This window comes from Azospira sp. MPR-E4, assembly GCF_058809645.1.
Genome location: NZ_JBXAST010000001.1, coordinates 1 through 55716 on the forward strand (window position 1 = coordinate 1; position 55716 = coordinate 55716).

Annotated in this window: 53 protein-coding genes and 1 riboswitch (1 of these 54 only partly in view); of the genes, 31 read left to right on the forward strand and 22 right to left on the reverse strand. The window is 63.9% G+C overall.

The window, feature by feature from the left end; all coding sequences use genetic code 11:
- Positions 1 to 28 precede the first annotated feature (28 nt).
- Complete coding sequence (locus AC1RTA_RS00005) at positions 29 to 526, reverse strand: phasin family protein (RefSeq protein ID WP_014237349.1); 498 nt, start codon at positions 524 to 526, stop codon at positions 29 to 31.
- A gap of 223 nt (positions 527 to 749) precedes the next feature.
- On the opposite strand from AC1RTA_RS00005, the gene AC1RTA_RS00010 reads away from it, so the two are divergent.
- A complete protein-coding gene (locus AC1RTA_RS00010; RefSeq protein WP_165397439.1) occupies positions 750 to 1337 on the forward strand; it encodes a TetR/AcrR family transcriptional regulator in 588 nt (195 codons plus the stop codon).
- Positions 1338 to 1641: 304 nt separating this feature from the next.
- Positions 1642 to 2241, forward strand: a complete 600-nt coding sequence (locus tag AC1RTA_RS00015) for a chemotaxis protein CheD (RefSeq protein ID WP_492783642.1) — start codon at positions 1642 to 1644, stop codon at positions 2239 to 2241.
- 157 nt (positions 2242 to 2398) lie between these two features.
- Here AC1RTA_RS00015 and AC1RTA_RS00020 read toward each other — a convergent pair whose 3' ends face one another.
- A complete protein-coding gene (locus AC1RTA_RS00020; RefSeq protein WP_492783643.1) occupies positions 2399 to 4369 on the reverse strand; it encodes an acetoacetate--CoA ligase in 1971 nt (656 codons plus the stop codon).
- 65 nt (positions 4370 to 4434) lie between these two features.
- Positions 4435 to 4845, reverse strand: coding sequence for an acyl-CoA thioesterase (locus AC1RTA_RS00025; protein WP_130458382.1), 411 nt, complete (start codon positions 4843 to 4845; stop codon positions 4435 to 4437).
- A gap of 114 nt (positions 4846 to 4959) precedes the next feature.
- On the opposite strand from AC1RTA_RS00025, the gene AC1RTA_RS00030 reads away from it, so the two are divergent.
- The 3 genes from AC1RTA_RS00030 (at position 4960) to AC1RTA_RS00040 (ending at position 9952) form a co-directional block, all read left to right on the forward strand.
- Positions 4960 to 6606, forward strand: a complete 1647-nt coding sequence (locus AC1RTA_RS00030) for an electron transfer flavoprotein-ubiquinone oxidoreductase (protein ID WP_130458383.1) — start codon at positions 4960 to 4962, stop codon at positions 6604 to 6606.
- A gap of 58 nt (positions 6607 to 6664) precedes the next feature.
- Complete coding sequence (locus AC1RTA_RS00035) at positions 6665 to 7357, forward strand: PA4824 family protein (RefSeq protein ID WP_492783644.1); 693 nt, start codon at positions 6665 to 6667, stop codon at positions 7355 to 7357.
- Between the two features lie 180 nt (positions 7358 to 7537).
- The gene (locus AC1RTA_RS00040) at positions 7538 to 9952 is read left to right on the forward strand and encodes an EAL domain-containing protein (protein WP_130458384.1); all 2415 of its coding nucleotides are present in this window, start codon (positions 7538 to 7540) and stop codon (positions 9950 to 9952) included.
- Between the two features lie 73 nt (positions 9953 to 10025).
- Here the strand turns inward: AC1RTA_RS00040 and AC1RTA_RS00045 are convergent, their stop codons facing one another.
- The 4 genes from AC1RTA_RS00045 to AC1RTA_RS00060 are packed head-to-tail and all read right to left on the reverse strand — an operon-like array spanning position 10026 to position 14232.
- Complete coding sequence (locus AC1RTA_RS00045) at positions 10026 to 11819, reverse strand: acyl-CoA dehydrogenase (RefSeq protein WP_014237357.1); 1794 nt, start codon at positions 11817 to 11819, stop codon at positions 10026 to 10028.
- Between the two features lie 39 nt (positions 11820 to 11858).
- Complete coding sequence (locus AC1RTA_RS00050; protein WP_014237358.1) at positions 11859 to 12524, reverse strand: energy-coupling factor ABC transporter permease; 666 nt, start codon at positions 12522 to 12524, stop codon at positions 11859 to 11861.
- A gap of 29 nt (positions 12525 to 12553) precedes the next feature.
- A complete protein-coding gene (locus AC1RTA_RS00055) occupies positions 12554 to 13483 on the reverse strand; it encodes an electron transfer flavoprotein subunit alpha/FixB family protein (RefSeq protein ID WP_492783645.1) in 930 nt (309 codons plus the stop codon).
- Positions 13483 to 14232 carry an electron transfer flavoprotein subunit beta/FixA family protein gene (locus AC1RTA_RS00060; protein WP_014237360.1) on the reverse strand — a complete coding sequence of 250 codons (750 nt, stop codon included), beginning with the start codon at positions 14230 to 14232 and terminating at the stop codon, positions 13483 to 13485. Before AC1RTA_RS00060 ends, AC1RTA_RS00055 begins: the two co-directional genes overlap by 1 nt.
- A gap of 200 nt (positions 14233 to 14432) precedes the next feature.
- On the opposite strand from AC1RTA_RS00060, the gene AC1RTA_RS00065 reads away from it, so the two are divergent.
- Entirely contained in the window at positions 14433 to 15017 is a 585-nt protein-coding gene (locus tag AC1RTA_RS00065) for a TetR/AcrR family transcriptional regulator (protein WP_014237361.1), read from the forward strand.
- A gap of 31 nt (positions 15018 to 15048) precedes the next feature.
- Here the strand turns inward: AC1RTA_RS00065 and AC1RTA_RS00070 are convergent, their stop codons facing one another.
- Entirely contained in the window at positions 15049 to 15726 is a 678-nt protein-coding gene (locus AC1RTA_RS00070; protein WP_492783646.1) for an ABC transporter ATP-binding protein, read from the reverse strand.
- Between AC1RTA_RS00070 and AC1RTA_RS00075 the strand changes: the two genes are divergently transcribed.
- Entirely contained in the window at positions 15725 to 16348 is a 624-nt protein-coding gene (locus AC1RTA_RS00075; protein WP_492783647.1) for an arylesterase, read from the forward strand. The genes AC1RTA_RS00070 and AC1RTA_RS00075 overlap by 2 nt on opposite strands.
- Here the strand turns inward: AC1RTA_RS00075 and selD are convergent.
- Positions 16335 to 17381, reverse strand: coding sequence for a selenide, water dikinase SelD (gene selD, locus AC1RTA_RS00080; protein ID WP_492783648.1), 1047 nt, complete (start codon positions 17379 to 17381; stop codon positions 16335 to 16337). The genes AC1RTA_RS00075 and selD overlap by 14 nt on opposite strands.
- Positions 17382 to 17451: 70 nt before the next feature.
- Between selD and mnmH the strand changes: the two genes are divergently transcribed.
- The 10 genes from mnmH to AC1RTA_RS00130 all read left to right on the forward strand — a co-directional run bounded on the left by mnmH (position 17452) and on the right by AC1RTA_RS00130 (position 26169).
- Positions 17452 to 18507, forward strand: a complete 1056-nt coding sequence (mnmH, locus tag AC1RTA_RS00085) for a tRNA 2-selenouridine(34) synthase MnmH (protein WP_492783649.1) — start codon at positions 17452 to 17454, stop codon at positions 18505 to 18507.
- A 40-nt stretch (positions 18508 to 18547) separates the two neighbouring features.
- Entirely contained in the window at positions 18548 to 19090 is a 543-nt protein-coding gene (locus tag AC1RTA_RS00090) for a hydrolase (RefSeq protein WP_205230075.1), read from the forward strand.
- 207 nt (positions 19091 to 19297) lie between these two features.
- A complete protein-coding gene (locus AC1RTA_RS00095) occupies positions 19298 to 20080 on the forward strand; it encodes a 3-hydroxybutyrate dehydrogenase (protein ID WP_492783650.1) in 783 nt (260 codons plus the stop codon).
- 144 nt (positions 20081 to 20224) lie between these two features.
- A complete protein-coding gene (gene pyrG, locus AC1RTA_RS00100) occupies positions 20225 to 21865 on the forward strand; it encodes a CTP synthase (RefSeq protein ID WP_014237368.1) in 1641 nt (546 codons plus the stop codon).
- Positions 21862 to 22701 carry a 3-deoxy-8-phosphooctulonate synthase gene (kdsA, locus tag AC1RTA_RS00105; RefSeq protein WP_130458394.1) on the forward strand — a complete coding sequence of 280 codons (840 nt, stop codon included), beginning with the start codon at positions 21862 to 21864 and terminating at the stop codon, positions 22699 to 22701. The genes pyrG and kdsA overlap by 4 nt, the downstream gene beginning before the upstream one ends.
- The gene (locus AC1RTA_RS00110; protein ID WP_014237370.1) at positions 22701 to 22994 is read left to right on the forward strand and encodes a Dabb family protein; all 294 of its coding nucleotides are present in this window, start codon (positions 22701 to 22703) and stop codon (positions 22992 to 22994) included. Before kdsA ends, AC1RTA_RS00110 begins: the two co-directional genes overlap by 1 nt.
- Positions 22995 to 23004: 10 nt before the next feature.
- Positions 23005 to 23295: a DUF1330 domain-containing protein gene (locus AC1RTA_RS00115; RefSeq protein WP_492783651.1), complete on the forward strand. Its 291-nt coding sequence runs from the start codon at positions 23005 to 23007 to the stop codon at positions 23293 to 23295.
- Positions 23296 to 23334: 39 nt separating this feature from the next.
- A complete protein-coding gene (gene eno, locus AC1RTA_RS00120; protein ID WP_014237372.1) occupies positions 23335 to 24618 on the forward strand; it encodes a phosphopyruvate hydratase in 1284 nt (427 codons plus the stop codon).
- A gap of 79 nt (positions 24619 to 24697) precedes the next feature.
- Positions 24698 to 25036, forward strand: coding sequence for a cell division protein FtsB (ftsB, locus tag AC1RTA_RS00125; protein WP_014237373.1), 339 nt, complete (start codon positions 24698 to 24700; stop codon positions 25034 to 25036).
- Positions 25037 to 25209: 173 nt separating this feature from the next.
- Positions 25210 to 26169 carry a bifunctional helix-turn-helix transcriptional regulator/GNAT family N-acetyltransferase gene (locus AC1RTA_RS00130; RefSeq protein WP_492783652.1) on the forward strand — a complete coding sequence of 320 codons (960 nt, stop codon included), beginning with the start codon at positions 25210 to 25212 and terminating at the stop codon, positions 26167 to 26169.
- A gap of 141 nt (positions 26170 to 26310) precedes the next feature.
- Here AC1RTA_RS00130 and AC1RTA_RS00135 read toward each other — a convergent pair whose 3' ends face one another.
- Positions 26311 to 27489 (reverse strand): DUF2863 family protein, encoded by a 1179-nt coding sequence (locus AC1RTA_RS00135; RefSeq protein WP_492783653.1) that lies wholly within the window; start codon positions 27487 to 27489, stop codon positions 26311 to 26313.
- A 52-nt stretch (positions 27490 to 27541) separates the two neighbouring features.
- Positions 27542 to 29617 carry a site-specific recombinase gene (locus tag AC1RTA_RS00140; RefSeq protein WP_492783654.1) on the reverse strand — a complete coding sequence of 692 codons (2076 nt, stop codon included), beginning with the start codon at positions 29615 to 29617 and terminating at the stop codon, positions 27542 to 27544.
- Between the two features lie 45 nt (positions 29618 to 29662).
- Here AC1RTA_RS00140 and yaaA point away from each other — a divergent pair, with 45 nt between their 5' ends.
- From yaaA to AC1RTA_RS00155, 3 genes are read left to right on the forward strand one after another with little or no spacing between them, the layout of a single operon-like run.
- Complete coding sequence (yaaA, locus tag AC1RTA_RS00145; RefSeq protein ID WP_492783655.1) at positions 29663 to 30439, forward strand: peroxide stress protein YaaA; 777 nt, start codon at positions 29663 to 29665, stop codon at positions 30437 to 30439.
- Between the two features lie 3 nt (positions 30440 to 30442).
- Positions 30443 to 30916 (forward strand): AtaL-like protein, encoded by a 474-nt coding sequence (locus tag AC1RTA_RS00150; protein ID WP_014237378.1) that lies wholly within the window; start codon positions 30443 to 30445, stop codon positions 30914 to 30916.
- 54 nt (positions 30917 to 30970) lie between these two features.
- Positions 30971 to 31339, forward strand: a complete 369-nt coding sequence (locus AC1RTA_RS00155) for a hypothetical protein (protein WP_492783656.1) — start codon at positions 30971 to 30973, stop codon at positions 31337 to 31339.
- Positions 31340 to 31409: 70 nt separating this feature from the next.
- Here the strand turns inward: AC1RTA_RS00155 and AC1RTA_RS00160 are convergent, their stop codons facing one another.
- From AC1RTA_RS00160 to AC1RTA_RS00170, 3 genes are all read right to left on the reverse strand, one after another.
- Positions 31410 to 31814, reverse strand: a complete 405-nt coding sequence (locus AC1RTA_RS00160; RefSeq protein ID WP_492783657.1) for a YchJ family protein — start codon at positions 31812 to 31814, stop codon at positions 31410 to 31412.
- Between the two features lie 150 nt (positions 31815 to 31964).
- Complete coding sequence (locus AC1RTA_RS00165; RefSeq protein ID WP_492783658.1) at positions 31965 to 32204, reverse strand: hypothetical protein; 240 nt, start codon at positions 32202 to 32204, stop codon at positions 31965 to 31967.
- Positions 32205 to 32294: 90 nt separating this feature from the next.
- Positions 32295 to 32753, reverse strand: a complete 459-nt coding sequence (locus tag AC1RTA_RS00170) for a putative toxin-antitoxin system toxin component, PIN family (protein ID WP_492783659.1) — start codon at positions 32751 to 32753, stop codon at positions 32295 to 32297.
- Between the two features lie 184 nt (positions 32754 to 32937).
- Between AC1RTA_RS00170 and AC1RTA_RS00175 the strand changes: the two genes are divergently transcribed.
- The 7 genes from AC1RTA_RS00175 to AC1RTA_RS00205 all read left to right on the forward strand — a co-directional run bounded on the left by AC1RTA_RS00175 (position 32938) and on the right by AC1RTA_RS00205 (position 45329).
- Complete coding sequence (locus tag AC1RTA_RS00175; protein ID WP_492783660.1) at positions 32938 to 34656, forward strand: ShlB/FhaC/HecB family hemolysin secretion/activation protein; 1719 nt, start codon at positions 32938 to 32940, stop codon at positions 34654 to 34656.
- Positions 34657 to 34682: 26 nt separating this feature from the next.
- On the forward strand, positions 34683 to 41738 hold the full coding sequence (locus AC1RTA_RS00180; protein ID WP_492783661.1) for a two-partner secretion domain-containing protein: 7056 nt from the start codon (positions 34683 to 34685) through the stop codon (positions 41736 to 41738).
- A gap of 21 nt (positions 41739 to 41759) precedes the next feature.
- Complete coding sequence (locus AC1RTA_RS00185; RefSeq protein WP_492783662.1) at positions 41760 to 42578, forward strand: hypothetical protein; 819 nt, start codon at positions 41760 to 41762, stop codon at positions 42576 to 42578.
- Between the two features lie 27 nt (positions 42579 to 42605).
- A complete protein-coding gene (locus tag AC1RTA_RS00190) occupies positions 42606 to 43451 on the forward strand; it encodes a hypothetical protein (RefSeq protein ID WP_492783663.1) in 846 nt (281 codons plus the stop codon).
- 16 nt (positions 43452 to 43467) lie between these two features.
- Positions 43468 to 44295, forward strand: a complete 828-nt coding sequence (locus tag AC1RTA_RS00195; protein WP_492783664.1) for a hypothetical protein — start codon at positions 43468 to 43470, stop codon at positions 44293 to 44295.
- 192 nt (positions 44296 to 44487) lie between these two features.
- Complete coding sequence (locus AC1RTA_RS00200; protein ID WP_492783665.1) at positions 44488 to 44748, forward strand: hypothetical protein; 261 nt, start codon at positions 44488 to 44490, stop codon at positions 44746 to 44748.
- Positions 44739 to 45329: a hypothetical protein gene (locus AC1RTA_RS00205; RefSeq protein ID WP_492783666.1), complete on the forward strand. Its 591-nt coding sequence runs from the start codon at positions 44739 to 44741 to the stop codon at positions 45327 to 45329. The genes AC1RTA_RS00200 and AC1RTA_RS00205 overlap by 10 nt, the downstream gene beginning before the upstream one ends.
- A 26-nt stretch (positions 45330 to 45355) precedes the next feature.
- On the opposite strand, the gene AC1RTA_RS00210 is transcribed toward AC1RTA_RS00205, so the two are convergent.
- Together AC1RTA_RS00210 and AC1RTA_RS00215 are read right to left on the reverse strand one after the other, a co-directional pair.
- A complete protein-coding gene (locus tag AC1RTA_RS00210; RefSeq protein ID WP_492783667.1) occupies positions 45356 to 46192 on the reverse strand; it encodes a UDP-2,3-diacylglucosamine diphosphatase in 837 nt (278 codons plus the stop codon).
- Positions 46193 to 46249: 57 nt separating this feature from the next.
- Positions 46250 to 47377, reverse strand: coding sequence for an NAD(P)/FAD-dependent oxidoreductase (locus tag AC1RTA_RS00215; RefSeq protein ID WP_492783668.1), 1128 nt, complete (start codon positions 47375 to 47377; stop codon positions 46250 to 46252).
- A 131-nt stretch (positions 47378 to 47508) separates the two neighbouring features.
- On the opposite strand from AC1RTA_RS00215, the gene AC1RTA_RS00220 reads away from it, so the two are divergent.
- Positions 47509 to 48357 carry a 3-hydroxybutyryl-CoA dehydrogenase gene (locus AC1RTA_RS00220; protein WP_492783669.1) on the forward strand — a complete coding sequence of 283 codons (849 nt, stop codon included), beginning with the start codon at positions 47509 to 47511 and terminating at the stop codon, positions 48355 to 48357.
- Positions 48358 to 48454: 97 nt separating this feature from the next.
- On the opposite strand, the gene AC1RTA_RS00225 is transcribed toward AC1RTA_RS00220, so the two are convergent.
- From AC1RTA_RS00225 to upp, 3 genes are read right to left on the reverse strand one after another with little or no spacing between them, the layout of a single operon-like run.
- Positions 48455 to 49606 carry an META domain-containing protein gene (locus AC1RTA_RS00225; protein ID WP_492783670.1) on the reverse strand — a complete coding sequence of 384 codons (1152 nt, stop codon included), beginning with the start codon at positions 49604 to 49606 and terminating at the stop codon, positions 48455 to 48457.
- Positions 49607 to 49644: 38 nt separating this feature from the next.
- Positions 49645 to 50886, reverse strand: a complete 1242-nt coding sequence (locus tag AC1RTA_RS00230) for a uracil-xanthine permease family protein (RefSeq protein WP_492783671.1) — start codon at positions 50884 to 50886, stop codon at positions 49645 to 49647.
- Between the two features lie 10 nt (positions 50887 to 50896).
- Complete coding sequence (gene upp, locus AC1RTA_RS00235; RefSeq protein ID WP_014237388.1) at positions 50897 to 51523, reverse strand: uracil phosphoribosyltransferase; 627 nt, start codon at positions 51521 to 51523, stop codon at positions 50897 to 50899.
- Between the two features lie 151 nt (positions 51524 to 51674).
- Between upp and AC1RTA_RS00240 the strand changes: the two genes are divergently transcribed.
- Entirely contained in the window at positions 51675 to 52637 is a 963-nt protein-coding gene (locus tag AC1RTA_RS00240) for a tRNA dihydrouridine synthase (protein WP_492783672.1), read from the forward strand.
- Between the two features lie 29 nt (positions 52638 to 52666).
- On the opposite strand, the gene AC1RTA_RS00245 is transcribed toward AC1RTA_RS00240, so the two are convergent.
- Complete coding sequence (locus AC1RTA_RS00245; protein WP_130458409.1) at positions 52667 to 53116, reverse strand: bactofilin family protein; 450 nt, start codon at positions 53114 to 53116, stop codon at positions 52667 to 52669.
- Entirely contained in the window at positions 53113 to 53706 is a 594-nt protein-coding gene (locus AC1RTA_RS00250) for a DUF6776 family protein (protein ID WP_492783673.1), read from the reverse strand. The genes AC1RTA_RS00245 and AC1RTA_RS00250 overlap by 4 nt, the downstream gene beginning before the upstream one ends.
- 384 nt (positions 53707 to 54090) lie before the next feature.
- Here AC1RTA_RS00250 and AC1RTA_RS00255 point away from each other — a divergent pair, with 384 nt between their 5' ends.
- Entirely contained in the window at positions 54091 to 54432 is a 342-nt protein-coding gene (locus AC1RTA_RS00255; RefSeq protein ID WP_130458410.1) for a YkgJ family cysteine cluster protein, read from the forward strand.
- 70 nt (positions 54433 to 54502) lie between these two features.
- Positions 54503 to 54598, forward strand: a riboswitch (cyclic di-GMP riboswitch).
- Positions 54599 to 54686: 88 nt separating this feature from the next.
- A complete protein-coding gene (locus tag AC1RTA_RS00260) occupies positions 54687 to 55598 on the forward strand; it encodes an HDOD domain-containing protein (protein ID WP_014237393.1) in 912 nt (303 codons plus the stop codon).
- 4 nt (positions 55599 to 55602) lie between these two features.
- Here the strand turns inward: AC1RTA_RS00260 and AC1RTA_RS00265 are convergent, their stop codons facing one another.
- Positions 55603 to 55716 carry the 3' portion of an ABC transporter permease gene (locus AC1RTA_RS00265; protein ID WP_492783674.1) on the reverse strand. The gene runs 1044 nt beyond the window's last position, so only the last 114 of its 1158 coding nucleotides appear in the window; its start codon lies beyond the right edge, outside the window — the gene reads right to left on this strand; the stop codon is at positions 55603 to 55605.

Sequence of the window (55716 nt, forward strand, 5' to 3'; positions counted from 1 at the left end):
GGGCCGCTGGCGGCCCCCGGGGAGAACATCATTTTTTGCTTTTTGCGGCCGCTTTCGGCATGGCGGCGGCGACCTGCTGCAGCGACTGGGTCAGGGCGCCACCCTGCTTGATGGCGGCCAGGGCCAGGTCCTTGCCGAAGGGCAGGGTGGCGGCGGTCTGGCGGGCGCCATCCTCCACGGCTGCCTGCCATTCTACATATTGACTTTGCATGACGGGGGCCAGTTCTCCGGCGGCGGTCGTGGTCAGTTCGTAAGCGGCCTGGGCATAGGCGGTGCCGTTTTTCAGCAGGGTATGGGCCAGGCCGGTCTGGATATCCACCGCCTGTTGGACGCTGGTGCTGCCGAGCAGTTGCTTGTAGCCCGCCGCCTCGTCTTCCAGCATTTGCCGCACGGCGCCGAAATTGAGTTCGGCCAGGTTCTGGATGGTGTCGAAATAGACCTGGGTGGCCCCCAGGAAGGAGGTGGCCAAGGCGTTGTTGGCCTGGGAAAGCGAGGCCAAGGAGGCGAAGTTCAGCTTTTCTGACATGGGTGACTCCTGTTCTTGGATTGGATGGAAAACCGTCCCGGAGCCTGATGGTCGGCCATTTGCAGGCCGGCCCCGGGTCGATCCATTATTCAGCGATCGTTTAATAATGACAAGGGGCTCTTTGTAACCGTCTGTGCCTGGCCGAACGTGATATCTTTGCGCTCCGAATATGAGCCCGCCACCTTCATCCCCGCGCCGTCCCGGGCGCCCCCGCAGCACCGATGTGGACAGCCGCGAAAAGCTGCTGGCCGCGGCCTTGCTGGCTTTCTCCGAACTCGGTTTCGCCGGCGCCAGCCTGCGGGCCATTGCCGTCTCGGCGGGGTTCGACGTGGCCATGATCTTCCACCACTTCGGCTCCAAGGAGGGACTGTGGCAGGCGGTGGTGGAATCCATGGCGGCCGATTTCCAGCAGTCCCTGAGCCATGAGCTGGTGCCGCTGATGGAAGGGGATTGGCCCATCGCCGAGCGGGTCACCCGGGTGCTGGACGTGTTCGTGGAAAAGCTCATCGAGCGGCCCGCCGTGACCATGCTGATCATGCGCGAGATGCCGCTGCCGGGGGAGCGCCGCGACTTCCTGGTGGCCCGCCTGCTGCGTCCCTCCTGCGACGGCCTGGTGCCCTTCTGGCTGGAGGCCATGGAGGCGGGGCTGCTGCGTCCTTCCGACCCGGTGCTGTTCCACGTCGGCATTTTCGGGGCCATGGCGATGATCCTGGCCTTCCGCGACGTCCTGCCCCGGCTGGGCTCGGCGGAGATGGACCTGGCGGAGATCAAGGCCCATCTCTACCGCGGCCTGCTGGCCGACCCGGCCTGAGGCACGGGCAAAAAAATACCGGACGATGGAATCCGTCCGGCCAAGGGGGAGCCTACGTGCAGGCTCTGTTCGGAGCGCCCGGGGGAGTCGGTACTGCAGCGCCCATCTCTATTAATAGATGGCATTGGAATATTTGTCGATGCTTTTTTAGGCCGGCGACGATTCCATTTTCCCGGGTGGCATACGGGGCGGCAGGCGGGCCGCCGGTGGCGGACGGCCGCCCCATGCGGAATTTCTGCCTATGCTGGCGGTCGTATCTGATATACCTTCTGGCCCTGTTTTCTTTTTTCAGCGTGCAGGCCCCGTGACTCCCACCCCCGACTATTCCAAGATGACCGGCAAGGAACTGGATCGCATTGCCCATGTGATCCGTCCCGGCGGCTGGTCCGTGGCCGGGGGGCGGCCTATTTCCACCCTGCTGGGGTCCTGTGTGGCGGTGTGCCTGTTCGATCCCCAGCTGAAGATCGGCGGCATGAACCACTTCCTCCTGCCCAGCCGGGGCAAGGACCGGGAGCTGGACCCGGACACCATCCTCTCCGGCGACTATTCCATGGAAGTGCTGGTCAATGCCCTGCTGGCCCAGGGCGGCCAGAAGCGGCGGCTGGTGGCCAAGATGTTCGGCGGCGGCAACATCGTTTCCGCCATCCTCACCTCCATCGGCGAACGCAATGTGGATTTCGCCACTGAGTGGCTGCAGCGGGAAAACATCCCGGTGCTGGCTTCCGACGTGCTGGGCCCCTGGTCGCGCAAGGTGGTGTTCGTGCCGGGCACCGGCGACGCCTTCTGCATGCGCATGCCGGTGACCCAGAGCATCGTCGCCCAGGTCAGCCGGGAGGAAGAGGCCTACGCGAACAGCCTCTCCAAGCCGGCACCGCCGGCAGGCAAGAAAATCGAGCTGTTCTGAAGCCCATGCCCCGGGATGCCCAGGGGACGGGCATCTTGCGGCATCCTGCCCCGTCTGCCGCGTCCCTGCTGCTTTCCAGACCAGGTGCTATGAGGGAGCCCTCCGGGCCGGTCCGGGGGCTGGCGCCGCGTTGCCGCTGCCCCCGGGTGGCTTTCTCTCAGCTGGCCAGTTCCGGCCGTTCCCGGAACTCTTCCAGGGCTTCCGGATTGGCCAGGGCCTCGACGTTTTTCACCGGCCGCTGGTGCACCACGTTGCGCACCGCCAGTTCCACGATCTTGCCGCTCTTGGTGCGGGGAATGTCCCGCACCTGCACCACCTTGGCCGGCACGTGGCGCGGCGTGGTGTTGCGGCGGATCTGCTCCTTGATGCGCACGCTCAGGGCGTCGTCCAGGGTGAGGCCGTCGCGCAATTTCACGAAGAGCACCACCCGCACGTCGTCGTACTTGCCCGGGGGCCAGTCCTGGCCGATGACCAGGGATTCCACCACTTCCTCCAGCTGTTCCACCTGCCGGTAGATTTCCGCCGTGCCGATGCGCACGCCCCCCGGGTTGAGGGTGGCATCGGAGCGGCCGTAGATGACCATGCCGTTGTGCTCGGTCAGCTCGGCGAAGTCGCCGTGGCACCAGACGTCGGGGAAGCGCTCGAAGTAGGCGGCGTGGTACTTGGCCCCGTCGGGGTCGTTCCAGAAGCCCACGGGCATCACCGGGAAGGGCTTGGTGCATACCAGTTCGCCCTTTTGCCGGCGCACCGGGTTGCCGTCGTCGTCGAACACCTCCACCGCCATGCCCAGACCCCGGCACTGGATTTCGCCACGGTAGATGGGCAGGGTGGGGGCGCCTAAGACGAAGCAGGAAATGATGTCGGTGCCGCCGGAAATGGAGGCCAGCTGCAGTTCCGGCTTGATGTCCCGGTACACGTAGTCGAAGCCTTCCGGGCTCAGGGGGCTGCCGGTGGAGAAGAGGGCGCGCAGGGCTTGCAGCTGGTGAGTCTCCCGGGGCTTGAGGCCCATCTTGGCGGCAGCATCAATGAACTTCGCCGAGGTGCCGAAGTGGGTCATGGCTTCCGCATCGGCGTAGTCGAAGAGGACCTTGCCATTGTCGGCGAAAGGGCTGCCGTCGTAGAGCAGCAGGGTGGCACCGGAGGCCAGGCCCGAGACCAGCCAGTTCCACATCATCCAGCCGCAGGTGGTGAAGTAGAAGACCCGGTCGCCGGGCTTCACGTCGCCCTGCAGCTGGTGTTCCTTGAGGTGCTGCAGCACGGCGCCGCCGTGGCAATGGACGATGCACTTGGGCACGCCGGTGGTGCCCGAGGAATACATGATGAAGAGGGGATGGCTGAAAGGCAGGCGGGCAAAGGCCGGCGCCGTGGCGGAGAAGGGCGCCAGGGCCTGATCCCAGGTCACGGCCTTGGGGATGGCGCCGATATCGGGTGTGGCGGCCAGGTAGGGCACCACCACCACCTTCTCCAGGGTCGGCAGCTGGGCGGCGGCCTCGGCGTTCTTGGCCAGGCAATCCACGGCCTTGCCGTTGTACCAGTAGCCGTCCACGCAGACGAGGACCTTGGGGCCGATCTGGCCGAAGCGGTCCAGCACGCCCTGAACGCCGAAGTCCGGAGAGGCGGAGGACCAGATGGCGCCCAGCGAGGCGGCAGCCAGCATGGCGATCAGGGTTTCCGGCAGGTTGGGCAGGTAGCCCGCTACCCGGTCCCCGGGCTGCACGCCGGCGTCCTCAAGGAACTGTTGGAAGCGGGAGACTTCCGCACGCAGCTGGTCCCGGGAGAGGCGGCGCTTGACCTTGTCCTCGCCCCAGAAGACCAGGGCGTCTTCCGGGCCGCTGAAACGCAGCAGGTTTTCCGCGTAGTTGAGGCGGGCCTCGGGAAACCAGCGGGCGCCGGGCATTTTGTCGCCGTCTTCGAGGACGGTGCCGCCCTTGTCGCCGACCACGCCGCAGAAGTCCCACAGCAGGGACCAGAAGGCGGCTGGCTGGTCCACGGACCATTGCCAGAGGGCGTCGTAATCGTTGAGGGGAGCGGCGGCCGCCTGGCTGGCGGCGCCCATGAAGCGGGTGAGGTTGGCGGCGGCTACCCGTTCGGGGCCGGGCCGCCACAGCAGATCGTGGGCGGTGTTCATCTTGTCTCCATCGTTTTTATGGGAGACGGAGGTACGTTGCCCCCGTCTCCGGGTGCTGCCGGGATCTAGAGGTCTTGCAGGCTGGCCCGCAGGCTTTCCGGAATGGGGGCCGACTTGCCGCTGCCGGTGTCGATCCACACCACCTTGGATTCGCCGGTGGCGTAGAGGGTGTCGTCCCCCACCAGGCGCAGTTCGTAATGGGTGGGAATGGAGGAGCGCCCGGGATGGCCGGCGAAGAGCTTGACCTCCACCGTGCCCGGGTAGGTCAGGGGCAGCAGGAAGGTACAGGAGGCATTGACGATGACCGGGCCTTCGCCCACCGGGCCCACGGTGTAGCCCAGCTGTTCCAGCCATTCGCAGCGGGCCTGTTCCATGTAGCGGAAGTACACCGTGTTGTTCACATGCCCGTAGGCATCCATGTCGCCCCAGCGGATGGGGATATGGCTGGTGAGGATGAGTTTACGTTTTGTCTCCATGGTATTTTCTTGTGTGGTTTGGGGTGATTGAAACGCTACCATACGTTAGCGTATAGTATTCGCAAATTTTGGCTTGTAACAATCCCATAACAACAATCTGAACGGAGCGAGGACATGCAACGCGAATCCATGGAATACGATGTGCTGATCGTCGGCGGCGGCCCGGCCGGTCTGGCGGCGGCGATCCGCCTGAAGCAGCTGGCGGCCGCCAACGGGCAGGAATGCGGTGTCTGCCTGATCGAAAAGGGCTCCGAAATCGGGGCCCACATTCTGTCCGGCGCGGTGATGGACCCCAAGGCCCTGACCGAGCTGATCCCCGACTGGAAGGAGCAGGGCGCTCCCCTCAATGCCCCGGTCTCCGAAGACCGCTTCTTCATCCTCTCCGAGGACGGCGGCTGGCAGGTGCCCAACGGCCTCCTGCCCGGCTGTTTCCACAACGAAGGCAACTACGTCATCTCCCTCGGCAACGTCTGTCGCTGGCTGGGCCAGCAGGCCGAAAACCTGGGCGTGGAAATCTACCCGGGCTTTGCCGGCGCCGAAGTGCTCTATAACGAGGACGGCTCCGTCAAGGGCGTGGCCACCGGCGACATGGGCCGCCTGAAGGACGGCAGCGAAGGCCCTGCCTTCCAGCTGGGCATGGAGCTGCATGCCAAGTACACCCTCTTCGCCGAAGGCTGTCGCGGCCACCTGGGCAAGCAGGTCCAGGCCAAGTTCAACCTGGCTTCCGATGCCGATCCCCAGGTGTACGGCATCGGCATCAAGGAACTGTGGGAGATCAAGCCCGAGAAGCACCAGACCGGCCTGGTGGTGCACACCGGCGGCTGGCCCATGGACAACGACACCTACGGCGGCGGCTTCCTCTACCATATGGAAGACAATCTGGTTTCCGTCGGCTTCGTCGTCGGCCTGGGTTACGACAATCCCCACCTCTCTCCCTACGAGGAGATGCAGCGCTTCAAGACCCATCCGAAGATCCGCGAATTCCTCGAAGGCGGCAAGCGCGTCTCCTACGGCGCCCGGGCCATCACCGCTGGCGGCCTGCAGTCCCTGCCCAAGCTGACCTTCCCCGGCGGCGTGCTGATCGGCGACGATGCCGGCTTCCTCAACGCCTCCCGCATCAAGGGTTCCCACTGCGCCATCAAGAGCGGTTCCCTGGCCGCCGAAGCCTGTTTCGAGGCCCTGGCCGCCGAGCGCAGCTTTGATGAACTGACCGCCTATCCGGAGAAGTTCAAGGCCTCCTGGCTCTACGAGGAACTGTACAAGGCCCGCAACTTCAAGCCCTGGATGAGCAAGGGCCTGCACTGGGGCGGCTTCATGTTCGGCGTGGATCAGAAGCTCTTCGGCGGCAAGGCGCCGTGGACCCTGCACCACAGCGGTCCGGACCACCTCAAGCTGAAGAAGGCCAAGGACTGTACCCCCATTGCCTATCCCAAGCCCGACGGCGTGCTCACCTTCGACCGGCTGTCCTCCGTCTTCCTCTCCAACACCAATCACGAGGAAGACGAGCCCTGTCACCTGCAGCTGAAGGACGCTGCCGTGCCGATCCAGGTCAACCTGGCCCAGTACGACGCGCCCGAGCAACGCTACTGTCCGGCCGGGGTGTACGAAATCCTGCGGGAGGCCGACGGCTCCAATCCCCGCCTGCAGATCAACGCCCAGAACTGCGTGCACTGCAAGACCTGCGACATCAAGGACCCGACCCAGAACATCACCTGGGTGGTGCCCCAGGGCGGCGAAGGGCCGAACTACCCCAATATGTAACCGTACGGTCACCTTCTTGTCCTAAAATGCGCCGTCCCCGAGACGGCGCTTTTTTTTTATGTTCATCCGTTGCCTTGCCCTGTTCCTGCTGTGGCCTTCCCTGGCCTTTGCCGCCCGGCCCTTCGTCACCGACGATGCCCGGCTGACCACGGCCGGCAGCTGCCAGCTGGAAAGCTGGGCCCGCATCTATCCCCAGAGCCGGGAACTGTGGATGCTGCCGGCCTGCAATCCGGGCGGCAATTTCGAGATCACTGCCGGGGCCGGCATGGCCCACAACGACCACGCTCCCCGCAGCGACGACTATGTGCTGCAGGCCAAGACCCTCTTCAAGCCCCTGGAAAGCAACGGCTGGGGCTGGGGTCTGGCGGTGGGAAAGATCGCCCATCCGGGCGTCAATGCGGGGCCCAACCTGCTGGGCAATACCTACGCCTACCTGCCGGCTTCCTTTTCCTTCCTCGACGATCGGGTGGTGCTGCACACCAATGTGGGCTGGCTCAAGGACCGGGCCAGCCAGCGTCACAACCTGACCTGGGGCCTGGGGGGCGAGTGGTGGGTGCATGAGCGGGCCAGCCTCATTGCCGAGTCCTTTGGCGACAACCGGGTCAAGCCCTACTGGCAGACCGGCCTGCGCTTTTTCGTGGTGCCCGAGCGGGTCCAGGTGGATGCCACGGTGGGGCGCCAGGTGGACGGGGGCCGGGACAGCCAGTGGTTTTCCGTGGGCCTGCGGCTGACGCCGGATCGCTTCTTCTGAGTCAAACGCACCATCCCGGTGCCCACCGGGAAAGTCGGCGAAGGACTGCTCCATCCTGGTGCATTGATGGCGGTTGCGGTGCGGGGTGGATGTCCGGCGCGGCCCGTAATCCGGTCAAAGGCCAGGGGTGGCCCGGGGGTTGCTAAGCAAAGCTGTCATCTCTCCTGGCTCTGCATCCCCATGTGTCTCTTTCTCAAGTACGACGGACCCTACGTTCCCTCCCTCTGGCCGATCCTCGGCGGCCGCCAGGTTGATCGCCACGTGTGGCGCTTCGATGCGGCGGACAACGCCGCCCTGGACCAGCTCATGGAAAGCCTGGCGGCGGAAACCAACCGGGAAACCCTGAAGGAAACCCTGGCCGTCCACTGCGACCAGAGCGAGGCCAGCCTGGGTCTGGTGCCCACTCTGCAACTGGCCCTGCCTTTCAACACCCTCTACGCCCGCCGGCTCCACGCCTGGATGCTGGGGGACCTGCGGCCCCATGTGCGCATGCACTTCCAGCCCCTGGTGGACATGACCCAGGACGGCCAGGTGTTCGCCCTGGAGGCCCTGTGCCGTCTGGAGCATCCCCAGGGACGCCTGCTCAGCGGCGCCGAGGCCTTCCATCTGGCCGGGCAGCTGGGGCGGGAGGCGGACCTGGACCTGGAGTGCCAGTTCATGGCCCTGGAGGCCAAGGCCAACCGCATTCCGGCGGGCACGCCCCTGTTCCTCAACGTGCTGCCCCAGAACATGCTGCACAGCCAGTGGACCCAGCGCATGGTGGAGCACCTCAACCGCCTCGGCATTGACCGGCGCGAGGTGGTGATCGAAGTGGTGGAGTCGGAGCGGGTAGACCCCAATGTCCTCGCCGACAGCTGTGAAGCCCTGCGCACCCTGGGCTTTCGCATCGCCCTGGACGACATGGGGGCCGGCTTCAACGGCCTGTCCACCCTGGCGGCGGTGCGGGCCGACTTCATCAAGGTGGACCGCAGCATCGTGCACGGCGCCCAGGGCAGCCGGGTGCGCTCGGTGCTGCTGGAGGCCATCGTCTCCATGGCCCAGCGCCTCGGCGCTACGGTTATTGCCGAAGGCCTGGAGCGGCCGGAGGACGTCAATTTCGTGCGCGACATGGGCATCAGCTATGCCCAGGGCTTCTATTTCGCCCAGCCCCAGCTGCTCACCGAGCCGGAGGTGGCGCCCCTGCCGCGCCAGGACGATTCCTGCCGCTCCCGGCCCCGGGACCGTTTCCAGCTGACGGACCTGATGGACCCCTGGCAGTCCATCGACCTGCGCGCCTCGGTGCCGGAGGCGCGGCAGATCTTCCAGGAAGCCCCGTCCCTGCCCCTGGCCATCGTCACCGACCAGGGCCAGCCCATCGGCCTGGTGCGGCGGGGCAAGGTGCTGTCGGCGGCGGCCCGCACCCTGGGCAAACTGTGCGAACCGGTGGCGCGCAATCTGCCGCACCGCCTGACGACGCCGGCCCTGGCCCGCATCCTCTACCACGACCGCAAGGATTCGGATCCCTGGGTGGTCACCTCCAACGAGGGGCAGTATCTGGGGGTGATCCATCCTATGACCCTGATCGCCCAGATGCTGGCGCGGCGGGAAAACGGCAGCAACCTGCATCCGCTCTCCCACCTGCCCACCGGCCCCAGCCTGCGCCATACCCTGGAATCCCGCTTGGCGGAGAACCAGACCGTGTGCCTGGTGTATATCGACCTGGACCACTTCAAGGCTTACAACGACCGCTACGGCTTCATCCGCGGCGATGCCATGATCCGCACCCTGGCCGAACTGCTGCGCCATACCTTCGTCGGCCGTCCCGAATGTCTGCTCGGCCACATCGGCGGCGACGACTTCATCCTGGTCATGGAAAGCATGGGGCCGGGGCTCACCGACGAACTGCTTTCCATCATGGAACAGTTCCAGGCCCTGGCCTCCCACCTCTACGACCACGAGGACATCGCCCGGGGTCATTTCCTTACCGACGACGGCCTAGCCCATCCCATCGCCAGCATCTCGGTGGCAGTGGTCAATGCCAGCACCGGCCGTCTGGCCAATGCGGTGGCGGCGGCGGAACGGGCAGCGGCCCTGAAGAAGGTGGGCAAGGTGGAGCAGGGCAGCGTCATCGTGGTGGAAGGCGTGCCGCCGGCCATGATCAAGCAGCAGCACAACCACGGCCTGGGCCTGTGGAAGGAAAACGCCATTGCCGCCCTGGCCGACTTCATCGGCGCGCCCCGCAGCCGGGACCCCCACGCCCTGGATGCCTGGTTCCGCAGCTATCCCTTCTTCGAGATGGTGTTCGAACTGGATGGTGCCGGGGTGCAGCGCTACCCCAACTGGATCAACCCGGACATGTACGGCCGCATCAAGGCCGGCGGCGTCGGCGTGGACCGCAGCGAACAGCCCTATTTCGCCCACGTGGCCGAAGGGGGCCAACCCTACGTGTCGGAAATCTACCTCTCTTCGGCCACCGAGGATTTCTGCATCACCCTGGCCGTGCCCCTGCGGGAGGGCAGCGTCATCGACGGGGTGCTGGTGGCGGACATCAACATCAGTTCCATGGCCAGCCTGACCCGGCGCTTCCATCTGGACCACGAGGCCCAGGCCGCCTGATTGGTTCCGGCGGCAGAAAAGACAACGGGCCCCGCAGGGCCCGTTGTGAGGTGCAGCGACTGCCGCTAGGGGATCAGAACAGCTCTTCCGCCAGGGCCAGGGTGCCGGTGGCGCCATCGACGATGGAGTCGGTCAGGCCCTGGGCCTTGGTCAGCTGGTGATCGGCGAAGAAGCGGGCGGTGACGATCTTGGCAGCGTAGAACGGGTCGCTGTCGCCGCCGGCGATCTTCTCCTGGGCCACCAGGGCGGCCCGGGCCATCTGCCAGCCGCCGGCAACGATGCCCAGCAGACGCAGGAAGGGCACGGAACCGGCGTGGGCTGCCTTGATGTCGTCCTTGAAGATGGCGACGATCCAGTTGGCGGCCTGTTCCAGGGCATCCACGCCAGCGGCGAAGCGCTTGCGGATGGCGACGAAGTCGGCGCCGTTCTGGGCTGCCAGCTTGGCGTCCAGCTTGCGCATCTCGGCGATCACGGCCTTGATGGTGGCGCCGCCTTCGCGGGCCATCTTGCGGCCGATCAGGTCGTTGGCCTGGATGGCGGTGGTGCCTTCGTAGATGGCGGTGATGCGGGCATCGCGCAGGTGCTGGGCGGCGCCGGTTTCCTCGATGAAGCCCATGCCGCCGTGCACCTGCACGCCTTCGGAGGCCACCTCGATGGACATCTCGGTGCTGTGGCCCTTGACCACGGGGATCATCAGGTCGGCGAAGGCCTGGTTGGCAGCGCGGACGGCTTCGTCCGGATGGTGCTTGGCGGCGTCCATGGCGGCGGCCACCACGTAGGCCAGGGCCCGGGCGGCTTCGGTCTGGGAACGCATGCTCATGAGCAGGCGGCGAACGTCCGGGTGCTTGAGGATGGAGACCTTGGGGCCGCCGCGCACGCCCAGTTCGGTACCCTGGATGCGGTCCTTGGCGTACCACACGGCCTGCTGGTAGGCACGCTCGGCCAGGGCCACGCCTTCCATGCCGACGGCGAAGCGGGCGGCGTTCATCATGATGAACATGTATTCCAGGCCGCGGTTTTCCTCGCCCACCAGGTAGCCGACGGCACCGCCGTGGTCACCGAAGGCCATGACGGCGGTGGGGCTGGCGTGGATGCCCAGCTTGTGTTCGATGGAGACGCAGTAGGCGTCGTTACGTTCGCCCAGGGAGCCGTCGTCCTTGACCATGAACTTGGGCACGACGAAGAGGGAGATACCCTTCACGCCTTCCGGTGCATTGGGCAGGCGGGCCAGCACCAGATGCACGATGTTCTCGGTCATGTTGTGGTCGCCGTAGGTGATGAAGATCTTCTGGCCGAAGATCTTGTAGCTGCCATCACCCTGGGGCTCGGCGCGGGTGCGCACGGCGGCCAGGTCGGAACCGGCGCTGGGCTCGGTCAGGTTCATGGTGCCGGTCCACTCGCCGCTGACCATCTTCGGCAGGAACTTCTGCTTCAGGGCGTCGGAGCCGGCGGTCATCAGGGCCTCGATGGCGCCGGTGGTGAGCATGGGGCACAGGGAGAAGGCCATGTTGGCCGACTTCCACATTTCATTGACGGCGGTGGAGATCAGCTTGGGCAGGCCCTGGCCGCCGAACTCGGGGGAACAGGCCAGCGCGGTCCAGCCGTTCTCGGCGAACTGGGTATAGGCTTCCTTGAAGCCGGCGGGCACGGTGACGGCCTTGTCGTGCCACTTGGAGCCTTCCTGGTCGCCGCTGAAATTGATGGGGGAGAGGACGTTGCCGGCAAACTTGGAGGCTTCCTCCAGAATGGCGTCGGACAGGTCCGTGTCCACTTCCTCGTAGCCCGGCAGTTGCACGACCTGTTCCAGGCCGGCCAGCTCTTTCATGACGAAGTGCATGTCACGCAGGGGGGCATTGTATTGACTCATTCGCGCTTTCTCCTTTGATTAATGGTTGTTGCTTTTGGGTTACTTCTTGGCGAGATAGATGGAATCGTCGAAGGTGCTGATCCACTGGGGGCGGTACACCACCAGGATGGTGACGACCATTCCCGTCAGCCAGGCTTCGGAAAAGCCCAGCAGCAGGAAATAGGGCAGGTAGTCGTCGAGCAGCTTCTCCAGCGGGTAGGCTCCGCCCAGGTAGAGCAGGGCGCTGGCGGCGACGCCGGTGGCCAGGATGGTCAGGGCCGAACCGAAGAAGCCGTTGGCGAAGATGAAGACGAAGGGGTTCTTGCTCAGCCGGCGCTGGTTGAAGCGGTAGATGCCGTAAGCCAGCAGCACCGGCAGGCCGGCCATGACCAGGGCGTTGAGGCCGAAACTCTCCCAACCGGCAGCGCCGTTGACCGTGATCCCGGCCAATACCAAGGAAAGGCCGACGAAGGCCAGCCAGGGGCCGAACTCCAGGGTGAAGGTCATGGCGCCGAGGAGGTGCAGGTCGAGCCCGGGCAGGACGCCAGCCTTGATGCTCCACAGCAGGGTGAGGATGACGATGGTGCCCAGCCAGACATTGGACTGGGCACTGTCGCCGAGCCGGCCCCAGGGGGCGCGGCGCAGGGCCAGCAGGAAGACTGCGGCGAACAGCCCCCAGCCCAGCCAGTGCAGGGCCGGGTCGAGGAGGTTGTCCGGCAGATTCATGCCCGGCTCCTGCGGTGCTTGCTACTGCCTTAGACGGCGGCGGCCAGTTGGGGCACGACCTCGAACAGGTCGGCCACCAGACCGTAATCGGCCACCTGGAAGATGGGGGCTTCCGGGTCCTTGTTGATGGCGACGATGACCTTGGAGTCCTTCATGCCGGCCAGGTGCTGGATGGCGCCGGAGATGCCGATGGCGATATACAGCTGGGGCGCGACGATCTTGCCGGTCTGGCCCACCTGGTAGTCGTTGGGCACGAAGCCGGCATCTACGGCGGCACGGGAAGCGCCCAGGGCGGCACCCAGCTTGTCGGCCAGGGGCTCCAGCAGGGTCTTGTAGTTCTCCCCGTTACCCAGGCCGCGACCACCGGAAACGATGATCTTGGCGGCGGTCAGCTCGGGGCGCTCGCTCTTGGTCAGTTCCCGGGAGACCAGCTTGGACTTGCCCAGGTCGGGGCCGGCGGCGATGGCTTCGACTGCGGCGGAACCGCCTTCGGCCACGGCTTCAAAGCCGGTGGTACGCACGGTGATGACCTTCACGGCATCGGCGGACTGCACCGTGGCCAGGGCATTGCCGGCGTAGATGGGACGCACGAAGGTGTCGGCGGACTCGACCCCGACGATGTCGGAGATCTGGGCCACGTCCAGCAGGGCGGCGACGCGGGGCGCGAAGTTCTTGCCGTTGGTGGTGGCGGGGGCAACGATGTGGCTGTAGCCGGCCGCGTTGGACACCACCAGGGCAGCGACGTTTTCAGCGGTCTGGTCGGCGTAGTGGGCGGCATCGGCCACCTTCACCTTGGCCACACCGGCCAGCTTGGCGGCTTCGGCAGCGGCGCTGGCACAGCCGGAACCGGCCACCAGCACATGGATTTCACCACCGATCTTGGCGGCTGCGGTGACGGCGTTCTTGGTCGCCGCCTTCAGGGATTGGTTGTCGTGTTCGGCAATGACGAGGATAGCCATTAGATCACCTTCGCTTCGTTCTTCAGCTTGCTCACCAGATCGGCCACGTCGGCCACCTTGACGCCGGCCTGGCGCTTGGCGGGCTCGGCCACCTTCAGGGTCTTCAGACGGGGGGCCACGTCCACGCCCAGGTCTTCCGGCTTGATGGTTTCCAGGGGCTTCTTCTTGGCCTTCATGATGTTGGGCAGGGTGGCGTAGCGCGGCTCGTTGAGGCGCAGGTCGGTCGTCACCACGGCCGGCAGGGCCATTTCCAGGGTTTCCAGGCCGCCGTCCACTTCACGGGTCACGGTGGCCTTGCCGTCGGCGATCACCACCTTGGAGGCGAAGGTGGCCTGGGGCCAGCCTTGCAGGGCGGCGAACATCTGGCCGGTCTGGTTGGAGTCGTCGTCGATGGCCTGCTTGCCGAAGATCACCACCTGGGGCTGTTCCTTGTCGGCCACGGCCTTGATCAGCTTGGCCACGGCCAGGGGCTGCAGGTCGGCGTCGGATTCGATCAGGATGCCGCGGTCGGCACCGATGGCCATGGCGGTGCGCAGGGTTTCCTGGCAACCGGCGACACCGGCGGAGACCACGATCACTTCGCTGGCGATGCCGGCTTCCTTGAGGCGAACGGCCTCTTCGACGGCGATTTCGTCGAAGGGGTTCATGGACATTTTGACGTTGGCAATATCAACGCCGGTACCGTCGCTCTTGACGCGCACCTTGACGTTGTAATCCACCACCCGCTTTACTGGTACCAGGACTTTCAATGTATCCTCCTTGGGACTACGCGAATTTGTCTGATGAATCTATCTGAGTATCCTACTCCGTCGGCCACCTTTGTGGGGCGTCTCCCGGCCTGCTCCGGGGAGTTTGACAGCCCCCGGCCCGAACCGCAGAATAGGCCCATACTCGCTGGTATGGATCAGCATACGGTAGCGTACGGAAAAACCCTTGTCAACGGCTTGAGATGAAACAGGAAAAAACAACAAAAGTCCGCACCCAGCTTGACCGCAGCGACTGGATCGAAGCGGCCATCAACGTCCTCGCCGACGAGGGAACCGACGGCCTGCGGGTGGAGGTCCTGGCCAAGAATTTCGGGGTGACCAAGGGCAGTTTCTACTGGCACTTCAAGGACCGTCAGGACCTGCTCATGGCCGTCCTGGAAACCTGGAAGGAAGGCCGCATCAAGGACATCATCAAGCAGACCACGGCCCAGCCCGGCAAGGAACGGGAACAGATCTATCACGTGATCCAGGTGTACAGCCTGGCGCGCAACCGCAAGGGCATTCCCATCGAGCTGGCGGTGCGCGACTGGGCCCGGCGCGATCCCCAGGCGGCGGCCATCGTCGAGGAGGTGGATACGTCGCGGCTGGAGTGCACGCGCAAGCTGTTCGTCGCCTGCGGTCTCTCCGAGAAGGAGGCGAAGAGCCGCAGTCTCATGCTCTACGCCTACGTCTTCGGCCAGAGCCTGATGATCTACGACCATTTCGACGACAACCTGGGCGCCCTGCGCGACTGGATCGCCGACCGCATCGTCCTGCCGACTCCCTGAGCTTTGCCGGACCGCCTTCCTGGCGGTCCTTTCACTCCCGTATCAGTTTCCCTTCCTGCATGCGCAGGCGCCGGCCGCAGCGGGCGGCGATTTCCTCGTCGTGGGTGACCAGCACCAGAGTGGTGCCCTGGTCCGCATTGAGCTTGAACATCAGGTCCACGATCTGGTGGCCGGTGTGGCCGTCCAGGTTGCCGGTCGGCTCATCGGCCAGCACCAGCTTGGGCTCCAGGGCGAAGGCCCGGGCCAGGGCGACCCGCTGCTGCTCGCCGCCGGAAAGGTGCTTCGGGTAGTGGCGCAGGCGCTGGCTCAGGCCCACCCGTTCCAGCCATTGCCGGGCCTTGGCCGCGGCCTCCCTGATGCCGGCCAGTTCCATGGGCAGCATGACGTTCTCCTCCGCAGTGAGGGAGGGCAGCAGCTGGAAGGACTGGAAGACGAAGCCCAGCATGCGGCCCCGCAGGCGGGCCCGGGCGTCTTCGTCGAGGTCGTTGAGATTCTCGCCGTCGAGGCGGACGGAGCCGCTGCTGGGCGAGTCCAGGCCGGCCAGGAGGCCGAGCAGGGTGGATTTGCCGGAGCCGGAGGCGCCGACGATGGCCACGGTTTCCCCCGCACTCACGCTGAATTCGATATCGTGCAAAATGGTCAGGGGCGTATCGCCGTTGCTGACGGTCTTGCCCAGACCCACCACTTCCACCAATGAATGTTCGGACATGCGGGAAAAAATCCTCGTCGTTTTGAAGTTGCTGCCCTGGCTGATGCTGCTGGCGGCGCCTGAAGTCATGGCCAGGACCATCCTGGTCTTCGGCGATTCCCTTTCCGCCGGCTACGGCATCCGCCAGGAGGCAGCCTGGCCGGCCCTGCTGCAGAACCGGCTGCAGGAAAGGCGTTTCGATTATAGCGTCGTCAATGCCAGCATCTCCGGCGAAACCACTGCCGGCGGCCGTTCCCGCCTGGAGGCCGCCTTGAGCAAGCACCAGCCTTCGGTGCTGGTGCTGGCCCTGGGGGCCAACGACGGCCTGCGGGGCCTGCCCCTGGCGGTGATGCGGGACAACCTGGCGGCCATGATCAAGGCGGCCCGCCGGCAACAGATCAAGGTGCTGCTGGTGGGCATGCGCCTGCCGCCCAATTTCGGCGCCTATGCCGACGACTTCCACCGCAGCTTCGCCGAACTGGCCCGGCAGGAGAAGCTGGCCTACGTGGATTTCCTGCTGGACGGCGTGGCGGACAAACCCCAGCTGTTCCAGGCGGACAACCTGCATCCCCTGGCCGAGGCCCAGCCGCGCCTGCTCGACAATGTGTGGACGGGGCTGGCGCCCCTGCTCAGCGGGCGCTGACTGCAAGCCCCGGGGTGCCCGGGGATAGCTCGCCGATCACGGCCGCCTCGCCGAAACCGGCGTCGCGGAAGGCTGCCAGCACTTCCGCCGCCGCTTCCGGGGCGCAACTCACCAGGAGGCCGCCGGAGGTCTGGGGGTCGGTGATGAGCTTCTGCTGCCATTCCTCCAGCCCCGCCTCCAGGGTCACTTCATGGCCGTAACCGGCCCAGTTGCGGTTGGAGGCGCCGGTGGCGATGCCGGCCTGCACGTGTTCCACCGCCTCGGCGATGAGGGGCAGGGCGGCGAAGCGCACATGGGCCGCCAGCCCGGAGCCGCGGCAGATTTCCAGCAGATGGCCGGCCAGGCCGAAGCCGGTGACGTCGGTCATGGCGTGCACCGCCGGCAGTTCGGCCAGCCGGGTGCCGACCCGGTTGAGCTGGGTGGTGTAGCCGATCATGCGGCCATAGCCCTCGGCGGAAAGCTTGCCCTTCTTCAGGGCGGCGGAAAGGATGCCCACGCCCAGGGGCTTGCCCAGGATCAGCACGTCGCCCGCCTTGGCGCCGCTGTTCTTCTTCACCTTGTCCGGATGCACCAGGCCCAGGGCCACCAGGCCGTAGATGGGTTCCGGCACGTCGATGGAATGGCCGCCGGCGATGGGGATGCCCGCCTCGGCACAGACCGAGGCGCCGCCGGAGAGGATGCGCTCGATCACCGGCAGGGGCAGCTTGTCCAGGGGCATGCCCACCAGGGCCAGGGCCAGGATCGGCGTGCCGCCCATGGCGTAGATGTCGGAAATGGCGTTGGTGGCGGCGATGCGGCCGAAGTCGTGGGGATCGTCCACGATCGGGGTGAAGAAATCGGTGGTGGCCACCAGGGCCTGGCTGTCGTTGAGCTTGTAGACCGCCGCATCGTCGGAGGACTCGGTGCCCACCAGCAGCTGGGGCGGAATGAGGGCCGCCGGGGTGGCGGCGAGGATCTGGGAGAGCACGGCCGGGGCAATCTTGCAGCCGCAGCCGCCGCCATGGGAAAAGGAGGTGAGCTTGATGTCGTCCATGGGGTTTGCCGTGGGAAGGTCGGGGAGGGGCGTTAGAATGGCGCCTCTTCCGGAAAAACGCCACCCCGACATGAAACATCCCGCCCTCGCCAGCGTCGCCCAACTGGGTGACTACGATGCCATCATCGACGTCCGCACGCCGGTCGAATTCGCCGAGGACCACGTACCCGGGGCCATCAACTGTCCGGTGCTGTCCAACGAGGAGCGCGTCACCGTGGGCACCCTGTACAAGCAGGTGTCGCCCTTCGAGGCGAAGAAGGTGGGGGCGGCCCTGATCTCCATCAACATCGCCCGCCACCTGCAGGAGCGTTTCCGCGACATGCCCAAGGAGTGGCGGCCCCTCATCTATTGCTGGCGCGGCGGCCAGCGCAGCGGGGCGATGCAGATCATCTTCCGCCAGATCGGCTGGCGGGCGGACAAACTGGACGGCGGCTACAAGGCCTTCCGCCAGCACGTCATAGAGCAGATAGACGCCCTGGCGCCACGCTTTGCCTACCGGGTGGTCTGCGGCGCCACCGGCAGCGGCAAGACCCGCATCCTCCAGGCCCTGGCCCGGCAGGGCGCCCAGGTGCTCGATCTGGAAACCCTGGCGGCCCACAAGGGCTCGGTGCTGGGGGTGCTGCCGGGCGAGCCTCAGCCGGCCCAGAAGGGCTTCGAGACCGCCCTGTGGCAGGCCCTGGCCAGCTTCGACAGCTCCCGGCCGGTGTTCGTCGAGGCCGAGAGTCGCAAGATCGGCCGCCTGCATCTGCCCGACGCCCTGCTCGAGGCGGTGCGGGGTGGCGAGTGTCTGGAGGTGGCGGCCAGCCTGCCGGCCCGGGTGGAATTCCTGCTGCGGGATTACGACTACTTCCTGCAGGACCCGGAATGGCTGGTGCGCCGCCTGGACAACCTGAAGGAACTGCAGGGCAAGGAAACCGTGGCCCGCTGGCAGGCCATGGCCCGGGAGGGCGGCTGGTCCCAGCTGGTGCAGGAACTGCTCGACCTGCATTACGACCCCCACTATCGCCGCTCCCAGGGCCAGAACTACCAGGGCCGCCGGCGTCACGATCCTTTCGTCAGCGACGACCTGAGCGACGCCGGCATCGAGGCCCTGGCCGCCAGCATGCTCGCCGCCGCCGGCGCGTGATAGTCTGGCAGGCCCGTCCCCTGGACTTTCCGGAGGTGCCATGCTGATCAAGGCCGACCAGTCCCTGTTGCTGATCATCGACATCCAGGAGCGCCTTGCCCCGGCGATCCACGAGGGCGAGGCCGTGATCGCTCACAATCTGTGGCTGACCCAGGTGGCCCGCCGCCTGGCGGTGCCGGTGCTGGCCACGGTCCAGTATCCCCGGGGCCTGGGCGCCACGGTGCCGGCCCTGGCGGAAATGCTGGCGCCGGAGGAGGTGGTGGAGAAAATCCATTTTTCCGCCGTGGCCGACGGCTGCCTCGACGAGCTGCCCGCCCTGGCCCGCCGCCAGGTGGTCATCACCGGCACCGAAACCCATGTCTGCGTGCTGCAGACGGCCCTGGACCTGCTGGGCCGGGGCAAGGAGGTGTTCGTGGTGGCCGAGGCGGTCGGCTCCCGCCGGCCCGAGGACAAGGCCCTGGCCCTGGAGCGCCTGCGCCAGGCCGGCTGCGTCATCGTCTCCCGGGAGATGGTGGCCTTCGAATGGCTGCACCGGGCCGGCACCGACCTGTTCCGGGCGGTGAGCCGGGACTTCATTCGCTAGCCTCCGCCAGGGGCAGGGCCGGCAGGCTCGTGCGGCGGCGTTCTCCGGGCTGCCTGCCTGGCAAGGCAGCAAGGGCGCCATGTTTCAGGCAGGTGCCTGCAATATCGTTACCCGGTGCGCTTCCCGGCCCGGTAGTGGCCGGGGTATGCCGGCTCCGGGTCTCATCCCTTATCCTTCATTCCGATTCCATCCCCACAGGAGATGTCCATGCTCAGCGGAAAAGTCGCTCTCGTCACCGGTTCCACCTCCGGCATCGGCCTGGCCGTGGCCCGGGCCCTGGCCCGCAACGGCGCCGCGGTGATGCTCAACGGTTCCCGTCCGGCGGCCGAGGTGGAAGGTCTGCGGGCGGCCATGGCCGCCGAGTTCGGCGTCAAGGTGGCCTACACCTCGGCCGACCTGGCCGATGCTACCTCGGTGCGGGCCCTGGCGGCGGCTGCCGAGAAACAGCTGGGAGTCGTGGACATACTGGTGAACAACGCCGGCATCCAGCACGTGGCGGCGGTGGATGAATTCCCCGAAGAGAAATGGGACCAGCTCATCGCCATCAACCTGTCCTCCGTCTTCCATGCCACCAAGGCCGTGTTGCCGGGTATGAGGGCGCGCAACTGGGGCCGCATCGTCAATATCGCCTCGGCCCACGGTCTGGTGGCCTCGCCCTTCAAGGCGCCCTACACCGCCAGCAAGCACGCGGTGGTGGGCTTTTCCAAGGCGGTGGCCCTGGAGGTGGCGGAGACCGGCATCACCTGCAACGCGGTGTGCCCCGGCTATGTGCGCACGCCCCTGGTGGAAAAGCAGGTGGCGGCCCAGGCCAAGGTGCACAACCTGCCGGAGGATCAGGTGATCCGCGACGTGATCCTGGCGGCCCAGCCCAACAAGCGCTTCCTCGAGGCCGACGACCTGGCCGAGTTCGTGCTGTTCCTCTGTTCCCCCGCCGGCGCCGGCATGACTGGCGCCGCCCTGCCCATGGACGGGGCCTGGACCGCCCGCTGAGGCACGCCGGGGCAGGGCAGGGCGCCCGGCCCCGATTTTCCGGCGTTGGTGGTGCGTTCGCCGGTGTTGGCCGCCCGTTGCCGGCAGGTTTGGAAGGCGGCCGGGTTATCGGCTACAATTCGGCTTTCCCGCAGCTATATCGTCATGACCAAATACGTCTTCGTCACTGGCGGCGTGGTTTCTTCCCTGGGTAAGGGAATTGCCGCTGCCTCTCTGGGTGCGATTCTCGAATCCCGCGGAATCACCGTCACCCACCTCAAGCTTGATCCCTACATCAACGTCGACCCGGGCACCATGAGCCCCTTCCAGCACGGCGAGGTGTTCGTCACCGAAGACGGCGCCGAGACCGACCTGGACCTGGGCCACTACGAGCGCTTCACCAGCGCCAAGATGGGCAAGCGCAACAACTTCACCACCGGCCAGATCTACGACACGGTGCTCAAGAAAGAGCGCCGCGGCGAGTACCTGGGCAAGACCGTGCAGGTCATCCCCCACATCACCGACGAGATCAAGGCCCACATCAAGCGTGGCGCCGAAGGGGCCGACGTGGCCATCGTCGAGGTGGGCGGCACCGTGGGTGACATCGAGTCCCTGCCGTTCCTGGAAGCCATCCGCCAGATGGGTTTCGAGGAAGGCCGCAACAACACCTGTTTCCTGCACCTGACCCTGCTGCCCTACATTCCCACCGCCGGCGAGCTGAAGACCAAGCCGACCCAGCATTCCGTCAAGGAACTGCGGGAAATCGGCATCCAGCCCGACGTGCTGCTGTGCCGCGCCGACCGGGAAATCCCGGAAGACGAAAAGGGCAAGATCGCCCTGTTCTGCAACGTCCAGCGCGAAGCCGTGATCGAGGTGCTGGACGCCGATTCCATCTACAAGATCCCGGCCATGCTGCACGACCAGATGCTGGACGAGATCGTCTGCCACAAGCTGGACATCCTGGCCAAGGCCGCCGACCTCTCCGTGTGGAACGGCCTGGTGGACGCCCTGGAGCACCCCCAGCACAGCGTGGAAATCGCCTTCGTCGGCAAGTACGTGGACCTTACCGAGTCCTACAAGTCCCTCATCGAGGCCCTGAAGCACGCCGGCATCCACACCCGTTCCAAGGTCAACATCCACTACCTGGATTCCGAGGACATCGAGAAGAACGGCTGCGGCGCCCTGAAGGGCATGGATGCCATCCTGGTGCCCGGCGGCTTTGGCAAGCGCGGCACCGAAGGCAAGATCGCCGCCATCCGCTACGCCCGGGAAAACAAGGTGCCCTACCTGGGCATCTGCCTGGGCATGCAGCTGGCCGTGGTGGAATTCGCCCGGGACGTGGCCGGCATGGCCGGTGCCCACTCCACCGAATTCGAGCAAAACAGCCCCTTCCCGGTGATCGGCCTGATCACCGAATGGCAGGACGCCTCCGGCAAGGTGGAAAAGCGCGACGAAAATTCCGACCTGGGCGGCACCATGCGCCTGGGCGGCCAGCTGTGCCAGCTGGCCGACGGCACCCGGGCCCGCCAGATCTACGGCGCCCCCGAGATCGTCGAGCGCCACCGCCACCGCTACGAAGTGAACAACACCCTGCTGGCCCAGCTGGAAGCCAAGGGCCTGGTCGTCGCCGGCCGCGCCCCCGGCACCGACCTGTGCGAAATGGTGGAACTGCCCGCCGACGTGCATCCCTGGTTCGTCGGTTGCCAGTTCCATCCGGAATTCACTTCCACCCCGCGCAACGGCCACCCCCTGTTTACCTCCTTCGTCCAGGCTGCCCTGAAGCAGCAACAGGCGACCGCCAAATGAAACTGTGCGACTTCGAGGTTGGCCTCGACCAGCCGATTTTCCTCATCGCCGGCCCCTGCGTCGCCGAGTCCGAGCAGCTGTGCGTGGACGTGGCTGGCCAGATGAAGGAAATCTGCGGCCGCTTGGGCATCCCCTACATCTTCAAGGCGTCCTACGACAAGGCCAACCGCAGCTCCGGCAAGAGCTTCCGCGGCCTGGGCATGGATGCCGGCCTGAAGATCCTGGAGAACGTGCGCCGCCAGATCGGCGTGCCGGTGCTCACCGATGTGCACACCGAAGCCGAGGTGCCCGCCGTGGCCGCCGTGGTGGACGTGCTGCAGACCCCGGCCTTCCTCTGCCGCCAGACCGATTTCATCCACGCCGTGGCCGCTTCCGGCAAGCCGGTGAATATCAAGAAGGGCCAGTTCCTGGCCCCCGGCGACATGAAAAACGTGGTGGACAAGGCCCGGGAAGCCAACGGCGGCGCCGACACCATCATGGTCTGCGAGCGCGGCGCCTCCTTCGGCTACAACAACCTGGTCTCGGACATGCGCTCCCTGGCCATCATGCGCGACACCGCCTGCCCGGTGGTGTTCGACGCCACCCATAGCGTGCAGCTGCCCGGCGGGCAGGGCACCGCTTCCGGCGGCCAGCGCGAGTTCGTGCCGGTGCTGGCCCGGGCCGCCGTGGCCAGCGGCGTGGCCGGCCTGTTCATGGAAACCCATCCGAACCCGGCCTGCGCCATGTCCGACGGCCCCAACGCCTGGCCCCTGGACCGCATGGAATCCCTGCTCCGGGTGCTGGTGGGCATCGACCGTCTGGTCAAGTCCGGCCCCCTGGAAGAGCTGAGCCTCTGATGATCGCCCACGTCGTCCTGTTCAAGACCAAGCCCGGCATCGCCACCAACGATCCCCGGGTGGTGGCCCTGCTGGGCGAGCTGGACCAGTTGCCCAAGGCGGTGCCGGGCATCGTCACCTGGAAGCACGGCCCCAACGTGACCCTGGACCCCCAGGCCTGGGATTACGCCGTCTATGCCGAGTTCGAGACGGAAGGGGCGCTGCAGCGCTACTACGACAACGAGGTCCACGCCGACATCGTGCGGCGCTGGGACGAGATCGGCATGCTGCTCTTCTCCGACGTGAAGCTCTGAGATTTCCGCCATGGCCGCCTATCTCCTCGCCGAAGCCAGCGTCACCGATCCGGTGGCCTACGAGACCTACAAGCAGCTGGCCCAGACCGCCATCGCCCAGTACGGCGGCCGCTACCTGGTGCGGGGCGGCGCCAGCGAAGTGCTGGAAGGGGGCTGGACCAAGCCGCCGCGGCTGGTGGTGGTGGAGTTCGAGAGCGTGGAGCAGGCCAAGAAATTCTACGATTCCCCCGAATACCGGGCGGCTCGTGCAGCAAGAAAAGAGGCGGCGGACATGAACATGCTCGTCGTCCAGGGTGTTTGAAGTTTTTAGTTTGCAACTTTTAAGAGCAAAGGGAGAAACATGAGCTCTGTCGTTGATGTCGTCGCCCGCGAAATCCTGGATTCCCGCGGCAATCCCACCGTTGAAGTCGATGTGCTGCTGGAATCCGGCGTCATGGGCCGTGCCGCCGTGCCGTCCGGCGCCTCCACCGGTTCCCGCGAAGCCATCGAACTGCGCGACGGCGAAGCCGGCCGCTATCTGGGCAAGGGCGTGCTCAAGGCCGTCGAGAACGTGAACACCGAAATCTCCGAGGCCATCATCGGCCTGGACGCCCAGGAACAGGCCTTCATCGACAAGACCCTGATCGACCTGGACGGCACCGAAAACAAGTCCCGCCTGGGCGCCAACGCCATGCTGGCCGTCTCCATGGCCGTGGCCAAGGCTGCCGCTGAAGAAGCCGGCCTGCCCCTGTACCGCTACTTCGGCGGCATGGGCCCGATGCAGATGCCGGTGCCGATGATGAACATCATCAACGGCGGCGCCCACGCCAACAACAGCCTGGACATCCAGGAATTCATGGTCATGCCCGTGGGCGCTTCCACCTTCCGCGAAGCCCTGCGCTGCGGCGCCGAAATCTTCCACGCCCTGAAGAAGCTGCTGGACAAGAAGGGCTTCTCCACCGCCGTGGGCGACGAAGGCGGTTTCGCTCCCAACCTGGGCAGCCACGCCGAAGCCATCCAGCTGTGCATGCAGGCCATCGAGAACGCCGGCTACACCCCGGGCCAGGATGTGCTGATCGCCCTGGACTGCGCCGCTTCCGAGTTCTACAAGGACGGCAAGTACCACCTGGCCGGTGAAGGTCTGCAGCTGACCTCCGCCCAGTTCGTGGACTACCTGGCCAACCTGGCCGACCAGTTCCCCATCGTTTCCATCGAGGACGGCATGGCCGAAGGCGACTGGGACGGTTGGAAGCTGCTGACCGAGCGTCTGGGCCAGAAGGTGCAGATCGTCGGCGACGACCTCTTCGTCACCAACACCAAGATCCTCAAGGAAGGCATCGACAAGGGCATTGCCAATTCCATCCTGATCAAGATCAACCAGATCGGCACCCTGTCCGAAACCTTCGCCGCCGTGGAAATGGCCAAGCGCGCCGGCTACACCGCCGTCATCTCCCACCGCTCCGGTGAGACCGAAGACAGCACCATCGCCGACATCGCCGTGGGCCTCAACGCCGGCCAGATCAAGACCGGCTCCCTGTCCCGCTCCGACCGCATCGCCAAGTACAACCAGCTGCTGCGCATCGAAGAGGACCTGGGCGATACCGCCTCCTACCCCGGCCGCGAAACCTTCTATAACCTGAAGTAAGGCCGACAGGGCCGGGAAGTTCCAATCCCGGCCCTTTTCGTATCCGACTATCGCCCGACCTCACCAATCCCCCCATTCCATGCGCTGGCTCACCATCGGACTCATCGCCCTCATCACCCTGCTCCAGTATCCCTTGTGGCTGGGCAAGGGCGGCTGGCTGAAAGTCTGGGACGTGGACCGGCAACTGCAGCAGCAGAAGGACGCCAACCGCAAGCTGGAAGTGCGCAACGGCGGCCTCGATGCGGAAGTGCGGGATTTGAAGCAGGGTTACGACGCCATCGAGGAACGGGCCCGTTTCGAATTGGGCATGATCAAGGGCGACGAGGTCTTCGTGCAGTTGCCGGAGAAGGCGCCGGAACGCCCTGCCGAGCCGGCACCGGAAGTGCCGCCGGCGAAGAAGGCCCGGGCCTCCCGCTAGTCGCGGTGCAGCACAAGGAAAGGCAGCCATCCGGCTGCCTTTTTTCTTTGCTTGGTGCGGCTGCTGCAGTCGGTCGGCGGCAGCCCGGCCATTGCCGTCCTCTCCGTCAGCAATGGGCTTGGCGCCGAAATGGTTGTATAGTGCAACCATATTTCAGCCCGTCGGGAGGCGACATGGCAGATCCGGAACAGGCCCTGGTGGATGGCATCCGCGCCGCCTCGCGCCAGATGGTGCGGGAACTGGGATTCATGCAGGCGACCCTGGCTGCCACCGACTACCCGGCCTCCGCCGTGCATGCCCTCATCGAGCTGGGCAAGCACGGCAGCATGAGCGCCGCGGCCATCGCCGCCTGTCTCGGCCTGGACAAGTCCAGCGTCAGCCGCATGCTGCGCAAGCTGGTGGATGCCGGCGAACTGACGGAGACGGTGAGCGATCACGATGGCCGCATCAAGAATCTGTCTTTGACGGCCCGGGGCCGCCGCACCCTGGCGGCGGTGGAGGCCTATGGCCGGCGGCAGGTGGGGGAGGCGCTGCAGCACATGGCGCCGGAGGCCCGCGGACTGGTCCACGCCGGGCTCGAAGCCTATGCCCGGGCCCTCGCCCAGGCGCGCAGCGGCGCCGCCGGAGCGGTCATTTCACCGGTGCGGATCTGTCCGGGCTATCGGGTTGGGGTGATCGGCCGGGTGACCGAGATGCACGGGCTCTTCTACGCCCGCCACGCGGGCTTCGGCCAGTATTTCGAAAGCCAGGTGGCGACCGGCCTGGCGGAGTTCTGCGGGCGGTTGCAGCGCCCGGGCAACGGCCTGTGGGTCGCCTTGCAGGGGGAGCGTATCGTCGGCTCGGTGGCCATCGACGGAGAGGATCTGGGACCCGGCCTCGCCCATCTGCGCTGGTTCATCGTCGACGGGGCGGTGCGCGGCGGCGGTGTCGGTCAGCGTCTGCTGCAGGCGGCGCTGGCCCATTGCGACGGCTACGGCTTTGCCGAGACCCGGCTGTGGACCTTTGCCGGCCTCGAGGCGGCCCGCCATCTCTACGAGGCCAGGGGCTTCGTGCTGGGGGAGGAGCGCCAGGGCAGGCAGTGGGGCGAGACGGTGACGGAGCAGCTGTTCGTCCGCCCGGGCGTCGCGGGGTAAGTCCCAGGAGCGCCATCGGCTGGCGAAATGGGTTGAGAAGCGGGGTTGAGAAGCGGGCTGAGGAGCGGGGCTGCGGAGCGCCTCTGCCCCCGTTTGGAAGGGGGCAGCCGTTCAGCTATCCGGAGGTCTAGCCGGGGGGGCTCAGTGCAGCAGGCGCGGCGGCTGTTCCGCCTGTTCTTCCGGCATTTCGGTGTGTATCAGCTCGCCCTCGCCGTTGGGATAGAGGGGGGCGCCGCAGTCGTCGCAGAATTCGAAGGGGAAACGGTGGTCGTGCACCACGATGTCGGTGACGCCGCATTCCCGCAGCACGGTTTCCATTTCCGCCACGGATTCGCTGTTTTCGTCCTCGGTGCCGATGAGGGCCCAGACGACGCCGTGGATGACCTTGTCCGCCTGGGACTGGAGGGAGAAGCCGAGGCGGTATTCCTCCAGGCGCTGGTCGTGGAAGGGGCCGATGGCCACCCGCAGGGAGGCCGGCTCGACCCCCATGACGGTGTGCAGGAAGGCGACGGAGGCGCGCAGGGAATAGGGCCGGGAATCCTTGTCCGCCTGGCGGCAGGCGGCATGGTAGGCATCGGGCAGCAGGGCCTCGTAGGCGCAGCCGGTGAGCAGGGGCTCCAGGGCGGCGCCGCCCTGCTGGCGCCACTGCTGGCGTGCCACTTCCCGGTTGCCTTCCACCTCGTGCCAGTAGAAGAGGGGGCTGTGGCGGGGCACGGCGATGGCGGCCAGGAGGTAGCGGGTGTCGGAGAGGAAACGGTTGGTCTCCGGCATTTCCCGGGTGTCCAGGGCCATGTCCTGGCCGGCCAGGGCGCAGCGGCCCAGCTCGTTGGTGAGGCGGTAGGTGTCGCTGTAGCTGCGGGGCAGCTGGTCCGGGCTGAAGAGGAAATCCACCACGGCGACGCGGGCCTCGGCTGCCAGGACGTGGCCGCACAGCTGGGCCTTGAGGGCGGCCAGGGTGCCGGCGGGGATGTTGGCGGTGGGAATGCCGAAGCGGGACCAGGCCAGCACCGGCGCCGCCACCAGCAGCACGTCGTAGTCCTGGCCCTGGTGGCTGATGAGGCACGACTCGGCCCGGGACTCCACCATGTCCGCCAGCTCGTCGTGGGCCTGGGCGTTGGTTTCGTAGAGGCGGTCCAGGGCCGCCGTCAGTTCCTCCTCGTTGCCGTCGGCCAGCAGCTGCTCCACCAGGCCCGCCAGGCGCGCTTCCCAGAAGGCATCCTCCAGCTTGCCGCCGGATTCGGCGAGGCCGGTGGCCAGCCAGGAGAGTTGGGAGACATCGCGGGAGACGCGGGAGCGGGAGCCGAAGCGGGGTCGTTTCATGGTGATGAACTGCTCGAGGTGCCGGAACAAAGCGGGCGAAGCCGTAATTCTATCAACCCGCGGGCTGGTCCCGGGATTCTTCTGTGTCCTGGGGACGAGGCGGCATGAGGAATTCCCGGGGGGCTTGCCGGAAACGGGCGAACAGACTGGCGATCAGGCGACGCCCCTGGGCGAAGGAGACCTGGCGCGCCTTGAGGGCCACATACAGCGCCAGGGCAAAGCTGACGCCGAGATTGGCCATGCCTACCAGGGCCACTCCCAGGCCTGCCAGGGCCAGTTCCTGCCAGGGGGCGGCGAAGTCCAGGGCGACGGCGGCGTAGCCCAGGTAGGCGGAGGAGAAGGCGATGTGGCGGATGTCCACCGGCAGGCCGAAGAGGGCGCCGATGGCGGTCATGCCGCCGAGGAGGAAGCCGAAGAAGAAGTTGCCGGCCAGGGCCCCCAGGTTGTTTTCCACGTAGGCGGCGACCCGTCGCATGCGGGCCTCGCCGAACAGGCGCTGGGGCCATTCCAGCTGCAGCAGGCGCTGGGGAATGCGGTTGTAGGCGGCCAGGTTGTCGTAATAGCCGGCGATGAGGCCGGCGAGGAACAGGCAGACCCCGGCCACGCCGGCGTAGAGGATGGCACCGCTGTGCCAGGGATGCACGTCGGCCAGCAGGTGGTGGGCCTTTTCCGGTCCGATGAAGGGCGTGCCGCCCATGCTGCCGAGGACGAAGGCGATGAGCATGGCCATGGGAATGGCCAGGCCCACGTTGCCGATGATGGCGGCGATCTGGCTGCGGCAGGTGCGGGCCACCAGGCCGGCCAGGTTGTCCAGGTTCCGCGGTGTGGCGTTGCCGCCGGGGCCGGTGGCCTCGTCGATGCTGGCGGCGATGGCGTTGGCGGTCATGGCCGGCTGCTTGGTGGCGACGGTGCCATGGAGGATGTGGATGAGGACGAAGCCCAGGCCGTAGTTGAGGCAGAAGGCCAGGGCCTCGGTCAGGGGCGGCAGGTGCAGCTTGGCCAGTTCCAGCTTGATGAGGGCCATGAAGGCGATGACGAAGCCGCCGAGCAGGGCCGAGCGCAAGAGGGCGAAGTATTCGCTGCGGCTCTCGGTGATGTAGTGCTCGCCGGTGCGGCCCGCATTCTCGGTGACGCGGCGGGCCAGCAGTTCCATGTTCTGGCGCCAGTAGGTGCCCAGGTCGTTCTTGCGGCACTCGGCCCGCACCAGCTGCTTGAACAGGGTCACCAGGGCCGGCAGGGCATCCTGCAGGCAGCGTTCCTGACGCAACTGGCGCAGGACGGCGAGGAGGGCCTCGGCCCGCTCAAGATGCTGGCGCAGCCGCTGCAGGTGGAAGGTGAGGGAGAGGCTGGTGCCTTCCCGGGCGGCCCGGTTGCGGATGCGGTCGCCGATGCCGCGGCACTGGTCGAACAGCACCAGCAGCTGGCGGTCGTCCTCCGCCGCAAATTCCGGCTCCCGCCACCACTGCTCGAACTGCTTGAGGAAGCGCAGCATCTCGGCGTTCTGGGCCAGGAAGGGAGACTCGAAGTTCTCGATGCTCGGTTCCACCCGCAGCAGTTCCGGCTCCAGGCCGATGGCGCTGATGCGGTAGGAAATGACCAGCAGGCCTTCCAGCAGCTGGGCCAGGGCCGGCGCCATGGGGGCGCCGCGGACGCTGCTGCGGCCCAGGTCGAGCAGGGTGAACAGGGCCAGCCATTCGGCGTCGGCGATGCCGTCCACCCACACCTCGTCGTCCGGCTCGGGGAACAGCAGGCCGAGCACGTCCTTCAGGTATTCGGGCGCCACCACGTCGGGCAGCAGGGTGCGGGAGAGGCGGCGGGCGGTCTCGGAAAAGAAGCCGGTGTTGGGAAAGACGCCGGCATCCACGTAGAGGGAGACCTGCTTTTTCTCGGCGAAGAGGCGCAGCAGGGCCAGGCGCAAGCCATCCCGCAGCTCGGGGCGGGTCTGCAGCAGGTAGCAGAGGGCGTGCAGGGCCTGGGTGGCCGCCGCCGTGTCGTCGCTGTCGGCGGGACGCAGGGCGTCCACCAGTTCGATGAGGGGGGGCAGGAGGTCGCCGTCGGGGTTGGCGGCCAGGTCGCAGAGGCGCTGCAGCAGGGTTTCCAGGGGCTGGGGGGAAAGGGAGCGTGTCATAATGTTCTAATTCGTCCTTTTGACTTTCCGGTAGAAGATTTTGCCATGATTTTCGTCATCTCCCCGGCCAAGAGCCTGGATTTCGACACTCCGCCGGTGACGGCGGAACATACCCAGCCCGACTTCCTGGAACGTTCCGCCGTCCTCGTGCAGCGCCTGCGGGAACTGTCGCCGGCGGACCTGTCCCGGCTGATGGACATCTCCGATGCCCTGGCCGTGCTAAACGTCACCCGCTACGCCGAATGGGCGCCGCCTTTCACCCCGGCCAACGCCAAGCAGGCCCTGCTGGCCTTCAACGGCGACGTCTATGAGGGCCTGGATGCCGCCTCCCTGCCGCCCGCCGGCCTGGCCTGGTGTCAGCAGCACCTGCGCATCCTCTCCGGCCTCTACGGCCTGCTGCGGCCCCTGGACCTGATCCAGCCCTACCGCCTGGAAATGGGCACCAAGCTGAGCAACGCCGCGGGCAAGGACCTCTATGCCTTCTGGGGCGAGGACATCACCCAGGCCCTCAATGCCGCCATGCCCCAGTCGGGGCCGGCAGTGCTGGTGAACCTGGCTTCCGAGGAATACTTCAAGGCGGTCAGGCCCAAGGCCCTCAAGGCCCGCATCGTCAATTGCGTCTTCGAGGACTGGAAGGGCGGCCGCTACAAGATCATCAGCTTCTACGCCAAGCGGGCGCGGGGCCTCATGGTGCGCTATGCCGCCAGCCACGGCCTGACCCAGCCGGAAGGGCTGCAGGGTTTCAATGTGGACGGCTACGCCTTCGTCCCCGAGATTTCCGACGCGGACACCTATATTTTCCGGCGCCGGGTGGAGGCTTAAGGCATGCGTTTCGAACATCTGGTGGAAGTGAACGATCCGGACAATCCCCTGGCCTTCACCCTGGAACGGGAGCACCTGTGGGCCGGCCTCATGGCCCGGGTGGAGGATTCGGTGCCCTTCCTGCCCGGCATGGTGGAGTGCCGCATCCTCTCCCGGGAAGCGGGGGCGGTGGAGCGCCTGCTGGTCTTCGGTGCCGCCGAGGTGCGGGACCGGGCCAGCTATGTGGAGGCCGAGTGGGTCTGCTTCGAGACCCGGCGCACGGCCCAGCATGCCGGCGGCAGCCTCACCATCCGCATCGAGGAGCCGGAGGCGGGGCGCCTCTTCCTGCGCTTCACCTACGAGACTTCCTTCGCCGAGCCGGGGGATGACCCGGAGGCCGTCGCCTACGTGGATTACATCCGGGCGGCCTACCATGCGGCAGACCTGGACACCCTGGCGGTGATCCGGGAACTGGCCATGGCCCGCGCCACCCACTAGACTGAAGGCATGAATTTCATCCATCCCGCAAGCCTATTTCGACGGAGGCGCGCCATGAACACACGCATCTGCACCGCCCTGGTCCTGGGGCTGCTGGCCACGGCCGCCCAGGCCCAGAACAGCACCCAGATCTACCAGATGCCCAAGGAGCAATCCATCGAACTGGGGGACGGCCAGACCCTCTACCCCTACAAGAAGGCGCCGCCGATGGGCACGGTGATCGAGCAGGGCGACGCTACGCCCGGCATTCCCACCACCGGGGTGCAGCCGTTGCCCACGATTCCCGGCGCCCGCACGGCGCCGCGCAGCCCCAGCTACCGCTACTACCAGCCCCACAAGGACGGCAAGGGCACTTCCGTCATCGGTCCCGACGGCGTCACCTACTGTCGCAGCCCCAACGGCAAGCTGGTGGTCTGCTACTGAGGCGGCAGCCTCCCGCGGCAACGAAATCGCACTAGGCCCGGGGAAGTTTCCCGGGCCTTTTTGTTCCGCCCTAGAGCGTCACTTCCCCATCCACGTAGAACCAGCGGCCGTCCCGGCGCTGGAAGCGGCTCGTTTCGCCCATGCGGAAGGCACGGCCGTTGTCCTTGCCCCGGGCGGTGAAGCGGACCCGGCCCCAGCAGCCGTCCTGGTCCCCTTCCTGGCTGGCCTCATGCACCGTCAGCTCCAGCCACTTGGGCTGGGGCGGGGTGTGGGCGTCCAGGTTCGGCGGGCAGGTTTCCGCCGCCCAGGTGGCCACCAGGTAATCGCTCAGGCCCAGGGCGTAGGCGCTGTAGCGGGAGCGCATCAGGGCCTCCGGCGTCCCTGCCGGCTGGCCGCCGTGATAGACGCCGCAACAGCGGGCGTAGGGCTGGCCGGAGCCGCAGGGACAGGTGCGAACGGGAGCGGGCTTGGACATGGGGAGCAGGCGGGGAAAGGCGCAATGGGCTGAATGAAAAAGCGGCAGGGCAAGTGCTGCCGCGTAAGGCGCAAGGTCGATTGGGCCAACTGCAAAGGCAGAAACGACACTGCCGCCCATGGGCGGCAGCGCTGGCGGCGGCGTAAAGCCTTACATCATGCCGGCGACGGAGGCGTACATCTGGGTCGGCGACCGGCTGGGAGCGACGCTGCCGGACGGGCCTTGCTGCCCCAGGCTAACCTTGGTGGATTCTTCCACCGGCTCCCGGCGATCCTCGGCCTTGCTTTCCTGCTCCTTGCGCTCGACCTGGCGGGTCTCGGCCGTTTGCTGGGTCTGCTGCAACTGCTGGGTCTGGAGGGAGCTGCTTTGATTGCTGACTGCCTGAACCATGGGATGACTCCTGCAAGATAACACTTAAATCATAGGCCTATTTGCGACGGCGGCCAGGAGAATTTTCGCCGGCGGGCGGCAGGCCAGTCCCTAGGCGGCTTCCGGCGGGGCCGCCAGGCGCGCCAGGGCGGCCTGGGGGGTGAGTATCTGCAACTGGCCCAGGGCGCTGCGGCGGCGGGCCAGCTTGAGCACCAGCTTGTCCTTGGAGAGCAGCCAGTGGGCGCCGGCGGTGACCGCCAGTTCGATGAACTTCTGGTCGTCCCGGTCCCGGCATTTGGGCAGGGGCGGCGCTGTCACGTCGTCCGGCTGGCGCTGGGCCAGGGCGGCGTAGGCGGCGTAGATGGCGGCCTGCCGCGCCGGCTCCACCTTGAACTGGGGGTAGGCCAGCACCCGGGCCAGTTCGTCCAGGGTGGCGCCGTTGGCCAGGGCCACGGCCCGGCCGGCAGCCAGTTCCCGGGCCAGGGCCTGCACCGAGGGTTCCTCGAACATGTAGAGGTCGAGGACCACGTTGGTGTCCAGCACCCAGATGTGTTGGTGGGAGGTAGGCAATTGAGGGCACAGGTGGAATGCGGGGGAAGAATTATCCCACTGCTTCCGATGTGAAGTAAGTCTTAAGTCATATTCATTAGGCATTAACGGCTATTGAACAAATTTATCGTAAGGAATAAGTTCCCTAGAAATATTACAAATAAATGTTGCTTGCGGCGATGCAGTCGCAGGTTAGGGAGCAGTTTTGAACAGCCAATACAAGTGGTTTTGCGTCGTTTTTCCTTTGTTTTTCCTCGCATCAACCCAGTCCTGGGGACAGCTTCCTCCTTCCGTGGCGGATATTAATTCTCAGGAAACCATACGGCAGCAAGAGCGGGAACGCTTGTTGCGCCAGCAGCAGGAAAAAGCCCCTGATGTAATGTTGGAACGGCAGTCCGCTCTTGGGGAGCGGATACCGCTGGATGAGCAGCCATGCTTTCCGATTCGCGACATTGTGTTGATCGGAGAGGGGGTAGAACGTTTCCGCTGGGCCTTGAATGATGCGAGTGTTCCTGGCGATCCCAATGTTGGACGATGTCTGGGAACCCAGGGCATCAACCTAGTGATGAAGCGCATTCAGAACGCAATCGTTGCCAAAGGGTATGTGACGACCCGCGTTCTGGCTGCTCCCCAGGATTTGCAGAGCGGCCGCCTGGAGCTGACCATCGTTCCCGGAAAAATACGGGATATCCGTTTCAGCGAGAACAGGGATGGCCGGGGAACCCTCATCAATGCATTACCCGAAAACCCAGAAGGGTTGCTTAATCTACGAGACATTGAACAGGCCCTGGAGAATTTGAAGCGGGTGCCTACGGCTGATGCAGATATCCAGATTTCGCCTTCTTCCGCTGAGGGAGCCGGGCCGGGCGACAGCGACTTACTGGTGAGCTATCGGCAGAACTTCCCCTTTCGATTGAGCATGTCCGTGGATGACGGGGGATCCAAGGCAACAGGAAAGTTGCAGGGTAGTACCACTTTTTCCTACGACAATTGGCTAACGCTGAATGATCTTTTTTATTTAAGTGTCAATGAAAATCTGGACAAAGGGGACTCGGGGAATCGTGGCACTAGTGGGTATACAGCGCACTATTCCTTGCCCCTGGGGTATTGGCTGCTTGGGGTTACCGGAAGCAAGAACCGCTATTTTCAGCGCGTTAGTGGCATCAACCAGTCCTATGTCTACAGCGGTACCAGCCATAACGCAGAGGTGAAATTGTCGCGGAATCTCTATCGCGACGGTACGCGCAAGACCACAGGTTGGGTCAAAGGGTGGCTTAAGGAGTCCAACAACTATATCGACGATACCGAAGTGGAAGTGCAGAGGCGTCGGACTGCCGGGTGGGAACTTGGCATTTCCCATCGAGAATATCTTGCCGAAACGGTCCTCGATTTGAGCTTGGCCTATCGTCGTGGAACTGGCGCCCTCCGCTCCCTGCATGCCCCCGAGGAAAACTTCGGCGAAGGGACTTCCCGTCTGGGACTGGTGACAGCGGACGCTCTCCTGAATGTCCCTTTTCGGGTGCTGGGGCAAAACCTTCGTTACAGCGGGCAATGGCGTGGGCAGTGGAATGAAACTCCCCTGGTTCCCCAGGATAGGTTCTCCATTGGTGGGCGTTACACCGTGCGAGGCTACAGCGGTGAATCCGTACTGTCAGCCGATCGAGGGTGGCTGATTCGCAACGATCTATCTACTCCACTGGGCGGAAGCGGCCAGGAACTATATCTCGGTTTGGATTATGGAGAAGTCGGTGGCCCGTCATCGGCTTTTCTTGTCGGGCATTACCTGGCGGGTGCCGTCCTCGGCTTTAGAGGTGGCTGGGGAGCCGTCAGTTACGACGTTTTCGTCGGTCAGCCGGTGAAGCATCCGAGCGATTTCAAGGCAGACCATTCGGTTACCGGGTTTTCCATTTATTTCCAGCTTTAGTTCGCAGAAACAGGGAGCACTCTTTCATGAACAAGAATATTTTCCGCATCATTTTCAATGAAGTCCGTGGGGTATTCATGGTGGTGGCTGAAACCGTCTCTATCCGGGGTGGTTCCGGCAGCAAGAGTGCGTGTAGCGGGATGCACCGTTATTGGGTGAAACTGCGCCCCCTGTCGTTCTCCTTGATGGCAGCCTTTGGCACGGGTATCTGGCTGGCCCCGGCCCAGGCTCAGGTGATTGCTGACCCCAATGCACCGCGGGGCCAGCAACCAAACGTCTTGAGTGCTGGTAACGGAGTGCCGTTGGTCAATATTCGGACCCCTAGTGCCGGAGGCGTCTCCCGTAACACCTATAGCCAGTTTGACGTCAATGCCCAAGGGGTCATTCTCAACAATGCCCATAACAATGCCAAAACCGAGCTGGGGGGATGGGTTCAGGGAAACCCATGGCTGGCTGCTGGTACCGCCCGGGTGATCTTGAATGAAGTGAATTCCTCCAATCCCAGTCAGCTGCGAGGCTATGTAGAAGTAGCTGGGGATCGAGCCCAGGTGGTGATCGCCAATCCGGCAGGCGTTACCTGTGATGGTTGCGGTTTCGTCAATGCCACACATGCCACCCTGACGACAGGAACCGCCATCCTTGGCAGTGGTGGCTTGGAGGGCTACAGGGTTCAAGGTGGAAGTGTGGTAATCGAAGGAAATGGGCTGGATGGAACCCGTTCTGACTACACTGAAATCATTGCCCGATCGGTACAAATCAATGCCGGTATTTGGGCCCAGGGATTGACCGTTGCTACCGGCAATGGCCAGTTCGATAACAGCAACGCCATGGTGGCCCCGGTCACCACCGGTACATCTGCTCCCTCTTTTGCCATTGATGTTTCCCATCTGGGCGGGATGTATGCCGGGAAAATTGCTCTGATTGGAACGGAAGCCGGTGTGGGGGTACGCAATGCCGGCCATATTGGGGGGAGTGCCGGAGCTGTTACGGTCAGTGCCAACGGGCGCTTGGAAAATGCGCAAGGGGCAACAATTTATGCCAGTGCCGGCATCAACCTGAATGCTGCCGATGTCATCGAGAACAACGGTTCCATTTCTTCCCAGGGAAACATGCTGGCTAGCAGCCAAGCTAAGTTTCTGAATCGCGGGATTGTTGCGGCGGCGGACGAATTGAGTATTCGCGCTTCCCAGATTGACAACGCTAAGCATGTCATTGGATCGGTCAATGGCAGTGTGAATCTCAACGCAACTGCCGGAGAGGTTCAGAACACGGAAGGCCGGATTGAAGCCAAGCAGGATGTCAGCATCCAAGGTGCTGGGATCGATAACCAGGGCGGAGCCATTATCGGCGGCAATCTACGGCTGGATAGCTCTAAAGAACTCAACAACGAAAAGGGATTTCTGGTTGCCCAGGGCAATCTGGCGATGACCGCGGATTCCCTATCCAACAAAACAGGCCTTGTCGGAGCCAAAGGGCTGCTTTCTCTGGAAGGCAACAACGTACTCAATGAAGATGGTCTGTTCGTCAGTGAAGGGCGTATCGCAATGGCGGTATCCCAGAAGTTGGACAATCAAGGAGGGCAAATTCGCTCCCAGGGAGACATCGAGCTTGACGCCAGCAATGGCGAGATCCTCAACGATGGCAAGAATGCTTCCAGCCTGATCCGCTCGGGCGGCGTAGTGACGATCAAAGCGAACAGTTTTTCCAACACGGAAACCAAAGGGAGCGGCCAGGGCCTTAATGATCAGGGGATTGACGGCCAGTCCCTTGTTTTTTCCGTCTCCAGCTTAAACAACAGCAAAGGGGCAATTCGTGCAGACGACAGTGCTTCTCTGATCGTCGGCCAGAAATTTGACAATACGGGAGGTCTGGTTTCGGCCGGGAAGTCCTTGGTGGTTCAGGACAATGCAGTCGCCTTCTCGACAAGCGCCTGGGCCAATGCCCTGCAGGGCAAAAATACCGATGGTCGTCTGATTGCCGGGGAGCAACTGAGCCTGAGTCTGAAAGGGCTCGAAGGAGCTGGCCAGATACTCAGCTTGGGCACGCTAACAGCCCGTATTGCCGGGAACTACAGCAACACCGGAACTATTCAAGCCAATGGCTCCTTGAGCGTTTCTGTGCAGGGAACGCTGAATAATCAGAGCAAAATTCAGGGCGCCGATTCCCTCCGGGTCGAAGCGGAAGTATTTGACAATACTTCTGGCGGTGAGGTGATGAGTGGCCGAGAGACCGCCGTTATCGCCGGAAATGCCGTCACCAATCGAGGATTGATCGATGGTGCCACTACGTATGTCAATGCCAAACTGATCGACAATCTCGGCACTGGCCGGATTTACGGCAACGATGTGGCGCTGGCGGCCGAGACCCTGCGTAACGATTCGGAGTCAGGAAAGTCCGCCTCCATCATGGCGCGTAACCGCTTGGATATCGGTGTCAGCAAGCTGGTCAACGCCGAACTTTCAAATATCTACAGTGCCGGAAACATCGCCATTGGCGGTTCCTTGACCGAGGAGCGCAAAGCCGTAGGTCGCGCCCAGGCGGTAGATAACGTCAGCGCCACCATTGAATCTCTGGGCGACATGGCGATTGCTGCCGACAGCCTTAGCAATCGCAATACCCACTTCACCACCAAGGATGTGGTGCTGTCCCAGCAATGGTTTGTCCAATACCAGGGAGCGGGATCGTCCAATATCTATAGTAGCGGTGCCTACTACGAGGATGTTCGGGACAGCTTTTATCGGCTTCGCACGCCGGATGGCGCCTGGGACAATTCCTATCGCTACGAATATACTCGTACTACCAGCGAAACCCAGGTGGCCACTTCCATCCCGGGCCAGATTCTGGCCGGTGGGAATTTGACCATCGAGGCCGACTCCATCCTCAACGACAAGAGCCGAATCATTGCCGGTGGCAATTTACAGGTTGCAGCCCTGGATTTGGTGAATACGGAGCTTACAGGTAGTCGTACTGTCCGTGATTACGGGACGTTTTTTGCCCTGCTCGGCCATCAACCCAGCGGCAAACATAACGACTGGACCGAGGTCAGAGCTTCCACTTACTCTCCCGCTCCTACGGTTACCGAGATTCGCCTCAGCCCCACAGATTATGGTGGGAATAAAGCCAATGTGGGGACAGGTACCCAGATAGGTTCTCTGGCGGTTAATAGCGTTACCCAATCCGCCCAAAACGGTGGTTCCAAAGTGGTTAGCCTGGCTAACAGTGGCGACTTTTCTTCCACTATTAATTCAGGGAGTCTCTTTCGCCCCAGCACTACCCCTGGCGCTACCTATGTGATGGAAAGCGATCCCCAGTTCTCCAACTACCGGGCCTGGCTAAGTTCCGACTACATGCTGCAGCAGCTGAGCATCGACCCCACCACGACCCAGAAGCGCTTGGGAGACGGCTTTTACGAGCAGAAACTGATTCGGGAGCAGGTTGCCCAGCTGACGGGGCGGCGTTTCCTGGATGGCTATGCCGACGATGAAGCCCAATACCGTTCCTTGCTTGAGCAAGGGGCCGTTTTTGCCAAGGCCCACCAGCTCGTCCCCGGAGTGGCGCTGACAGATGCCCAGATGGCACAACTGACCAGCGATATTGTCTGGCTGGTGGAAAAGACCGTGACGCTGCCGGATGGCAGCAAGGTTCAGGCTCTGGTGCCCCAGGTTTACGTTCGCCTGCAGCCTGGCGATCTGGATGGTAGCGGCGCCCTGCTGGCGGGACGCAATATCGATATCAATCTCTCCCAAAACCTCGCCAATAGCGGCACCATTGCAGGCCGCAACGTGGTCAGTCTTCAGGGACAGAACCTTGCCAATCTGGGCGGCAGCATCATTGGCCGGGATGTCAGCCTCAAAGCAGTGGCCGACATCAACAACCTGGGCGGGGTCATCGCCGCCCAGGACCGCCTGGCCCTGGACGCTGGCCGCAATCTCACTGTTGCCTCCACCACCCGCAGCGAAAGCACCGGCAACTCCAGCCGTACCAACATCGACCGGGTGGCGGGCCTCTACGTCAGCAACCCCAAGGGCCTGCTCCTGGCCAGCGCCAAGAACGACATCACCCTGGCGGCCGCGGACATCCGCAACGATGGCGTCGGCGGTACCACCGTCATCGAAGCCGGCGGCAACCTGAACCTGGGCACAGTCCAGGAAACCTACAATCGCAGCGCCGTTTTCGACAGCCGCAATACCTACAAGGAAAGCAAGAGTGCCGAAGTCGGCACCAGCATCCAGGCCCAGGGCGACATTGCCCTTCTGGCTGGCAGCAATTTCAACGCCCGGGCCGCCCAGGTTCTCAGCGATGCCGGCACCATCGGCGTTCAGGCCCAGGGCAGCATCAACATCAGCGAAGGGCGGGCCACCGCCTCCATGGCCTCCGACACCTACACCAAGAGCAAAGGCAGCTGGGGCTCCAAGAAAGAAGTGACGACACGGGACCGCAGCGACAGCGATCGCGCCATCTCCAGCTCATTCAGCGGCGAGCGGGTCGCTATGGTGGCGGGCAAAGACCTGGTCGTCCAAGGCAGCAATATCACCTCCACCCAGGGCACGACCCTGGCGGCAGGGAACGATCTGACCATCAAGGCGGCGACAGAAACCACCACCGAGAGCCATTTCCGGGACGAAAAGAACAAGGGCCTATTCGTCGGCGGCGGCAGTATCACCCTGGGCAAGAAGCAGCACACCGTGGATAGTCAGGGCGACGGCAGCAGCGCCCTGGGCAGCCTCATCGGCGCCACTGACGGCAACGTCACCCTGGCGGCAGGAAATGCCTATCGGCAGATCGGCAGCGACATCATCACCCCCAAGGGCAACATCGACATCAGCGCCAAGCGGGTGGATATCGAAGAAGCCCGGGAAACCAGCCGTCACACCCAGACCGAGACCTTCAAACAAAGCGGTCTCACTATCGGAGTTTCTGGTGGAGCCTTTGCCTCCGCCAAGGAAACTGCGGCCCGGGAATTCAAGACTGCTCGAGAGAGCGGTGGTATTCGGCGTGTCACAAATTTAGTGATGGCTCTGGACGATGCAACATCGGCAAAGAACGCAGTAACAGGCGTGATGAAGGGGTATGACAAGGAGGGATTGCTCGGCGCCGCCAAGAAGACCGGTGTCCAGGTTACCGTCAGTCTCGGCAGCAGCAAGAGTGAAAGCAAAATGCAGAGCACATCGGATACAGCCAGGGGTTCCCAGGTCGTCGCCGGCGGCGATGTTTCAATCCGTGCGACAGGCGAAAACGAGAAATTGCTAATACAGGGAAGCTCGATTCAGGCCGGGGGCAATGCCACTCTGGAGTCCAGCGGCGATATTGAACTTCGGGCTGCTGCGAACTCGAGTAGCCAGAGCAGCACCAATAAAAGCAGCTCAGCCAGTATCGGAGCCAGCTACGGTTTTTCAGGCTTGACCGTCAATGCCAGCGCAAGCAAAGGCAAAGGCAACAGCAACGGCAATGAAACCACTTGGACGGAAACCGTCGTCAAGGCTGGCGACCAACTCAACCTGAAGTCCGGCGGCAACACCACCCTGCAAGGCGCCATTGCCGAAGCCAAGACCATTGTGGCCAGTGTTGCCGGCGATCTTCGCGTCGAAAGCCTTCAAGACAGCAGCAGCTATCACAGCCAGCAAAGCAATACGGGGTTCAGCATCAGCGTTCCCGTCTCCGGCACGGCCATTGACCCCAAACTGGTTTCTGGAAGCGGGCTGACCAATGGCAGTCTTAACGCCAACAAGCAAACCACCGACGGCGACTATCGTAGCGTTGTGGAACAGAGCGGCTTCAAGGCGGGTGAAGGAGGCTTCCGTATCGATGTCGAGGGCAATACCGACCTCAAAGGCGGGGTGATTGCCAGTGCCGCGGATGCAGATAAGAACCGCCTCAGCACCGGCTCCCTCAGCAGCAGCGATATTCAGAACAGCAGCTCAGCCAGCAGCACCAGCAAGGGTATGAATCTGAACCAGGATCTGTTGAGCGGCTACGGCGCCGCTCGTACCCTGCTGACCAGCCATCATCTGGGAACGGATGAAAATGCCAATGCCAGCGGCTCCACCCGTTCCGCTGTGGCTCCCGCCACGATTCAGATAAATACCCAGGACGGCGCAACCAAGGCCGCCAGCGATCAGGCCGTTGCGGCGCTGAGCCGGGATACCGAAGGCGCCAATCAGAGCGTCGCCCGCATCGATGCAGAGGCCATGGAAAAGCGCGTGGCCAAGGATGCAGCCCAGCGGGCCCAGGATGTGCAACTGGTTACCCGCCTCACCGACGACGCCTACCGGGTGATGTTCCGGGAGCCCCCCAAGTTCTACAAGGTGGAATGCACCAGCGAAAAACAATGCCAGACGAAGGAAGTGGATCCCCAGGAAGTGAAGGCCGCCCTGGCTGCGGGCACTGCAGGGAACAGGCCGGTGCTGGCGGTGAACGGCATCCAGAACGACCTGGAACGGGCTGCTGAATTGGCTTATCAGAATGCTATAGGGCAACAAAAAGATGGAGAAGGAAGGGACACAACCCAAAAACCGGAAGCCATTTATCTGATGCACTACCTGCCGGCCAGTACTACGGTAGGTGAGTTGCTGGTGGCCGGGTATGAAAAGAACTTGGCCTCCACCCTCGGTTATACCAATGCAGACCGGGCTTACGCAGATGCGGTGGGTGGTGCCGACAAGGGCTTCTTCACCAGTCTGGGACACAGTCGTGGCACCCTGGTGCAGACCAATGCCAACGATATTCTGTCAAGCCGGGGGTATTCCAACGGCAATATTGAGTATCGAGGCGTGGGGGGGGCTTTGTCGAAAGATGAGTATGCAAAATCAGCAGCAGCTGTGATAGGTAATCCCGATAATAATAACAATATCAAATTTAGCTATTTTGCTAATGACCTGGTATCGGTACTTATCGGTGGAAATCCAGGCACATTGAGTGTTCCGGAGATACTCCGGTTGATGACAACGGATAACAGTGCTCACAGTTGTTATGGAACCGGGGCCGCAGGCTGTCAGCAGGTTGAGTTTCCCGGCGCTAACCCTGGAACACCGGAAAAAAATAAGCTGCTTATTGAGTATGTTGGCGGGAAATTGAAAAAATAGGATTGGCGAAAGGTGTCGATTATGAATAATGATTATAGGTGTAATTTTACTTTTGTATTATGTATTTCGGCACTGGTTTCCGGCTGTGTCGGTGATTTGATATGGAATAACGATGAACGCTATATGTATCGTGGCGCATTGGATTCAGGTTTGCCAGAGATTTACAACACATATCAGTTCAACTTTTTGCGAACCTACCGTGTGACGCATCAATGGCCAAGAGAGGCGGATTTCTGCGATGCTTATAGAAAGCAACCTACGTTGGGTGTTCAGGATGGAAAGAGCGGGGAGTTTTTCAATGTTCCAGAAATTTATGAAGATGGTGGAAAAACATGGCAAGGAAGCTCGGTTGGTAAGCCTCCTGCAGATTTTGATTATGTAGTTCGCAGCATCAAGCGAATGTACCCTGAGTATGCAGTAGAGACAGATCGGGCCGGAAATCGTTATAAGACCGATAAGGTCATTGGGATGAAAGAGAAAGAGGTCGGGCGAGGTTCAATATGTAACTACGTATGGTCCGGATTGGATCAGAGCTTTTCTTTAAGGATATATAGAGAATCATTAGAAGATCGAGTTAGATATATTGAGAAAAGACCGGGCGTCACTGTTAAGGAAAAGATCGGTCAAAATGAATGGTGGTCTAGGCGAGCTTCTTATGATTCAAGGGAAAAAACTTCGGGAGGTGAGTCTTGGGTAACTAGGATAGGCACTAGTGACTATGTATTTATAATTCAGTGGTTTTACGGAGAGCGGTCGGAGAATAGGCCGGAAATCAATGCCAAGTTCCAGGCTGCATTACGCCATCTGCTCGAATCAGTGCGCATTGAGTCGTTGAAATGAGCGCAATAAAGATAGGGTAGTGGTCCAATGAATCGAATCTTTGGATGGCGAAGCAGTGTCGTGATGCTATTGCCATTGTTTCTCGCTGGCTGTATCGGCAATCTGATACAGAATAACGATGAACGCTATATGTATCGTGGCGCATTGGATGCGGGGTTGCCGAGGGTTTATGATACTTATCAGTTCAATTTTTTGCGGACCTATCGGGTAACGCATCAGTGGCCCCGAGACTCCGATCATTGCATTGCTTATAGGAAACTTCCAACGCTGGGGGTGCAGGATGGTAATAGTGGAGAGTTTTACAATGTTCTAGAAATCTATGAGGATGGTGGAAAAACGTGGCAGGGAGGGCTAGGAAAGCAACCTCCGGCAGATTTTGATTATGCAGTTCGCAGCATCAAGCGAATGTACCCTGAGTATGCAGTAGAGACAGATCGAGCTGGAAATCGCTATACGACTAATAAGATAGTGGCGATGAGAGAAAGGGAGGATGGAATGGTTCCAGTTTGCTATAACACATGGGCTGGTACATTCCATTCATTATCCTTTAGCTTGCTCAAGCGTACGGTAAATGAATGGCGAGAATATATAAATCAGTCTCTGCCTGGTGGTACTTGGTCTTCCGTCCAAATACAGGGTCGGAATTGGTTTTTATATACGTTACCACTACGTCCCCGGGCCTCCGGGAATATATATTCCGGACCTTATCAGTTGTGGATAACACCTGTCGGAAATTCTGACTATAGTATTGGCATTAAACTGGGTGCTACGATGGAATCGCTTCAATTTCCTCATGCGCATGCAAAATTTAAAGAAGCGGCCCAGCATTTGCTTGAGTCGGTGCGCATTGAGCCGTTGAAATCAGTGCAATAAAGACAGGTACGGCCTAATGGATCAACTTACTGGATGGCGAAGCAGTATCGTAATTCTGCTGCCATTTTTTCTTGCGGGCTGTATTGGCAATCTGATACAGAATAACGATGAACGCTATATGTATCGTGGCGCATTGGATGCGGGGTTGCCGAGGGTTTATGATACTTATCAGTTCAATTTTTTACGGACCTATCGGATAACACATCAGTGGCCTAGAGATTCAGATGGTTGTGCAATTTATCGTCAGTTGCCTACATTGGGTGTGGCTGACGGCAATCGTGGAGATTTTTATAGGGTTGGAGACATATATGAAGATGGTGGAAAAACATGGCAGGGTAGTTTGATAGGAAATTCCCCAGAAGACTTTGATTATGTAGTTCGCAGTATAAAACGAATGTACCCCGAGTACGCGGTAGAGACGGATCGGGCCGGAAATCGGTATAAAACCGATAAAGTGATTGGGGCGAAAGAAAAAGAAATTGGTAGAAATCCTGTTTGCAATAACGTATGGGCAGGTCTAGATCAAGTCTTTATGTTGGAGTTATTCAAGCAGCCGCTAGAAGAAAAGCTAAAGGAGTTTGAAGCCAGACCCGGGGTGATTTCGAAAGAGAAAATTGGTCAGAATGAATGGTGGTCTAGACGTACGCCATACAACCCGGTGAGCAAGGCCCTAGGGAGTGAATATTGGGTAACAAGGGTGGGGAGTAGCGACTACATATTGATTATTATCTGGGCTCACGGAGAGCGCTCGGAGAATAGGCCGGAAATCAATGCCAAGTTCCAGGCGGCATTACGCCATCTGCTTGAGTCGGTGCGTGTCGAACCGCTTAATCCCGGACCCTGAGCGGGGTTTTTCGTATTTTCTTTTTCCAATGTTTCATTGATTATTTTTTGCGGAATAATTTTATTTTCGTCATTTACTGCAATGGTGGGGCGTAGTTCTGGTATCAAGTGGTTAGGGCGGCTATTTAGTCATTGGTTTTTTGCGGCATTTGAAATCGTGTTGAGGACATTTAAACCCTATGGAGGTGGAATAATGGTGCGTTGGCATTGTCGTGTTTTGTTGGTGTGGGCGGTCGTGCTTTTGGCCGGGTGTCTGACAATGAGCGGGAATTATGTGGTGACGGCGGTCGATGGCCAAGGCTCGCCGCTGAATGTCGTTTCCCATGCCCAGGGCAGCGGAATCTACTCGGTACGAAATGCCATTTGTGCCGCTCAGCCCAAAGCGGTGGTGACGATCCGGGAGCGGGAAAGCGGCAAGGAAGTGGCGGGCGAGAGCCCCTATCGATGCAATTGAGCATCGGCATTGGAAGGTTCCCGTTGAAAAAATATGAAGCGGGGCAATGGCTGCAGCGCGGGCGTACGCTGGGGCGTTGGATGCTGCTATGGGGCGCGGCCGGGCTTGTCGGAGGGTGTGCCGGCCCGGTTTCGCTGCGGGGGGATGGGGAAGCGCCTTCAGCCTGGATACGGGTATGGGCCGGGGAGCCGATTGCGATGCATCCGGGTCTCTCCTGCTATGACTCGCGTAACCCGCAGCGGGTCAAGGGCAAGGATGTTCTCGGGGGATTGTTACCCAATCGCCGTCTCGGTATGCCTGTGGCGGAGGATACTCCGTGGGGTTTTGACGAGTATGAGGTCAGGGCCGGGGAGGTGATTACCTTCGAGATGGGGGATCGTTCGTACCATTGGCAGGACCGGGTGAGTTGCCATCTTTCCGGCGTCTATTTCGTGCCGGAGCCCGGTAAGAAATACGAGGTCTTCAAAGACCGGAAACTGTGCAACATTCGTATCCGTGAATTGGTCGAGACGGCTTCGGGCAAGGCGGCGGTGGCAGCGGTCACCAGCCGCACGGCGGGGGAGTGCGCTGCCAAGAAGTGAGTTGCCGTCGATACGTCGGCATGGCCTCAGTCGTGGGGTGACGCGATTTTCGCCAGGGGTATCGGCTCCGCCGTCCAGCTTTCCTCGGGCAAGGGGATGGCCAGTGCTTGCTGTGTCGGCACGCTACGGGGCTGGCCCCATTCCACCAGCTCCATGGTGCCGTCCAGGTGTTCGACGATGGCGGTGCAGGAATCCACCCAGTCGCCGCAGTTGATGTAGGTGACACCATCCATGGGGCGCAGGGCGGCCCAGTGGATGTGGCCGCAGATGACGCCGTCCAGGCCCCGTTCGCGCACGGCGCGGATGACCGAGTCCTCGAAGTCGAAGATGAAGTTGATGGCGGTCTTGACCTTGCGCTTGGCGTAGCCGGCGAGGGACCAGTAGCCGCTCATGCCGAGCCGGCGCCGGACCCAGGAGAGACTGGTGTTGATGCGCACCAGGGTGTTGTAGGCCATGTCGCCGAGGACGGCGACCCAGCGGTGGTAGCGGGTCACCTGGTCGAACTCGTCGCCGTGGATGAGCAGGAAGCGCTGGCCGGCGGCGGTGGTGTGGATGTGCTCGTTGCGTACCTGGATGCCGCCGAAGTCGGTGCCGTCGTGTTCCCGCAGGGCCTCGTCGTGGTTGCCGGGGATCAGCACCACCTTGTCGCCGTGGCGGGCCCGGCGCAGTACCTTCTGCACCACCGTGTTCTGGGCCGTGGTCCAGTACACGCCGCGGCTCATGGACCAGAAGTCGATGATGTCGCCCACCATGTACAGGTATTCAGAGGGGTGTTCGCGCAGGAAATCGAGGAGGCGGTCCGCCTGGCACGCCCGGGTGCCCAGGTGGATGTCGGAGATGAAGATGGCTCGTACTTGCGGCATGGTTGGACGCAAGTGTGCCGGCCGAAAATGACGGTCTTGTGACGTTTCGGCGGCGTTTCAGTGAAGCCCGGGCAGTTGGGCGGCGACGGCTTCGGCGATGGCCAGGGAGGCGGTGAGGCCCGGGGATTCGATGCCGAACAGGTTGATCAGCCCGGCCAGCCCGTGCTGCTCCGGCCCCTGCAGGCAGAAGTCCGCCGCTGCCGCACCGGGGCCGCTGATTTTTGGGCGCACGCCGCTGTAGGCCGGCTGCAGGGCGTTGTCGGGCAGCTGCGGCCAGTAGCGCCGCACTTCGGCATAGAAGGCGTCGGCACGGCGGGGATCGACCCGGTAGTCCAGGGCTTGCGGGTCCCGGGTCGCCAGCCATTCCACATCCGGGCCGAAGCGGGCCTGGCCGCCCAGGTCCAGGGTCAGGTGCACGCCCAGGCCGCCGGGCTCGGGCAGGGGATAGACCAGGCGGGAAAAGGGCGCACGGCCGGCCAGGGCGTAGTAGTTGCCCTTGGCGTAATGGGCCGGGGGAATGGCTGTCGGAGCCAGCCCTTCGATGCCGGCCGCCACCTGGGTGGCGTGCAGGCCGGCGGCGTTGATCAGGATGGCCGCGTCCAGTTCCAGGGGCGCTTCGCCGCCGATGCTGATCCGCCAGAGGCCGCCGTGGCGCCGGGCTCCCCGAAAGGGGCTGCGCAGGGCCAGGACGGCGCCGGCGCTTTCGGCTTCGCCCAGCAGGGCCAGCATGAAGCCGTGGCTGTCCACGATGCCGGTGGCAGGGGAGAGCAGGGCGGCGCTGCAGCGCAGGGCCGGTTCCAGGGCCCGGGCCTGGGCGGCGTCGAGACGGCGCAGGTCCGTCACGCCATTGGCCTCGCCCTGGCGCTGCAGGGTGTCGAGGCCGGCCTCCTGGGCCGCCGAGGTGGCGACGATGAGCTTGCCGCAGGCCCGGTGGGCCACCTGGTGGGTGCGGCAGAATTCGTAGAGCAGTTCCCGCCCCCGCAGGCACAGGGCCGCCTTATGGGAGCCGCTCGGGTAGTAGAGGCCGGCGTGGATGACTTCGCTGTTGCGGGCGCTGGTCTCCTGGCCGAAAGCGGCGTTCTTTTCCACCATCACCGTGTCGATGCCGCGCCGCGCCAGTTCCCGGGCGCAGGCCAGGCCCACCACCCCGGCGCCGATCACCACCGCTCCCGTCCGTTCCGTCATTGCCCGCTTTCTGTCATTGGATGGGCGGATTCTAGCCGAGGGCTGGATTGCTGCGGTGCACTGCGGTAGAGTAGCGGTTCGCCATACGTCACGGTATGGAAATTACCCACAACGCTTGCAGAGGGACATACATGGAACTGAAGACTATCGGTATCGTTGGCGCCGGCACCATGGGCAACGGCATCGCCCAGGCTTTCGCCGTCTCCGGCTTTGACGTCATCCTGACCGACATTTCCGAGGCCGCCGTGCAGAAGGGCGTGGCCACCATCTCCGGCAGCCTGGACCGCCTGATCAAGAAGGAAAAGATGACGGCCGAGCAGAAGGCCGCCGCCCTGGCCAAGATCCAGACCGCCACCGACGTGGCAGCCCTGAAGGGTGTGGACCTGATCATCGAGGCCGCCACCGAGAACTTCGAGCTGAAGACCAAGATCTTCAAGCAGCTGGACGAGCTGGCCAAGCCCGAGGCCATCATTGCCTCCAACACCTCCTCCATCTCCATCACCAAGCTGGCCGCCACCACCAAGCGTCCCGCCCAGGTCATCGGCATGCACTTCTTCAACCCGGTGCCCATGATGGCCCTGGTGGAAGTGATCCGCGGCCTGCAGACCTCCGATGCCACCTACGCCGCAGTGGAGACGCTCTCCAAGGCCGTCGGCAAGACCCCGGTGGAAGTGAAGAACAGCCCGGGATTCGTGGTGAACCGCCTGCTCTGCCCCATGATCAACGAAGCCATCTTCGCCCTGGGCGAAGCCCTGGCCGATGCGGCCGCCATCGACGATGCCATGAAGCTGGGTTGCAACCACCCCATCGGCCCCCTGGCCCTGTGCGACATGATCGGCCTGGATGTGGAACTGGCCGTGATGCAGGTGCTGTTCGAAGGCACCAAGGATCCCAAGTACCGCCCCGCTCCCCTGCTGGTGGAAATGGTGGAAGCCGGTTACCTGGGCCGCAAGACCGGCAAGGGCTTCTACACCTACTGAGCCGCGGTCGCCATGGCCTGAGCGCAGCCGGGCTGCGGTCGTAAAAAAGGCGGCGGGGAGTCTGACTCCCCGCCGCCTTTTCTTTTGCCAGCCGCTTTTACTTGCCGACGCTGCCGGCCTGGAACACGGCAATGGCCTTGCCGTCGCCGTCCCGCAGCAGCAGGTGGCGGTCGCTGATCTGCCAGCTTTGCGCCCAGCCCAGGGCGTTGAGGAAGGTCTGCTCCTCATCCATGTGGTGCATGCAGGCCATCAGGGTGCCGCCCATCTGGGAAAAGTCGATGCGCTGGCCCTTCAGTTCGTAGCTGCCGAGAATCCTGTTGCAGCCGCCGGCGCCGCTGACCCGGCCGTCGGCCTGGAGCAGCAGGTGGGGCGCCAGATTGCCCCGGTGGCGGCTGAGGGGCTTGCCGTCCAGCTGAACCAGGCGCCAGGTGGTGCCGACCAGGGGCAGGGGCGCCGATGCTGCCGCCGGGCTGGCGGTGCCGCCGGCACCTGCCTTGGCCGTCGCCGGGGAGGCGGCCGGCCGGGCTGCTGCCACGGCGTCGCTGCCGGGGCAGCCGGCCTGGGGCCAGACGCCGTAGAAACGGTCCACCACCACCTTGACCTGGCCGTCGCGACGGCTTGCCAGGTGGCCGGCGAAGCGCACCAGCTGGGCTTCTCCCACCTCCCGGCCGAGCTTGCCGGCCGCCGACTCCAGGACCCCGTAGGCCGCTTCGGCGGCGACGGGGAACTGGGGCGAGCCCGGAGCGCAGAGGCGGATGCTGCCTTCCTTGCCCTGGCGGCTGTAGAGGCCGGTGAGGGTGCCCGAGACCCGGGCCGGCAGGGCCTGGGGCAGACGCACCAGTTCGTAGTTGTGACGGCTGGCGATGGAGCGGCTCTCGCCGTCAAGCAGACGCAGGCGTTCCGGGTTTTGCACGGAAAGGCGGGTGCTGTCGCTACCGGGGGCTTCCAGGGTCAGCACGTCGCCCTTGGCATCCAGGCTCCAGCGGCCGTTGCGGCGCACCGCGGCGGTGACGCCCTTGCCCCGGTAGGCCTGGCTCAGCTGGAAGCTGTGGTCCGCCTCCAGGTCCAGCTGCCAATCCACGCCGACACAATTGGCGCAGGGCATTTCCCCGATGTAGGTGGCGGGCAGGGCCGGCGGCGCCGCCTGGGCGGCGAGGCCCCAACCCAGGCCCAGCCCCAGGAGGACGAGGCGGAGAGGCTGAAAGGGGCGGCAGGAGGTCGGGACGGCAGGTTTTGACGGATGACCCATGGCTTTCCTTGTGCGGATGGCAGGACGGTTGTAAGGGTTCAGATGGCCGGATCGGAGCCTTCCGGCGCCTGGGGCAGGATCAGGTTGAGCAGCACCGCCAGCACGCCGCACAGGCTGATGCCCTGCAGGCTGAAACTGCCGATGGTGACGCTCAGGCCGCCGATGCCGGTGACCAGGGTGACGGAGACGATGCACAGGTTGCGCGGATTCATCAGGTCGGTGCGGGCATCCATCAGGGTCTTCAGGCCGATGCCGGCAATGGAGCCGAACAGCAGCACCATGATGCCGCCCATGACCGGCATGGGAATGGTCTGCAGCAGGGCGCCGAACTTGCCGACGAAGGCCATGAGGATGGCGAAGCCGGCAGCCCAGGTCATGATCACCGGGTTGTAGTTGCGGGTCAGCATGACGGCGCCCGTGACCTCGCCGTAGGTGGTCACCGGAGGGCCGCCGAAGAGGCCCACCACATTGACCGCCAGGCCGTCCCCCAGCAGGGTGCGATGCAGGCCGGGGGATTGGGTGTAGTCCTTGCCCACCACCGAGCCCACCGCCAGGATGCCGCCCACGTGCTCGACGATGGGGGCGATGGCCACGGGAATCATGAAGAGGATGGCGGCCAGGTTGAACTCGGGGCTGCCGAACTGGGGCACGGCCAGCCAGGCGGCCTCATGCACCTTGGTGAAATCGACGATGCCGAAGAAGAAGGCGGCCGCATAGCCCACGGCCACGCCCACCAGGATGGGCACCAGCTTGAGCAGGCCCCTGGCGCGGATGGCGGTGAGCATGGTGGCCACCAGGGCGATGGCGGCTACCGCCAGGGCCGTGTCGTAGGGCACCACCTGCTGCTCGCCGGCCTTGCCGGTAGCCATGTTCACCGCCACCTGGGCTAGGCCCAGGCCGATCACCATGACCACGGGACCGATCACCACCGGCGGCAGCAGGCGGTGGATGAGGCCGACGCCGCGCCACTTCACCAGGGCGGCGGCGACGTAGTAGAAGAAGGAGGCGGAGGCCAGGGCACCCAGGGTGGCGGGCATGCCCCAGGTCTGCACCGAATAGATCACCGGGGCGATGAAGGCGAAGGAGGAACCCAGGTAGATGGGCACCTGGCGCCTGGTGCAGATCTGGAAGATGAGGGTGCCGACGCCGGCGCCGAGCAGGGCCAGGCTGGGGTTGAGGCCGGTGAGCAGGGGCACCAGCACGGTGGCGCCGAAGGCGACGAAGAGAATCTGGGCGCCGGAAAGGGCGGTACGCCAGGTCGGATCGGGTTTCTGGGTCATGGTCGCCGCCTTACTTGGTACCGAAAATCTTGTCGCCAGCATCTCCCAGGCCCGGGATGATGTAACCGTGCTCGTTGAGGTGGCTGTCGATGGCCGCCACATAGACGTCCACGTCGGGGTGGGCGGCCTGCAGTTTGGCGATGCCTTCCGGCGCCGCCACCAGGCAGATGGCGCGGACGTGGGCGCAGCCCTTGCGCTTCAACATGTCGATGGTGGCGATGAGGGAGCCGCCGGTGGCCAGCATGGGGTCGATGATGAGGGCCAGGCGTTCGTCCAAGGAGCCGACGAAGCGCTCGAAATAAGGTTCCGGCATGAGGGTTTCCTCATTGCGGGCGATGCCCACCACGCTCACCTTGGCGCTGGGAATGAGGTCCAGGACCCCGTCCAGCATGCCCAGGCCGGCCCGCAGGATGGGCACCACGGTGACCTTCTTGCCCTTCAGGCGCTGCACTTCCACCGGTCCGGCCCAGCCGTCGATGGTGACGCTTTCCACTTCGAAGTCGCGACAGGTTTCGTAGGTGAGGAGGCGGGCCAGTTCGGCGGTGAGTTCGCGGAATTTCTTGGTGCTCATGTCGGCGGCGCGCATGAGACCGATTTTGTGCTGGACCAGGGGGTGCTGGACTTCGATGACGGCCATGGTGATCTCGTAAAAACGGGGGCAAACCGCGCAAGGATAATCCATTGGCGTGTCCCTGGCGCGTGGCGCCGCGGAGATTCCGGACATTTCCTGCGCCGGGCGGCTGCGCCTTGGGTAGAATACGCCCTCTTTTTTCCGGTAAATCAGCGACATGGCAAGACTGGCGCTGGCCCCCATGCAGGGCCTGGCAGACGACGTGATGCGGGAGGTGCTGACGGCCATCGGCGGTTACGACTGGTGCGTCACCGAGTTCATCCGCGTCACCGATGCGCTCCTGCCCGCCCGCGCCTTCCGCCGCATGGCGCCGGAACTGGACAACGCCGGCCGCACCGGCGCCGGCACGCCGGTGGCGATCCAGCTGCTCGGTTCCGATCCCGTCTGCCTGGCCGAGAACGCCGCCCGGGCGGCAGAGTTCGGCCCCCTGGCGGTGGACCTCAACTTCGGCTGTCCGGCGCCCATGGTTAATCGCCACGGCGGCGGCGCCATCCTGCTCAACGATCCGGAACTGCTGCATACCATCGTCGCCACGGTGCGCCGGGCCATGCCGCCGCAAGTGCCGCTGACGGCGAAGATGCGTCTCGGGGTGAAGGACACGGCCCGCACCCTGGACTGCGCCCGGGCCCTGGCCACGGGCGGCGCCGCCGAGCTGGTGGTGCATGCCCGGACCAAGGAGGAGGGCTACACGCCGCCGGCCCACTGGCATTGGATCGCCCGCATCGCCGAAGCGGTGGCAGTGCCGGTGGTGGCCAACGGCGAGGTGTGGAACGTGGCCGACTGGGAGGGAATCCGGGAGGTTTCGGGCTGCGCCGACGTCATGCTCGGCCGCGGCGCGGTGGCCGATCCGCTGCTGGCGAGGCGCATCAAGGGGGAGGCGATTGCCGGGGCCGAGGCCTGGGCAGTGGTGGAGCCGGCCCTGGCCGACTTCTGGCGGCGGGTCACCGCCAAACTGGAACCCCGGCATTGCCCGGGGCGCATCAAGCTGTGGCTGGGATTGCTGCGGCGGACCTGGCCCGAAGCCGAAGCCCTGTATCAGCGCATCCGCCCCGCCCGGGACTGCGCCGCGGTGGAGTCCGGCCTGGCTGCCGCCGGCATCCTGCCCGCGCCGGTGGCCTGAGGCCGAGGTCCGGCGTCGGCCATGGGCGCTCAGCCCGTGGAGCGCACCTTGGTGACGCGGCGGGGAGCCGCTTCGTCCTGCTCGACCTGGACCTCGGCCACCTTGTTGCACACCAGATGCCCGGTGAGGGTGGCGCCCTCGCTGATGGTCAGCTCGCCGTAGCGCACGTGGCCGCCCTTGACCTTGGCGGTGGGGCCGAGGAAGAGGGTTTCCCGGGCCTCGATATTGCCGCTGACGGTGCCATAGACCACCACGTGGTCGGCCAGCAGGTGGCCTTTGACGAAGGCCTGCTGGTTCACCACGATGACCGGGGTCTCGCCTTCCTTGCCGCGCAGGTCGCCGCGCACGTTGCCGTCCACCCACAGGCCGCCGCAGAAATCGACTTCGCCGTGGACCGTGGTACCGGTGGGGATGACGCCCTTCATGGCGACGTCGGGCAGGCCGTTGGCGCCGAAGCGCAGGGGTTTGGAATTTTTCATGATGTACGTCCCATCCTTGTCTGTTGGCTCAAGCGAACCCCGCTGGGTTCGAGAAGATCTACCGTGACGTTGCGCGGAGTGAAGCCGTCCGGTAGGGGGATGACACCTGCAGTTCTGAGGAAACGGCTGACTTCCACTTTCAACTTCGGGTCCGGGGCATCGCCGGCGGCGGGATAGCGCCAGGTGGCCGGTTTGCCCTCTTGTTCTCCGGCCACTGCGAATTGCAGGGTGCCGTTGAATTTGCGGCCGCTATTGGCCAGGGTCAGGCGGTAACGCAGCTGGCCCGGCAGTGCCGGGTCCTGGGCCACGCTAAAGGCCTTCAGTTCCAGTCCGTCCTGCTCGGTCGGGGCGGCATCCGGAGTTGCCGGGGGCAGGGGTGCGGGAGCTGCCGCCACGGCGGGCTCCGGCGGTGCCGGCACGGCCATGGCCACCGGGACCGGCTCCGCTGCCGGAGGCAGGGGGAAATGCTGGCCGGCGCGGAAGGCGAGGGCCAGGGCCAGCAGTACGCCGCCGGCCATGGCCAGCTTCTGCAGCACGCGGTGCCACAGGGGTTTGGGGACTTCGATCCGGACGGTGGGGGTCGGCAGCATCGGTCGCGAACGGTCGTAAAAGTTTTATCAGTCAGTTAACCGCGGCCCGGATGGCTTGGCGGTTCAGCAGGGTGCGGCTTCCTGGCTGGGCACGAATTTCGGCTTGGCTGAGAAGACTTTGGGGGGCGGATTGTTTCCCAATTGACCCCATGCTTCAAGCTGTTTCTTAAGATATCGGCAGCATAGCCATGAAATTAAATGTTTTTTTCAAAAAAAACTACCTAGGGTGATTCCTAGGGGGAGAGGACGGCCGCTGCCGGCGGTGTTTTTTGCCCCAATGCTCCAGCTTTCAAGCGGCCCGGGCTTGGGTATGATGGGCGCCCGCAAGCGCTTTGCGGCGCGTTCCCCGGGCCCGGTTGCGGCCCTTCTGATCCGAGTCATGTCATGGTCTGTCAGTCCTGCGGCGCCTGCTGCGCCGCCTACCGCGTCGATTTCCATCCGGCCGAACTGGAGGGCGGGAATTTCGCCTGGGAGGGCGGCATTCCCCTGGCCCTGACGGTGCCCGTGACGCCCCATCTGGTGCGCATGGCCGGCACCGATGCCAGCCCGCCCCGCTGCGTCGCCCTGAGCGGCGAGGTGGGGGTGGCTGTCTCCTGCAGCCGTTACGCCCAGCGGCCCTCGCCCTGCCGCGAGTTCAATCCCCTGGCAGAACTGGGCATCACCGACGAGGCCTGCGCCCGGGCCCGGCAGAAGCACGGCTTGCCGCCCCTGGCGGACCCTGCCTGAGACCTTTGCCGCGGCGCTGGCGGGCTGCTCCCGATTGACCCCCCGCCGGCCCCGGTGCTAATGTTGGCGCCATTGATAAAGGCAAACCCGTACGAAAGGCGGGGGCGCAAAGTCACCGGTCTACCGGGCGTCGGCAAGGGCGCTCCATGACGGCGGGACTGCCATAAGCAACGTGCCATCCCGGGCCGGTTGCGAGGAGACTTCGGCGCAAGCCACGTGTATTCCCTCTAACCATTGAGTTTGGGAGGTTGGTCATGTTTGCTGAAGTTCCGGAGCTTTCCCCGGGGGCGTCCGCTCCCCTTGCCATGGCAGCCAGCATCGAGCTGGAGACCGTCAACGGCATCCTCAGTACCGTCACCATTCCGCCGTGCCCCAGCGTGGTCCTTTCCCTGATGGAGGAGGCGCGCCAGGATGACGTGGATTTCCAGCGCATCAACCGTCTCATCAGCGGCGACGTCAGCCTGGCGGCGTCCATGATGAAGACCGCCAATTCCCCCTTCTTCGCCCTGCGCTCCAAGGTGCAGTCGGTGCAGCAGGCGGTGGCCGTGCTGGGCCTGAAGAACATCCTCAAGGTGGTGACCGGCCTGGAGCTGCAGCGCAGCCTGGGCAAGGGCGGCGGGGTCAGCATGGAGCGCTTCTGGGAACGCTCCAACCTGCACGCCGCCATCTGCGGCTGCCTGGCCCGGCGCCTGCCCGGCACCTCGGTGGAGGATGCCTACACCTTCGGCCTTTTCCACGACTGCGGCATTCCCATCCTCATGCAGCGTTTCCCCGACTACAAGGAAACCCTCATGGCCGCCAACCATTCCAGCCTGCCGGTGCCCGAGGTGGAGTTCGAGCGCCATGCCACCAGCCATGTCATGGTGGGCGCCATGCTGGCCCACAATTGGCAGCTGCCGGAGAAGATCGTCCGCGCCATCCGCGGCCACCACGACCTGACCCTGCTGGAGGACGAGCGGGAGCCGGCCGAGGTGCGCACCCTGATCGCCCTGTCCCTGCTGGCCGAGCACCTGGCGGCCCGCTACCTGGGGGTGGCGGAGGAGTCCGAGTGGCAGCTGTGGGGCGAGCAGGCTTTTGCCTACCTGGGTTTCGACGACGGCGAACTGGAAGAGCTGTACCCGGAACTGCTGGAGGAACTGGGCGACGTCATCGCCGCCCGGGGCTAGGTTTTCAGTCCAGAGTGCGGCGGAAGGTGCGCAGGCCGATACCCAGCACCACGGCGATGAAGGCCAGGATCGGCCAGACGCCGCTCCACACCATGTCGATGCCGTTGCCCTTGAGCAG

Bases quoted from the DNA above. Each gene is read 5' to 3' on its own strand.
- AC1RTA_RS00005 (WP_014237349.1), bottom strand. From the start codon at position 526: ATGTCAGAAAAGCTGAACTTCGCCTCCTTGGCCTCGCTTTCCCAGGCC.
- AC1RTA_RS00020 (WP_492783643.1), bottom strand. From the start codon at position 4,369: ATGAACACCGCCCACGATCTGCTGTGGCGGCCCGGCCCCGAACGGGTA.
- AC1RTA_RS00025 (WP_130458382.1), bottom strand. From the start codon at position 4,845: ATGGAGACAAAACGTAAACTCATCCTCACCAGCCATATCCCCATCCGC.
- AC1RTA_RS00030 (WP_130458383.1), top strand. From the start codon at position 4,960: ATGCAACGCGAATCCATGGAATACGATGTGCTGATCGTCGGCGGCGGC.
- AC1RTA_RS00035 (WP_492783644.1), top strand. From the start codon at position 6,665: ATGTTCATCCGTTGCCTTGCCCTGTTCCTGCTGTGGCCTTCCCTGGCC.
- AC1RTA_RS00040 (WP_130458384.1), top strand. From the start codon at position 7,538: ATGTGTCTCTTTCTCAAGTACGACGGACCCTACGTTCCCTCCCTCTGG.
- AC1RTA_RS00045 (WP_014237357.1), bottom strand. From the start codon at position 11,819: ATGAGTCAATACAATGCCCCCCTGCGTGACATGCACTTCGTCATGAAA.
- AC1RTA_RS00050 (WP_014237358.1), bottom strand. From the start codon at position 12,524: ATGAATCTGCCGGACAACCTCCTCGACCCGGCCCTGCACTGGCTGGGC.
- AC1RTA_RS00055 (WP_492783645.1), bottom strand. From the start codon at position 13,483: ATGGCTATCCTCGTCATTGCCGAACACGACAACCAATCCCTGAAGGCG.
- AC1RTA_RS00065 (WP_014237361.1), top strand. From the start codon at position 14,433: ATGAAACAGGAAAAAACAACAAAAGTCCGCACCCAGCTTGACCGCAGC.
- AC1RTA_RS00075 (WP_492783647.1), top strand. From the start codon at position 15,725: ATGCGGGAAAAAATCCTCGTCGTTTTGAAGTTGCTGCCCTGGCTGATG.
- AC1RTA_RS00070 (WP_492783646.1), bottom strand. From the start codon at position 15,726: ATGTCCGAACATTCATTGGTGGAAGTGGTGGGTCTGGGCAAGACCGTC.
- selD (WP_492783648.1), bottom strand. From the start codon at position 17,381: ATGGACGACATCAAGCTCACCTCCTTTTCCCATGGCGGCGGCTGCGGC.
- mnmH (WP_492783649.1), top strand. From the start codon at position 17,452: ATGAAACATCCCGCCCTCGCCAGCGTCGCCCAACTGGGTGACTACGAT.
- AC1RTA_RS00090 (WP_205230075.1), top strand. From the start codon at position 18,548: ATGCTGATCAAGGCCGACCAGTCCCTGTTGCTGATCATCGACATCCAG.
- AC1RTA_RS00095 (WP_492783650.1), top strand. From the start codon at position 19,298: ATGCTCAGCGGAAAAGTCGCTCTCGTCACCGGTTCCACCTCCGGCATC.
- pyrG (WP_014237368.1), top strand. From the start codon at position 20,225: ATGACCAAATACGTCTTCGTCACTGGCGGCGTGGTTTCTTCCCTGGGT.
- kdsA (WP_130458394.1), top strand. From the start codon at position 21,862: ATGAAACTGTGCGACTTCGAGGTTGGCCTCGACCAGCCGATTTTCCTC.
- AC1RTA_RS00110 (WP_014237370.1), top strand. From the start codon at position 22,701: ATGATCGCCCACGTCGTCCTGTTCAAGACCAAGCCCGGCATCGCCACC.
- AC1RTA_RS00115 (WP_492783651.1), top strand. From the start codon at position 23,005: ATGGCCGCCTATCTCCTCGCCGAAGCCAGCGTCACCGATCCGGTGGCC.
- eno (WP_014237372.1), top strand. From the start codon at position 23,335: ATGAGCTCTGTCGTTGATGTCGTCGCCCGCGAAATCCTGGATTCCCGC.
- ftsB (WP_014237373.1), top strand. From the start codon at position 24,698: ATGCGCTGGCTCACCATCGGACTCATCGCCCTCATCACCCTGCTCCAG.
- AC1RTA_RS00130 (WP_492783652.1), top strand. From the start codon at position 25,210: ATGGCAGATCCGGAACAGGCCCTGGTGGATGGCATCCGCGCCGCCTCG.
- AC1RTA_RS00135 (WP_492783653.1), bottom strand. From the start codon at position 27,489: ATGAAACGACCCCGCTTCGGCTCCCGCTCCCGCGTCTCCCGCGATGTC.
- AC1RTA_RS00140 (WP_492783654.1), bottom strand. From the start codon at position 29,617: ATGACACGCTCCCTTTCCCCCCAGCCCCTGGAAACCCTGCTGCAGCGC.
- yaaA (WP_492783655.1), top strand. From the start codon at position 29,663: ATGATTTTCGTCATCTCCCCGGCCAAGAGCCTGGATTTCGACACTCCG.
- AC1RTA_RS00150 (WP_014237378.1), top strand. From the start codon at position 30,443: ATGCGTTTCGAACATCTGGTGGAAGTGAACGATCCGGACAATCCCCTG.
- AC1RTA_RS00155 (WP_492783656.1), top strand. From the start codon at position 30,971: ATGAACACACGCATCTGCACCGCCCTGGTCCTGGGGCTGCTGGCCACG.
- AC1RTA_RS00160 (WP_492783657.1), bottom strand. From the start codon at position 31,814: ATGTCCAAGCCCGCTCCCGTTCGCACCTGTCCCTGCGGCTCCGGCCAG.
- AC1RTA_RS00165 (WP_492783658.1), bottom strand. From the start codon at position 32,204: ATGGTTCAGGCAGTCAGCAATCAAAGCAGCTCCCTCCAGACCCAGCAG.
- AC1RTA_RS00180 (WP_492783661.1), top strand. From the start codon at position 34,683: ATGAACAAGAATATTTTCCGCATCATTTTCAATGAAGTCCGTGGGGTA.
- AC1RTA_RS00185 (WP_492783662.1), top strand. From the start codon at position 41,760: ATGAATAATGATTATAGGTGTAATTTTACTTTTGTATTATGTATTTCG.
- AC1RTA_RS00190 (WP_492783663.1), top strand. From the start codon at position 42,606: ATGAATCGAATCTTTGGATGGCGAAGCAGTGTCGTGATGCTATTGCCA.
- AC1RTA_RS00195 (WP_492783664.1), top strand. From the start codon at position 43,468: ATGGATCAACTTACTGGATGGCGAAGCAGTATCGTAATTCTGCTGCCA.
- AC1RTA_RS00200 (WP_492783665.1), top strand. From the start codon at position 44,488: ATGGTGCGTTGGCATTGTCGTGTTTTGTTGGTGTGGGCGGTCGTGCTT.
- AC1RTA_RS00205 (WP_492783666.1), top strand. From the start codon at position 44,739: ATGCAATTGAGCATCGGCATTGGAAGGTTCCCGTTGAAAAAATATGAA.
- AC1RTA_RS00210 (WP_492783667.1), bottom strand. From the start codon at position 46,192: ATGCCGCAAGTACGAGCCATCTTCATCTCCGACATCCACCTGGGCACC.
- AC1RTA_RS00215 (WP_492783668.1), bottom strand. From the start codon at position 47,377: ATGACGGAACGGACGGGAGCGGTGGTGATCGGCGCCGGGGTGGTGGGC.
- AC1RTA_RS00220 (WP_492783669.1), top strand. From the start codon at position 47,509: ATGGAACTGAAGACTATCGGTATCGTTGGCGCCGGCACCATGGGCAAC.
- AC1RTA_RS00225 (WP_492783670.1), bottom strand. From the start codon at position 49,606: ATGGGTCATCCGTCAAAACCTGCCGTCCCGACCTCCTGCCGCCCCTTT.
- AC1RTA_RS00230 (WP_492783671.1), bottom strand. From the start codon at position 50,886: ATGACCCAGAAACCCGATCCGACCTGGCGTACCGCCCTTTCCGGCGCC.
- upp (WP_014237388.1), bottom strand. From the start codon at position 51,523: ATGGCCGTCATCGAAGTCCAGCACCCCCTGGTCCAGCACAAAATCGGT.
- AC1RTA_RS00240 (WP_492783672.1), top strand. From the start codon at position 51,675: ATGGCAAGACTGGCGCTGGCCCCCATGCAGGGCCTGGCAGACGACGTG.
- AC1RTA_RS00245 (WP_130458409.1), bottom strand. From the start codon at position 53,116: ATGAAAAATTCCAAACCCCTGCGCTTCGGCGCCAACGGCCTGCCCGAC.
- AC1RTA_RS00250 (WP_492783673.1), bottom strand. From the start codon at position 53,706: ATGCTGCCGACCCCCACCGTCCGGATCGAAGTCCCCAAACCCCTGTGG.
- AC1RTA_RS00255 (WP_130458410.1), top strand. From the start codon at position 54,091: ATGGTCTGTCAGTCCTGCGGCGCCTGCTGCGCCGCCTACCGCGTCGAT.
- AC1RTA_RS00260 (WP_014237393.1), top strand. From the start codon at position 54,687: ATGTTTGCTGAAGTTCCGGAGCTTTCCCCGGGGGCGTCCGCTCCCCTT.